The 56,614-nt window shown below is 60.0% G+C and carries 51 protein-coding genes, 1 tRNA gene and 1 pseudogene (2 of these 53 running past the window's edge); 25 read left to right on the top strand and 28 right to left on the bottom strand.

Annotated features, from left to right (window positions below; all coding sequences use genetic code 11):
• Positions 1 to 714 carry the 5' portion of an ABC transporter ATP-binding protein gene (locus HU743_RS00975; protein ID WP_186646195.1) on the bottom strand. Its footprint begins 60 nt before the window's first position, so 714 of the gene's 774 nt are visible here — the first part of the coding sequence; it begins with the start codon at positions 712 to 714; its stop codon lies beyond the left edge, outside the window.
• A 554-nt stretch (positions 715 to 1,268) separates the two neighbouring features.
• On the opposite strand from HU743_RS00975, the gene gabP reads away from it, so the two are divergent.
• Entirely contained in the window at positions 1,269 to 2,660 is a 1,392-nt protein-coding gene (gene gabP, locus HU743_RS00970) for a GABA permease (RefSeq protein WP_186548465.1), read from the top strand.
• Between the two features lie 70 nt (positions 2,661 to 2,730).
• Here the strand turns inward: gabP and vapC are convergent, their stop codons facing one another.
• From vapC to HU743_RS00910, 12 genes and pseudogenes are all read right to left on the bottom strand, one after another.
• A complete protein-coding gene (vapC, locus tag HU743_RS00965) occupies positions 2,731 to 3,138 on the bottom strand; it encodes a tRNA(fMet)-specific endonuclease VapC (protein WP_186548463.1) in 408 nt (135 codons plus the stop codon).
• The gene (gene vapB, locus HU743_RS00960) at positions 3,138 to 3,368 is read right to left on the bottom strand and encodes a type II toxin-antitoxin system VapB family antitoxin (protein ID WP_039756568.1); all 231 of its coding nucleotides are present in this window, start codon (positions 3,366 to 3,368) and stop codon (positions 3,138 to 3,140) included. Before vapB ends, vapC begins: the two co-directional genes overlap by 1 nt.
• Before the next feature lie 164 nt (positions 3,369 to 3,532).
• Positions 3,533 to 3,985 (bottom strand): hypothetical protein, encoded by a 453-nt coding sequence (locus HU743_RS00955; RefSeq protein ID WP_186646192.1) that lies wholly within the window; start codon positions 3,983 to 3,985, stop codon positions 3,533 to 3,535.
• Between the two features lie 6 nt (positions 3,986 to 3,991).
• A complete protein-coding gene (locus tag HU743_RS00950) occupies positions 3,992 to 4,411 on the bottom strand; it encodes a hypothetical protein (RefSeq protein ID WP_186646189.1) in 420 nt (139 codons plus the stop codon).
• A gap of 28 nt (positions 4,412 to 4,439) precedes the next feature.
• Positions 4,440 to 5,414 (bottom strand): alpha/beta fold hydrolase, encoded by a 975-nt coding sequence (locus HU743_RS00945; protein WP_186646187.1) that lies wholly within the window; start codon positions 5,412 to 5,414, stop codon positions 4,440 to 4,442.
• Positions 5,415 to 5,481: 67 nt separating this feature from the next.
• Positions 5,482 to 6,526, bottom strand: a pseudogene (locus HU743_RS00940) (PDDEXK nuclease domain-containing protein).
• Between the two features lie 179 nt (positions 6,527 to 6,705).
• On the bottom strand, positions 6,706 to 7,053 hold the full coding sequence (locus tag HU743_RS00935; RefSeq protein ID WP_186646185.1) for a hypothetical protein: 348 nt from the start codon (positions 7,051 to 7,053) through the stop codon (positions 6,706 to 6,708).
• Positions 7,054 to 7,178: 125 nt separating this feature from the next.
• Positions 7,179 to 7,254 (bottom strand) — tRNA-Phe (locus HU743_RS00930).
• 91 nt (positions 7,255 to 7,345) lie between these two features.
• On the bottom strand, positions 7,346 to 7,618 hold the full coding sequence (locus tag HU743_RS00925; RefSeq protein WP_186646183.1) for an oxidative damage protection protein: 273 nt from the start codon (positions 7,616 to 7,618) through the stop codon (positions 7,346 to 7,348).
• Entirely contained in the window at positions 7,615 to 8,682 is a 1,068-nt protein-coding gene (mutY, locus tag HU743_RS00920) for an A/G-specific adenine glycosylase (RefSeq protein ID WP_186548447.1), read from the bottom strand. Before mutY ends, HU743_RS00925 begins: the two co-directional genes overlap by 4 nt.
• A complete protein-coding gene (locus HU743_RS00915; protein WP_186646181.1) occupies positions 8,679 to 10,895 on the bottom strand; it encodes an AsmA family protein in 2,217 nt (738 codons plus the stop codon). Before HU743_RS00915 ends, mutY begins: the two co-directional genes overlap by 4 nt.
• Positions 10,896 to 10,973: 78 nt before the next feature.
• A complete protein-coding gene (locus HU743_RS00910) occupies positions 10,974 to 11,378 on the bottom strand; it encodes an acetyl-CoA sensor PanZ family protein (RefSeq protein ID WP_186646179.1) in 405 nt (134 codons plus the stop codon).
• Positions 11,379 to 11,599: 221 nt separating this feature from the next.
• On the opposite strand from HU743_RS00910, the gene HU743_RS00905 reads away from it, so the two are divergent.
• From HU743_RS00905 to HU743_RS00875, 7 genes are all read left to right on the top strand, one after another.
• Complete coding sequence (locus HU743_RS00905) at positions 11,600 to 13,264, top strand: OFA family MFS transporter (RefSeq protein WP_186619440.1); 1,665 nt, start codon at positions 11,600 to 11,602, stop codon at positions 13,262 to 13,264.
• Positions 13,265 to 13,526: 262 nt separating this feature from the next.
• On the top strand, positions 13,527 to 14,120 hold the full coding sequence (hisB, locus tag HU743_RS00900; protein ID WP_007909204.1) for an imidazoleglycerol-phosphate dehydratase HisB: 594 nt from the start codon (positions 13,527 to 13,529) through the stop codon (positions 14,118 to 14,120).
• Positions 14,120 to 14,758 carry an imidazole glycerol phosphate synthase subunit HisH gene (gene hisH / locus HU743_RS00895; protein ID WP_186548441.1) on the top strand — a complete coding sequence of 213 codons (639 nt, stop codon included), beginning with the start codon at positions 14,120 to 14,122 and terminating at the stop codon, positions 14,756 to 14,758. The genes hisB and hisH overlap by 1 nt, the downstream gene beginning before the upstream one ends.
• On the top strand, positions 14,759 to 15,019 hold the full coding sequence (locus HU743_RS00890; protein WP_186646178.1) for a DUF2164 domain-containing protein: 261 nt from the start codon (positions 14,759 to 14,761) through the stop codon (positions 15,017 to 15,019).
• 103 nt (positions 15,020 to 15,122) lie between these two features.
• A complete protein-coding gene (gene hisA / locus HU743_RS00885) occupies positions 15,123 to 15,872 on the top strand; it encodes a 1-(5-phosphoribosyl)-5-[(5-phosphoribosylamino)methylideneamino]imidazole-4-carboxamide isomerase (protein WP_186646177.1) in 750 nt (249 codons plus the stop codon).
• 90 nt (positions 15,873 to 15,962) lie between these two features.
• Positions 15,963 to 16,733: an imidazole glycerol phosphate synthase subunit HisF gene (gene hisF, locus HU743_RS00880; protein WP_186646176.1), complete on the top strand. Its 771-nt coding sequence runs from the start codon at positions 15,963 to 15,965 to the stop codon at positions 16,731 to 16,733.
• A gap of 72 nt (positions 16,734 to 16,805) precedes the next feature.
• Positions 16,806 to 17,561: an ABC transporter substrate-binding protein gene (locus tag HU743_RS00875; protein WP_186548434.1), complete on the top strand. Its 756-nt coding sequence runs from the start codon at positions 16,806 to 16,808 to the stop codon at positions 17,559 to 17,561.
• Here HU743_RS00875 and HU743_RS00870 read toward each other — a convergent pair.
• The 5 genes from HU743_RS00870 to gpmI form a co-directional block, all read right to left on the bottom strand.
• The gene (locus HU743_RS00870) at positions 17,542 to 18,855 is read right to left on the bottom strand and encodes a Vps62-related protein (RefSeq protein ID WP_186646175.1); all 1,314 of its coding nucleotides are present in this window, start codon (positions 18,853 to 18,855) and stop codon (positions 17,542 to 17,544) included. The genes HU743_RS00875 and HU743_RS00870 overlap by 20 nt on opposite strands.
• Before the next feature lie 118 nt (positions 18,856 to 18,973).
• Complete coding sequence (locus HU743_RS00865; RefSeq protein WP_186646174.1) at positions 18,974 to 19,750, bottom strand: divergent polysaccharide deacetylase family protein; 777 nt, start codon at positions 19,748 to 19,750, stop codon at positions 18,974 to 18,976.
• Between the two features lie 2 nt (positions 19,751 to 19,752).
• Positions 19,753 to 21,072: a S41 family peptidase gene (locus HU743_RS00860; protein ID WP_042608642.1), complete on the bottom strand. Its 1,320-nt coding sequence runs from the start codon at positions 21,070 to 21,072 to the stop codon at positions 19,753 to 19,755.
• 31 nt (positions 21,073 to 21,103) lie between these two features.
• On the bottom strand, positions 21,104 to 22,390 hold the full coding sequence (locus tag HU743_RS00855) for a murein hydrolase activator EnvC (RefSeq protein WP_186646173.1): 1,287 nt from the start codon (positions 22,388 to 22,390) through the stop codon (positions 21,104 to 21,106).
• A gap of 252 nt (positions 22,391 to 22,642) precedes the next feature.
• Complete coding sequence (gene gpmI, locus HU743_RS00850) at positions 22,643 to 24,172, bottom strand: 2,3-bisphosphoglycerate-independent phosphoglycerate mutase (protein ID WP_186646172.1); 1,530 nt, start codon at positions 24,170 to 24,172, stop codon at positions 22,643 to 22,645.
• A 153-nt stretch (positions 24,173 to 24,325) separates the two neighbouring features.
• Here gpmI and HU743_RS00845 point away from each other — a divergent pair, with 153 nt between their 5' ends.
• Genes HU743_RS00845 through secB form a run of 3 tightly spaced genes read left to right on the top strand, consistent with a single transcriptional unit; the run spans position 24,326 to position 25,538 of the window.
• The gene (locus HU743_RS00845; RefSeq protein WP_186533775.1) at positions 24,326 to 24,739 is read left to right on the top strand and encodes a rhodanese-like domain-containing protein; all 414 of its coding nucleotides are present in this window, start codon (positions 24,326 to 24,328) and stop codon (positions 24,737 to 24,739) included.
• A 1-nt stretch (position 24,740) separates the two neighbouring features.
• Positions 24,741 to 24,995 carry a glutaredoxin 3 gene (gene grxC / locus HU743_RS00840; protein WP_186631995.1) on the top strand — a complete coding sequence of 85 codons (255 nt, stop codon included), beginning with the start codon at positions 24,741 to 24,743 and terminating at the stop codon, positions 24,993 to 24,995.
• Between the two features lie 57 nt (positions 24,996 to 25,052).
• Positions 25,053 to 25,538 carry a protein-export chaperone SecB gene (gene secB, locus HU743_RS00835; RefSeq protein WP_016772114.1) on the top strand — a complete coding sequence of 162 codons (486 nt, stop codon included), beginning with the start codon at positions 25,053 to 25,055 and terminating at the stop codon, positions 25,536 to 25,538.
• A 234-nt stretch (positions 25,539 to 25,772) separates the two neighbouring features.
• Here the strand turns inward: secB and trmL are convergent, their stop codons facing one another.
• Positions 25,773 to 26,228, bottom strand: coding sequence for a tRNA (uridine(34)/cytosine(34)/5-carboxymethylaminomethyluridine(34)-2'-O)-methyltransferase TrmL (gene trmL / locus HU743_RS00830; RefSeq protein WP_042608646.1), 456 nt, complete (start codon positions 26,226 to 26,228; stop codon positions 25,773 to 25,775).
• Between trmL and HU743_RS00825 the strand changes: the two genes are divergently transcribed.
• Together HU743_RS00825 and HU743_RS00820 are read left to right on the top strand one after the other, a co-directional pair.
• A complete protein-coding gene (locus HU743_RS00825) occupies positions 26,227 to 26,667 on the top strand; it encodes a hypothetical protein (protein ID WP_186552134.1) in 441 nt (146 codons plus the stop codon). The two genes, trmL and HU743_RS00825, sit on opposite strands and share 2 nt — an antisense overlap.
• A gap of 186 nt (positions 26,668 to 26,853) precedes the next feature.
• Positions 26,854 to 29,322, top strand: coding sequence for a leucine-rich repeat domain-containing protein (locus HU743_RS00820; protein ID WP_186646170.1), 2,469 nt, complete (start codon positions 26,854 to 26,856; stop codon positions 29,320 to 29,322).
• Between the two features lie 539 nt (positions 29,323 to 29,861).
• Here the strand turns inward: HU743_RS00820 and ntrC are convergent.
• The 5 genes from ntrC to glnA form a co-directional block, all read right to left on the bottom strand.
• Positions 29,862 to 31,298 carry a nitrogen regulation protein NR(I) gene (gene ntrC, locus HU743_RS00815; RefSeq protein ID WP_186646168.1) on the bottom strand — a complete coding sequence of 479 codons (1,437 nt, stop codon included), beginning with the start codon at positions 31,296 to 31,298 and terminating at the stop codon, positions 29,862 to 29,864.
• Positions 31,295 to 32,380 carry a nitrogen regulation protein NR(II) gene (gene glnL / locus HU743_RS00810; protein ID WP_186552131.1) on the bottom strand — a complete coding sequence of 362 codons (1,086 nt, stop codon included), beginning with the start codon at positions 32,378 to 32,380 and terminating at the stop codon, positions 31,295 to 31,297. Before glnL ends, ntrC begins: the two co-directional genes overlap by 4 nt.
• Before the next feature lie 230 nt (positions 32,381 to 32,610).
• Entirely contained in the window at positions 32,611 to 33,225 is a 615-nt protein-coding gene (locus tag HU743_RS00805) for a DUF4124 domain-containing protein (RefSeq protein ID WP_186646167.1), read from the bottom strand.
• Positions 33,222 to 33,734, bottom strand: coding sequence for a DUF4124 domain-containing protein (locus HU743_RS00800; protein ID WP_186646165.1), 513 nt, complete (start codon positions 33,732 to 33,734; stop codon positions 33,222 to 33,224). Before HU743_RS00800 ends, HU743_RS00805 begins: the two co-directional genes overlap by 4 nt.
• Before the next feature lie 284 nt (positions 33,735 to 34,018).
• Entirely contained in the window at positions 34,019 to 35,425 is a 1,407-nt protein-coding gene (gene glnA / locus HU743_RS00795; RefSeq protein ID WP_186552128.1) for a type I glutamate--ammonia ligase, read from the bottom strand.
• A 329-nt stretch (positions 35,426 to 35,754) separates the two neighbouring features.
• Here glnA and thiI point away from each other — a divergent pair, with 329 nt between their 5' ends.
• Both thiI and typA read left to right on the top strand, forming a co-directional pair.
• Positions 35,755 to 37,209, top strand: a complete 1,455-nt coding sequence (thiI, locus tag HU743_RS00790) for a tRNA uracil 4-sulfurtransferase ThiI (protein WP_186552127.1) — start codon at positions 35,755 to 35,757, stop codon at positions 37,207 to 37,209.
• A 139-nt stretch (positions 37,210 to 37,348) separates the two neighbouring features.
• Positions 37,349 to 39,169 (top strand): translational GTPase TypA, encoded by a 1,821-nt coding sequence (gene typA / locus HU743_RS00785; protein ID WP_186552126.1) that lies wholly within the window; start codon positions 37,349 to 37,351, stop codon positions 39,167 to 39,169.
• Between the two features lie 267 nt (positions 39,170 to 39,436).
• Here typA and HU743_RS00780 read toward each other — a convergent pair whose 3' ends face one another.
• The gene (locus tag HU743_RS00780; protein ID WP_064117051.1) at positions 39,437 to 39,874 is read right to left on the bottom strand and encodes a YkgJ family cysteine cluster protein; all 438 of its coding nucleotides are present in this window, start codon (positions 39,872 to 39,874) and stop codon (positions 39,437 to 39,439) included.
• 259 nt (positions 39,875 to 40,133) lie between these two features.
• Here HU743_RS00780 and HU743_RS00775 point away from each other — a divergent pair, with 259 nt between their 5' ends.
• The 5 genes from HU743_RS00775 (at position 40,134) to HU743_RS00755 (ending at position 49,555) form a co-directional block, all read left to right on the top strand.
• Positions 40,134 to 42,584: a glycogen/starch/alpha-glucan phosphorylase gene (locus HU743_RS00775; protein WP_186552125.1), complete on the top strand. Its 2,451-nt coding sequence runs from the start codon at positions 40,134 to 40,136 to the stop codon at positions 42,582 to 42,584.
• A gap of 170 nt (positions 42,585 to 42,754) precedes the next feature.
• Entirely contained in the window at positions 42,755 to 46,348 is a 3,594-nt protein-coding gene (locus HU743_RS00770; RefSeq protein ID WP_186646164.1) for a DUF2339 domain-containing protein, read from the top strand.
• The gene (locus HU743_RS00765; protein WP_186646163.1) at positions 46,345 to 47,709 is read left to right on the top strand and encodes a DUF3999 domain-containing protein; all 1,365 of its coding nucleotides are present in this window, start codon (positions 46,345 to 46,347) and stop codon (positions 47,707 to 47,709) included. Before HU743_RS00770 ends, HU743_RS00765 begins: the two co-directional genes overlap by 4 nt.
• A gap of 229 nt (positions 47,710 to 47,938) precedes the next feature.
• Positions 47,939 to 48,949 (top strand): class 1 fructose-bisphosphatase, encoded by a 1,011-nt coding sequence (locus HU743_RS00760; protein WP_039756611.1) that lies wholly within the window; start codon positions 47,939 to 47,941, stop codon positions 48,947 to 48,949.
• Positions 48,950 to 48,952: 3 nt separating this feature from the next.
• Positions 48,953 to 49,555 (top strand): DUF924 family protein, encoded by a 603-nt coding sequence (locus HU743_RS00755; protein ID WP_186646162.1) that lies wholly within the window; start codon positions 48,953 to 48,955, stop codon positions 49,553 to 49,555.
• Here HU743_RS00755 and HU743_RS00750 read toward each other — a convergent pair.
• Both HU743_RS00750 and HU743_RS00745 read right to left on the bottom strand, forming a co-directional pair.
• A complete protein-coding gene (locus HU743_RS00750; RefSeq protein WP_186646161.1) occupies positions 49,506 to 49,703 on the bottom strand; it encodes a hypothetical protein in 198 nt (65 codons plus the stop codon). The two genes, HU743_RS00755 and HU743_RS00750, sit on opposite strands and share 50 nt — an antisense overlap.
• A gap of 162 nt (positions 49,704 to 49,865) precedes the next feature.
• Positions 49,866 to 51,758, bottom strand: coding sequence for a methyl-accepting chemotaxis protein (locus HU743_RS00745; RefSeq protein WP_202883914.1), 1,893 nt, complete (start codon positions 51,756 to 51,758; stop codon positions 49,866 to 49,868).
• A gap of 281 nt (positions 51,759 to 52,039) precedes the next feature.
• On the opposite strand from HU743_RS00745, the gene HU743_RS00740 reads away from it, so the two are divergent.
• A complete protein-coding gene (locus HU743_RS00740; protein ID WP_186552118.1) occupies positions 52,040 to 52,294 on the top strand; it encodes a hypothetical protein in 255 nt (84 codons plus the stop codon).
• 30 nt (positions 52,295 to 52,324) lie between these two features.
• Complete coding sequence (locus tag HU743_RS00735) at positions 52,325 to 52,894, top strand: lipocalin family protein (protein WP_186646159.1); 570 nt, start codon at positions 52,325 to 52,327, stop codon at positions 52,892 to 52,894.
• 148 nt (positions 52,895 to 53,042) lie between these two features.
• Here the strand turns inward: HU743_RS00735 and HU743_RS00730 are convergent, their stop codons facing one another.
• The gene (locus HU743_RS00730; protein WP_186646158.1) at positions 53,043 to 54,407 is read right to left on the bottom strand and encodes a formimidoylglutamate deiminase; all 1,365 of its coding nucleotides are present in this window, start codon (positions 54,405 to 54,407) and stop codon (positions 53,043 to 53,045) included.
• A 146-nt stretch (positions 54,408 to 54,553) separates the two neighbouring features.
• On the opposite strand from HU743_RS00730, the gene hutC reads away from it, so the two are divergent.
• The 3 genes from hutC to hutU form a co-directional block, all read left to right on the top strand.
• Positions 54,554 to 55,264 (top strand): histidine utilization repressor, encoded by a 711-nt coding sequence (gene hutC, locus HU743_RS00725; RefSeq protein WP_163013658.1) that lies wholly within the window; start codon positions 54,554 to 54,556, stop codon positions 55,262 to 55,264.
• Positions 55,261 to 55,833 (top strand): HutD family protein, encoded by a 573-nt coding sequence (locus HU743_RS00720; protein WP_186646156.1) that lies wholly within the window; start codon positions 55,261 to 55,263, stop codon positions 55,831 to 55,833. The genes hutC and HU743_RS00720 overlap by 4 nt, the downstream gene beginning before the upstream one ends.
• Before the next feature lie 480 nt (positions 55,834 to 56,313).
• A protein-coding gene (gene hutU, locus HU743_RS00715; protein WP_186552114.1) for a urocanate hydratase crosses the window boundary here: on the top strand, positions 56,314 to 56,614 show its beginning. It continues 1,391 nt past the right edge of the window; the window shows 301 of its 1,692 coding nt (coding positions 1-301); the start codon lies at positions 56,314 to 56,316; the stop codon falls past the right edge of the window.

Below are 56,614 nucleotides of genomic sequence, written 5' to 3'. Positions count from 1 at the left end.
CTGTGGCGAGCCTTGCTCTTCTACCAGGCCCTGGTGAAGGAACACCACTTCGCTGGAGACCTGACGGGCGAAGCCCATTTCGTGGGTCACGAGCAGCATGGTGCGGCCTTCTTCGGCCAATGCGCGGATGACACTAAGTACTTCCTGAACCATTTCCGGGTCAAGGGCGGAGGTGGGCTCGTCGAACAGAATCACCTTCGGCTGCATCGCCAGTGTGCGAGCGATCGCTGCGCGTTGCTGCTGACCGCCGGACAGTTGCGCTGGATAGGCGTGGCGCTTGTCGGCGATGCCGACCTTGGCCAGCAGGGCTTCGGCGACTTCGATGGCCTCGGCCTTGCTCTGGCCGAGCACGCGACGCGGGGCTTCGATGATGTTGTCGAGCACGCTCATGTGCGGCCACAGATTAAAGTTTTGAAATACAAAACCAATCTCGGAACGCAGGCGATTGATCTGCTTGCCATCGGCGGCGACCAGTTCGCCATTTTTGGCGGCTTTGAGTTTGAGTTCTTCACCGGCCACCAGAATCTGGCCCTGGTGCGGGTTTTCCAACAGGTTGATGCAACGCAGGAACGTGGACTTGCCGGAACCGGAGGAACCGAGGATCGAGATCACATCGCCGTCGCGGGCGGACAGCGAGATGCCTTTAAGCACCTCAAGCTGTCCGTAGCGTTTGTGCAGGTTGCGGATTTCAAGCGCGGGCGTGGCCTCAGCCATGTGCGTTCCTCATATATGTTGCGCTCCTGCTGTTGGCGGGCCTTCCTGGCGAGGCGGCCAAGCTAGCATAGCGTTTCAATGGCAGCCAACAGCGCTACGAGCGGTAAACGGGTGGCATGTGGCAGGTTGTCGCATCGGCGCAGCAGACTGTCGCCCCATCAACAACCGAACGGGTGTTTGATCGCGCAAGCCCGTGGGTGTCGCGTAAAAAAAGGCGCGATGTTGCCAGCTTTGGCGGGGTGTTGGAAGCGCTATCCGGCCGAACGTTCCTCAATTGCGCTTTTTCTGTGCATCGCGCACTTTTCAGGTGTGTTTCTGGTGCGCGAATTCGTCTTGAAAGTGAGTCGCAGGGTAACGCTTGGGCGAATAGCCATTAAACACAAGGACTTGCATCGAAAGCTGAACCACCCGCCACGCCCCCGGCATGCAGGGATTTGAAACATTTTGGCGCAAATCTTGCGTGCAGAATAAGGAACAGCCCGTTGGATTCTTTTTACGAGAAAGGATTTTCAGACGGGCCGGATGCACTCGCTTTCCTTGCAAAGGTAGTTTCGATGAGCAGTATTCCAAGCTCCAACGGCCTCGAACAGGGGCTCAAACCGCGTCATGTGACCATGTTGTCTATCGCCGGTGTGATCGGCGCCGGTCTGTTCGTTGGCTCCGGCCATGCCATTGCTGCCGCCGGCCCCGCTGTGCTGCTGGCCTACGCTGCTGCCGGTACGCTAGTGGTGCTGGTGATGCGCATGCTCGGCGAAATGGCCGTGGCCTCGCCGGACACCGGCTCCTTTTCAACGTACGCCGACCGCGCCATCGGCCACTGGGCCGGTTTCACTATCGGCTGGTTGTATTGGTGGTTCTGGGTCCTGGTCATTCCGCTGGAAGCCAACGCCGCCGCGACCATCCTGCATGCGTGGTTCCCGGGCGTCGATATCTGGGCCTTTGCTTTAGTCATCACGATGTTGCTGACCGTGACCAACCTGTTCAGCGTGAAAAATTACGGCGAGTTCGAGTTCTGGTTCGCCCTGATCAAAGTGCTGGCGATCATTGGCTTTATCGGCCTTGGCCTTGCGGCGATTTTCGGCTTCCTGCCGACCAGTCAGGTCAGCGGCGTGTCGCATCTGTTCGACAGCGGTGGCTTCCTGCCGAACGGCATGGGTGCTGTGCTGGGCGCGATCCTGACCACCATGTTCTCGTTCATGGGCACCGAAATCGTCACCATCGCGGCGGCGGAATCGAAGAACCCGGGCCAACAGATTTCCAAGGCGACCAACTCGGTGATTTGGCGGATCGGCCTGTTCTACCTCGTGTCGATCTTCATCGTCGTGGCGCTGGTGCCATGGAACGATCCGACACTGGCCAACCTCGGTTCGTACCAGACCGTGCTTGAGCGTATGGGCATCCCGAACGCGAAAATGATCGTCGACATTGTGGTGCTGGTCGCGGTGACCAGTTGCCTGAACTCGGCGCTCTACACCTCTTCGCGCATGCTCTTCTCCCTCGGCAAGCGCGGCGATGCGCCGGCCATGTCGACCCGTACCAACAAAAGCGGCACGCCTTACTGGGCTGTGATGCTGTCGACCGGCGCCGCGTTCCTCTGCACTTTCGCCAACTATGTCGCTCCGGCTGCGGTGTTCGAATTCCTGCTGGCCAGCTCCGGCGCCATCGCCCTGCTGGTGTATCTGGTGATCGCGTTCTCGCAACTGCGTATGCGCAAACAGCGCATGGCGCGGGGCGAAAAAATCGTCTTCAGCATGTGGCTGTTTCCAGGCCTGACCTACGCGGTGATCATTTTCATCATCGCGGCGCTGACCATCATGCTGTTCCAGGAAGCGCACCGCGTGGAAATCCTCGCGACAGGCCTGCTGAGCCTGATGGTGGTGGCCGCCGGTCTGCTGGTGGCGCGTCGTCGCAAGCTGGAAAAGCGTGGCGCGGTGGTGTTGAACTGATCCATTACGCGTAATGCAAAACGGCCGCTGTCAGTGACGACAAGCGGCCGTTTTTGTTTGTGAGCTTTGCTCAGTCGGGATAAACCCAGTCCTCAATACGCAATCCGGAAACACGTTCAAATTCCCGCACATTGTTCGTGACCACGATAAGTCCAAGTGACCGCGCGTGGCCTGCGATCATTTGGTCGTACGGCCCTATCGGTGTTCCCGCTTTCGCAAGTTCAGATCGAATCATCCCGGTCTGTGCGGCTGCGTCATTGTCGAAAGGCAAGACTTCCAGTCGCGCAACGAAACCTTCGACGATCGCCAGATTCTTTTCCGGGGCCGCGGACTTTTCAGCACCGTAAATAAGCTCCATAAGCGTGATAGCGCTGACGCACAATTGCCCGGAATGTCGATTGAAAGCTTCCCGGACAACCTGTGGTTTGTTCTTGATGGTGAAGATGCAGATGTTTGTATCTAGCATGTATTTGATCATCAGAACGACTCGCGCTCCTGATCAGTGGGTTGCTCACGGTCAGCCATGAAATCAGGGCTGACGCTGTCGCCATCAAACCAGCTATCCCAGCTTTCTCCAGCAGGCGTAATGACGCGTGTTCTGCCAATCGCAATGACTTCCACTCGTTTAACGTCGCCGGGCATCGCAACTGCCTTTGGCAGCCGAACTGCCTGACTTCTGTTGCTCATGAAAATTGTGGTCTGTTCCATATTTGACCTCTGGGTCTGATCCTGTGATGGCCTAAGGATAAGTTGTGCTCGGGATATGTCAACGGGATATACACTGTCATCGGACAAAGGGTAGCTAAGCCATCCAAACAAAAAACGGCCGCTGTCAGGGATGACTCGCGGCCGTTTTGATTTCTGAGCAGCGGTTATTCGCTCTTTTCTTCCTGGTTGTCTACCGACTTCCCATAAGCATCCAGCGCCACCCCGAAATCGGTGATGAACTGCGGCTCGCTCAGCCAGGCCTGGGCTTCTTCGATGGTCATGCCATCGGCCCACATGCGATAGTCGATCAGCATGTCGGCGGCCAGGTGGGTGGCGGCCATGCCTTCGTTGTCGGCATTTTCCATGTCGAGCAATTCAGGGTGATCAACGATGATGAACGCCAGTTCGCGCAGCAGGGTCAGCAACATCTCGTTGCGGCTGACGGCTTCCGCGTCGCGCATTTTGCTGAACATCGCCAGGGTGTATTCCGGGATCGGCTCGGCGAGGTGGCCGAGGTCTTCGTCCTGATCCAGCGGTTTGCGCCCGACCATACGTATTTGCTTGGCTTTGGCCTTGGCGCGTTTGGCGCGTTTCTGTTGCTTGTTCAGGGATGCCATGGGAACTCAGTTCTTCTGTTGGGTTTGTGCGGCAATCGCGTCGGACGCCGCCACATAGTCGGCCTGGAAGGCCGGGGATTCGATCCACGCCAGCGCGCCGGCCTCGTCGGTTTCCTGCGACCACTGGCGATACTCGATCAACGCCGCGAGGATGAAATCCATCGCGCCTTCTTCGCCTTCCTGCTCATACACCAGCTCCAGCAGCGGGTCTTCAAGGAAAGCCGCGCACATCGCTTGTTGGCTGATCTTCTCGGCGTCGATCATTTTCTTGAACAGTTCGGTCAGGTCCACCGATTCGAAATCGATGCGGTCGTCGTTCGGGTCGAGTTCGACCGGCGTTTCGGCGCGCTTGGTGCGGTTCTGCTTGGCCTTGGCCTTGGCTTTGGCCCGGGTGGCGCGTTTTTGCTGCTTGTTGGCGGAGGCCATGATCTGTTCCGTGGTGCGTTGAGAGGGCTCAGCTGCAGGGCACTTGCCGCCCGGGCGTATCGCGGGGCAGTGCGCCAGTTTGCAGCCAGGTCAGAGCGATGGGCCATAGTGTGGCTTGGTATGCGCTGCGAAAAAAGGCGAAATGTCCGACTCGTTGCTCGTCGATGTCCTGCGGCGCGATGCGCAGGTGGGTTTTGGCCGCGTTGCTGAAGTAGCCGAGCAGGCGTTCGATGGCCGGGATTGTGCCATAGGGATCGTCGCTGAGGCTGATCGCCAAGGTCTGCGCGCGGACGCTGGCGAAGGGCAGCGCGGCGCTTCTTTGCAGCAGGGCGCGACCGCTCGGACGTTGCTCGTAACGCGCCGTGGGCGTGCTCCAGTCGCGTACCACGCCCGCTGGCGTGTCCTCCAGCCAGCCGAGCCGCTTGCCGGGGAAATAGCCGCAGAGCAGCGTCATCAAAGGCATCACCACATGCCACTTGCCGAACATTCGCCAGCGCTGCTCGGGAGCGTAATCGCGCCAGTAGGCGAACTGTGCACCGACGGTGACCAGCCGTCGGATCACTTCGCCCGATTCGGCCAGGCCCGCCGCGCAGCCGCCGAAACTGTGGCCGACCACATCGATGGGCTGGCCGGGAAATTCCCGTTGCGCACGTTTGAGCATCGCTTCGAAATCCAGCGCGCCCCAGTCGCTCCATGACGCGTTGAAGCCTTTGATCGAAGCGCGGCGCGATTCGCCGATGCCGCGATAGTCGTAGATCATCACGTCGAAGCCGTGGCTGAACAGATAGGCTGCGAATCGTGAGTAGTGGCGACAGCGCACAGACGTGGCGGCGTTGATGATGACCACCGGGCGTTGCGGATCGGACAATTCATGGCGCCAGCTAAAACCACCGAGTGGATAACCGTCGGCGGCGGTTTCCTTGAAGGAAATACCTTCGCTTGCAGTCAGAACCGGTTGGCTCGATTCGGCGTCTTCCAGTTCGGTTGTGTGCTGGCTGCTCATGGCGCTCGACCTCGGCGGAGAGTTGCCAACGATAGTCTCAGCGTTGCCCGAGAACAATCCAGCCGGTTTATTCAGGGGATTGGGTGAGCATGCGTTCTTCAATCAGCGCCTGTTCGCGGTTCAGTTCGGCGCGTAACTCTTCTTCGCTCGGCAGTATCGTCTTGTAACTGCTGGCGAACAGTTGCTCGTTGCCTTTGAGCATCGAATAGCGCGCAACCGAGTCGTTGCTCTCGGCGCTGAGAATGATGCCGACAGTCGGCTTGTCGCCCTCGCTGCGCTTGAGCTCGTCGTACATGCGCACATACATGTCCATCTGCCCGACGTCGCGGGCGCTGAGTTTGCCGCGTTTGAGGTCGATGATCACGAAGCACTTGAGCAGGTAGTTGTAAAACACCAGATCGATATAGAGATCGACGCCGTCAGTGCTGATGCGTTGTTGCCGAGCGACAAAGGAGAAGCCTTTGCCCAGTTCAAGCAGAAAGCTTTGCAGGTGATCGATGAGAGCTTGTTCGAGCCCGCTCTCTCTGACTTTTCCCGCCGAGGGCAGGCCGAGGAATTCGAGCATGACCGGATCGCGAATGAATTCCCGTGGATTGCATTTCATCGCGTTGATGTTGATGGTCGCTTCCTCGACCACTTCGGTTTTGTCCTGACTCATGAGAAGGCGCTCGTAATAGAGCGTCAGGATCTGCCGATCAAGGGCGCGGCTTGACCAGTTGAGGTCGGCACATTCGTTCATGTACCACAGGCGCGCTTTCTCACTTTCGACGCGTAGCAGGCGACGGTAATGGGTCCAGCTCAATTCGGAACGCACTGCGTTCCAAATTGGAAAAGACTGATAGAAGCTGCGCATATATCGCAGATTGCGTTCATCAAACCCCTTCCCAAATTGCCCCGTCAGGTCCTTCGCCAGCAGCGCCATAGCCCGCACGCTGAGCGCCTTTTTGCTCAAACTCGACAATATGCCGGCCGATCTGCCAGCAAGTCTGCACTTGAATCGTATCAACCGCTCGCAACACTTTTTGCCGGGCCTGGCGAATCAGCTCGCCCAGTTCGCCCAGCAGTGAATCGATTTTCGGGTCTTGCGTTTCAGCAGGTTTGAGCTGGCTCATCGGGTCTTCCGCGTCAGGGTGAACAGACGCAAAAGCATGACGATTGTCGCGGTTTGGATATGTCGGGAGAGACGGTGAAGTCCGCAGGAAGAGGAGATTGCTATTGCAGGACGTTGCCCAGGACCAAGGCTTTGCCGGGCAGACGTCTGTAGTCCGTTTCGTACGCTTGACGGCAACCGTTAGCGCGAACGCGATTTGCGTTTGGTTCTGGCCGCAGGTTTGTCGATCCTCGTCAGTCTGTGCCACGCCAGGCCTGCGGCCAGCAGCAACACGCCGAACAGACCTTGAAGGATGACATGAAACCAGTACGCGCCCGGTTGCCCGGCGAGGGTGTAGACCTTGGCCGGCCCGCCGCGCGTGGCGGTGGTGATCGTCTCGTGGATAACGCCGTCGATGGCGGAGTAGCCCAGCAGCGCGCCGGTACCGATTAGAAACAGGCAAATCATGATCGCCAGTCCTCTGGACACCAGGCCTTCCCGGGGCGGCGGCGGATGGGGCAGGGGCACGCGGGTTCGTTTGTGGTTCATCGCGGGGATAACCCTCTTCCGTAAGGGGCGGTGATGGTAGCGCGGATCAAGGGTCCGGAAACCACCCTGACTAAATCGCAGGCATAAAAAAACCCTGAATCTTGCGATTCAGGGTTTTCGGTATTTGGTGCCCAGAGACGGAATCGAACCGCCGACACGGGGATTTTCAATCCCCTGCTCTACCGACTGAGCTATCTGGGCAACGGGGCGCATTAAAAGGGTTTTTCGGATTTACGTCAACGACTTTTTGAAAATTTCTTAAATTAATTCCGTCGCTTACGAAAATCGCAGGTTATTCGCTGGGCGGCACGTAGCCTTCGGCCTTGGCGTATTCCTCGCCGGAGAAGTACTTGTCCATTTCGCCTTGGAGGTATTTGCGATCTTCGGCATTCATCATGTTCAGGCGCTTTTCATTGATCAGCAGGGTCTGGTGTTTCTGCCAGTCGGCCCAGGCCTTGGCGGACACGTTGTCGTAGATGTCCTGACCTTTGGCGCCCGGGAACGGTGCGCGCTCAAGGCCTTCGAGTTGTTCTTTGTACTTGCGGCACATTACGGTGCGGGTCATGGCGATTCTCCTGCATTCAAGACGGCGGCCGCGCGTTCGAGCAAGGTCTTGACCGGGGCGGCGAGGCCCAGGCGCGGCGGGGTGGCGAGGTTATACCAGAGCCAGTCGGCCTCGGCCACGTGGTGGCTGGCTTCCTGCACCTGGACCAGCCAGGGTTCGATGGACAGCTGGAAATGGCTGAACGTGTGGACGAGGCTTGGCAGCGCCTGCTGTTGGCCCATTGTCAGCGAGTGTTGATCGGCCAGATGTTGCAGATCGTCGAGGTCGTCAAGTTCCGGAAGGCTCCACAAACCGCCCCACAGGCCCGTCGACGGGCGGCGGTAAAGCAGGATCGCGCCCTCGTCGTTGGCGAGCATCGGCATCAATGTGCGTTTTTGCGGGATGGCCTTGCGCGGCTTGGGGATCGGGTAGCGGGTTTCCAGGCCGAGCATGTGTGCCTCGCAGCCGCGCTCCAGCGGACACAACAGGCAGCTCGGCTTGCTGCGCGTGCAGAGTGTGGCGCCGAGGTCCATCATCGCCTGGGTGTAGGCGTTGACCCGGTCGTGCGGGGTAAAGCGCTCGGCGTTGGCCCACAGCTGTTTGGCCACTTTCGGTTCGCCGGGATAACCCTCTTGCGCGGTGAAGCGCGCCAGCACGCGTTTGACGTTGCCGTCGAGGATCGGCGCGCGCAGGCCCATGCTGATGCTCGCGATGGCGCCAGCGGTGGACAGGCCAATGCCCGGCAGCTCGGTGAGTTTTTCCACATCCCGTGGAAATTCGCCGCCGTACTGGCTGACGACAATCTTTGCGGTTTTCTGCAGATTGCGTGCGCGAGTGTAGTAACCCAGCCCGGTCCACAGGTGCAGCACTTCATCCTCCGGCGCGGCGGCCAGTGCTTCGACCGTCGGCAGCGCGGCCATGAACCGGTCGAAGTAATTGAGCACGGTGCTGACCTGGGTCTGCTGCAGCATGATCTCCGAGACCCACACCCGATACGGGCTGATGTTCTGCTGCCAAGGCAAATCGTGGCGGCCGTGGCGGTCGAACCACTCCAGCACCGCCGTGGAAAACTGCTCCGCTGTCATCGCTTGAACAGCCCCTTCAATGCGTTTTTCAGTTCCGGGCTGACTTTGTCACCCAGTTTTTCGTCGATCTTTTCGCTGAGTTTGTTGCCGGCCAGTTTGCTCGCCACCTGACCGAGACGGTCATTGTCGATGCGGCACGCCTTCGCGCCCAGCTCCAGCGGGCCACGGCAGCGCAGCGGCCACTCGATGCCGACGAATTTATCGCCGACCTGACAGGCCGGGTCGGGCATGGCGCTGGTGTCGCCTTCGACGATGATGCCGACGCGATAATCCATGCCCAGCACGCGCAGGTCGATATCGCCGTCACCGTTGACGGTCATGCCGGGGATACGCACTTTCAGGTCCGGGTTGCTGGCGACGCCGTTGCGCACGGTCAGATTGCCCTTGAGTTCCTCGAACGGCGTGTCTTTGCCTCGAGGCTCGCCGCTGAGGGTTTTGCGATTGAGCGTGGCGATGCCTTTGCACAATTGCTGCTCAAGGTTGGCGTTGAGCAACACACCGTTGTTGATGACGAAACTGGCGTTGCCGTTCAGTGTGTCGATCAGCGCCTGCTGGCTGTTGCCGCTGCCGGTGACGGTGCTGGTGAGAGTCACCAAGCCTTTGACCGGCGGATTCTTGCCCTGGCTTTCGATGATTTTTTCCGCCGGAACGCGATTGAGGCGGGTCTGCAAATTCAATACGGGGGCGCTTGGGCGCACGTCCAGCGTGCCGTTGGCGACGAAACCGCCGTTGTACAGGTCGCCACTGAGATTGGTCAGGGTCAGCAGACCGCCCTGGCCGTTGGCTTTCAGCGCAGCGTTCTGGATCGGCAGTTTGTCGAGGGTCAGTTGGCCGAAGGTCAGGTCGGCATCGACGTCGAGTTTGGCCAGGCGCTCAACCGGCAGCAGGCGTTCGGTGCTCCAGGCGGTTTTGCTCGGTTTATCCGGCAGTGGCGTAGTACCTGCCACGGCACCTGCCTCGGTATTGGCGACTTCAGCCTGACGTGTTTGCGTGGCGCTATTGGCCTGAGCCGATTTCGGTGGCAAGTAGCGGTCGACGTTGAACGTGTCAGCCTTGAGGATCGCGCGTAGCGACTGTTTGGCGAAGTCTTCGATGGCGATGCGTCCGCTGAAACTGCTGTCGTCGAGTTTCAGGTTGATGTTGTCGAACGACAGACTGGTCGGGGTAGCCGCAACGCGGCTGACCAGCTCGACCTTGCTCAGGCTGCCTTCGCCCATCTTCGGCAAGGTCTGGCCGATGCTGTCGACGAACTTCGCCAGATCGAACTGGGCGATGGAGATACCACCGCTGATCTGTGGTGTCTTGTCGAGGTCGTTGGCTTTCAGCTCACCCAAGGCCCGCAACTGGTTGGCGGAGATCTTGATGCCGGTCCATTCGGCGACGTTTGCTGCCTTGTCCAGCAAGAACTGGCCTTGGGCCGAGAAGGTCATGGTCTTGCCTTGCAGCGGATCGCCGGCGAGTTCACCGGACAGCTTCAGGTCTTCGAGCTTGTAGCGTTGCAGGGCGCGTTCAAAGCGCAGTTCGCCACTGAGCTCGGTGCGCACGCGCAGCACCGGCTGGTTTGTGCCGAGGAACGCGGTGGCCTTCACCGGAATGTTGGTCGAATCGTGGACCGGGCCGGTGCTCAACTGGATGCTTTCAGCGCTGAACTGCTTGCCGGTCAGCTCATCGGTGTATTCGACGCGGGCGTTGTTGACGGTCAGGCTGTCGATGTCGAGGCGAATGGGCTGCGCCGGTTTTTCCACGGCGACCGTCGGTTCGCTGGCGGCAGCGGCAGGCGTGGCTGGCGCAGTCGCGCCGGGCGCCACCGGCACCTTGCCGATGTCTTCCCAGTTGCCATGACCGTTCTTGTCACGGTTCAGGCGCAGGTTGAGACCTTCGACGCGCACGTCGCTCATCTGCACTTCGCGGCGCAGCAGTGGCAGCACGCGCACCGACAGGCCGAGCATCTGCAAGTCGGCAAACGGTTCGGCAGGCTTTGCCAGAGTGGCGACGCTGGCCTCGTGCAGTTCCAGGCCGAGCCAGGGGAACAGGCTCCAGCCGATATCGCCATTGAGCGTCAGCTCGATGTGGGCCTTGTCGCGGGCAATCTGGCGGATCTCGTCTTTGTAGTCGTTGGGATCGAAGAGGTGGGTCAGGGCGAAACCTGCCGCCACAATGATCAGCAACAGCCCGAGAAGTACCAGACCCAGGATTTTGCCGAACGCTTTCATGGGCGAGTCCTTGTAATTAGTCGAATTCGTCATCTAGCCGCGCAGTATAGCGCTGCAACGGCCTGCTTCGGGGTGGCGTCATGTGGCCAGTACCGTCAGCGGTACCTGTAACCTGGCGGCCAGAGCCTCAATCTCAAGATGCCCGGCAGGCGCCAGCAGGCGCAAGTCAGCCCCCGCTTGCGACGCCATTTTCTGCGCTTGGTTCACCAGGCGTTCAGCGACCCCGCGGCGTCGAGTAACTTTTCGTACGCATAAATGAGACAAATACCAAACGTCCTGGTGCCTTTGCAGGCGCCCGGCGCCGAGCAGCCGATCATTGAAACGCCCGGCAATAAAAGAACCATCCGCCAACGCAGTCTCGATCAGATCGGCCTCGGCGGAAAACGGTGCAAACAGCCATTGGGGCGCGTCGCGATAGATTTTCTGCAAATCCTGTTGATCCTTATAAGTGGCGTTTTTCAGCGTCTGGACAATGATTGGCATGCGTTTCCCCGAGGTGTAGAGATCAGATGACTGAAAAAAGGTGATATCAGTTTGGTTTTTCTGTCACCTGAGAATGGTAACCTTCGCCAGTTCGTCCGCCCTTCTGCGACTTAACGTCGCGCCTTCAAGGAGCTTCACCTAAAAAAACGGTCATGCCTGCGTGCATAAGGCCGAGGGTGAACAGTGGCTGGCGAACCATACTAATAATTGGGGGATACACAATGAGCACGAGCATTACGGCGGACGGTCTCGACACCGCCCAGCCTGGGTTCCTGTCCAAGGAACGCATTATCGCCAAGCCCGGTTTCAACCGCTGGCTGGTGCCACCGGCCGCGCTGGCCATTCACTTGTGCATCGGCATGGCCTACGGCTTCTCGGTGTTCTGGTTGCCGCTGTCCAAGGCATTGGGCGTTACCGCTCCAGTGGCTTGTGCACCGGACATGAGCTTCATCGCACAGGTGTTTTCTTCGAACTGCGACTGGCCGATCTCCATGCTCGGCTGGATCTACACGCTGTTCTTCATCTTCCTCGGCTGCTCGGCAGCGATCTGGGGTGGCTGGCTGGAACACGCCGGTCCGCGCAAGGCAGGCGTCGTCTCGGCCCTGTGCTGGTGCGGCGGTCTGCTGATTTCTGCGTTGGGTATCTATACCCACCAGATCTGGCTGATGTGGATCGGCTCCGGCGTGATCGGCGGTATCGGCCTGGGCCTGGGCTATATTTCGCCAGTGTCGACTCTGATCAAGTGGTTCCCGGACAAGCGCGGCATGGCGACCGGCATGGCGATCATGGGCTTCGGCGGCGGCGCGATGGTCGGCGCACCGTTGGCAACCGCGTTGATGAGCCACTTCGCTTCGCCAGAAGGTGTGGGCGTATGGCAGAGCTTCGTGGCCATGGCGGCGATCTACTTCGTGTTCATGATCGGTGGCGCTCTGTCGTACCGCGTGCCGCCAACGGGCTGGAAGCCTGAAGGCTGGACCGCGCCGGCGAAGAAAGCCTCGAACGCGATGATCACCAACCGTCACGTCCATGTGAACGTAGCGTGGAAAACCCCGCAATTCCGTCTGGTGTGGCTGGTGCTGTGCCTGAACGTTTCGGCGGGTATCGGCATCCTCGGCATGGCCTCGCCACTGTTGCAGGAAGTGTTCGGCGGCAAACTGCTGGGCGTTGACGTGCCGTTCGGGCAACTCGATGCAGGCCAGTTGGCCTCGATTGCCGCGATCGCAGCCGGCTTCACGGGTCTGCTGAGCCTGTTCAATATCGGTGGCCGCTTCTTCTGGGCTTCGTTCTCGGACTACCTGGGCCGCAAGAACACCTACTTTGTGTTCTTTGCGCTGGGTTTCGCCCTGTACGCACTGATTCCGAACATGGGCCATCTGGGCAACGTTGCGCTGTTTGTGGCGGCGTTCTGCATCATCCTGTCGATGTACGGCGGTGGTTTTGCCACGGTTCCGGCCTATCTGGCCGACCTGTTCGGTACGCAGATGGTCGGTGCGATCCACGGTCGTCTGCTGACTGCCTGGGCCGCTGCGGGTGTGCTCGGTCCGGTGCTGGTGAACTACTTGCGTGAATATCAATTGAGCATCGGCGTGGAACGCGCAGCTGCCTATGACATCACCCTGTATATCCTCGCCGGCCTGCTGGTGCTGGGCTTCCTGTGCAACCTGATGGTGCGCCCGGTGGCCGACAAGTACTTCATGACCGACGCCGAACTGGCGGCCGAACAAGCGCTGGGCCATGACAAGGGCGCTGATGCCAGCACCGTGCTGGAGTGGAAAGCCGCGCCGGGCAGCAAGCCGCTGGCTATTGCTGCGTGGCTGGTGGTCGGTATACCGCTGGCGTGGGGTGTGTGGGTGACCCTGCAGAAGACGGCGGTACTGTTTCACTAAGTAAAATGTAGTACCCCTGTAGGAGTGAGCCTGCTCGCGATAGCGGTCTGACAGTCACAGAAATGGTGACAGTCAGGCCCTCATCGCGAGCAGGCTCACTCCTACAGTTGTTTCTGGGTGCCTGTAATGGCTTGTATGGACATGTCTACCCGCGACAGCCGGGCATTCTATCCGTCAGGCATCTCACCTCTCGTGTTTCTGTTTGCCTCCTGCGTGCCTATAATGGCTGCCTTTTTCGCCCAATGATTTTGCGGAGCTGGTGATGGCCGAACGTAAGGCGTCTGTCGAGCGCGACACTCTGGAAACCCAGATCAAAGCCTCGATCAACCTTGATGGCACCGGAAAGGCCCGATTCGATATCGGTGTTCCTTTTCTTGAGCACATGCTGGATCAGATTGCCCGTCACGGGTTGATCGATCTGGATATCGAATGCAAGGGCGATCTGCATATCGACGACCACCATACGGTGGAAGACGTCGGTATCACCCTCGGCCAGGCTTTCGCCAAAGCCATCGGCGACAAGAAAGGCATCCGTCGTTACGGTCACGCCTACGTGCCGCTCGATGAAGCGCTGTCGCGTGTGGTCATCGACTTCTCTGGTCGTCCGGGTTTGCAGATGCACGTGCCGTACACCCGCGCCACCGTCGGCGGCTTCGACGTTGACCTGTTCCAGGAATTCTTCCAGGGCTTCGTCAATCACGCGCTGGTCAGCCTGCACATCGACAACCTGCGCGGCACCAACACTCACCACCAGATCGAAACCGTGTTCAAGGCTTTCGGCCGCGCGCTGCGCATGGCCGTCGAGCTGGATGAGCGCATGGCCGGGCAAATGCCGTCGACCAAAGGCGTTCTGTAATGCAGACGGTTGCAGTTATCGACTACGGCATGGGCAACCTGCACTCGGTGGCCAAGGCCCTGGAGCACGTTGGTGCTGGCAAGGTGCTGATCACCAGTGATGCGAACGTGATACGTGAAGCCGACCGCGTGGTCTTCCCCGGTGTTGGCGCGATTCGCGATTGCATGGCGGAGATTCGTCGCCTCGGCTTTGACTCGCTGGTGCGTGAGGTCAGCCAGGATCGGCCGTTTCTCGGCATCTGCGTCGGCATGCAGGCTTTGCTCGACAGCAGCGAAGAGAACGACGGCGTCGACTGCATCGGCCTGTTCCCCGGCGCGGTGAAGTTCTTCGGCAAGGATCTGCATGAAGACGGCGAGCACCTCAAGGTTCCGCACATGGGCTGGAACGAGGTCAAGCAGAACATCAGTCACCCGCTCTGGCACGACATTCCGGATCTGGCGCGTTTCTACTTCGTGCACAGCTACTACATCGCCGCCGCCAACGCGCGGCAGGTGGTGGGCAGCGGTCATTACGGGGTCGATTTCGCCGCAGCATTGGCCGATGGTTCGCGTTTCGCCGTGCAGTTCCACCCGGAGAAAAGCCATACCCACGGCCTGCAACTGCTGCAGAACTTCGCCGCGTGGGACGGTCGCTGGTAAATGGCTGCCAAGAAGTCCAAGCCGCCGATCCTGACGCTCACTGCCGAGCAGGAGAGCGAGGCCAATCGCAAGATTCAGCGGTTCATGGAAGACCGTTTCGAACTGCACCTGGGTTCATTCGAGGCGGCGGAAATTCTTGAGCTGTTTACCCGCGAGATTGCTCCGCACTATTACAACAGGGCGATTTTCGATGTGCAGACCCACCTCAAGGAGCGGTTTGAAAGCATCGAAAGTGACCTGTGGGCGCTCGAAAAAAATTAAGAGCAGCGGCAAGCGTCAAGCTGCTAGCTGCAAGAGATAGACGCGCGTGCGCGCTTGCAGCTTATGGCTTGCAGCTTGCCGCTCTTTTGACGAAGGAAAAAGCATGCTGATTATTCCCGCTATCGATCTCAAGGACGGCGCCTGCGTACGTCTGCGCCAGGGCCGCATGGAAGATTCCACCGTGTTCTCCGATGACCCGGTGAGCATGGCTGCCAAGTGGGTGGAGGGCGGTTGCCGTCGTCTGCATCTGGTCGACCTCAACGGTGCCTTTGAAGGTCAGCCGGTCAACGGCGAAGTGGTCACGGCGATTGCCAAGCGTTACCCGAGCCTGCCGATTCAGATCGGTGGCGGTATCCGCTCGCTGGAAACCATCGAGCACTACGTCAAGGCCGGCGTGAGCTACGTGATCATCGGTACCAAAGCGGTGAAGGATCCGGCGTTTGTCGCTGAAGCCTGCCGCGCCTTCCCGGGCAAGATCATTGTCGGTCTGGATGCCAAAGACGGGTTCGTCGCCACCGACGGCTGGGCTGAAATCAGCACCGTGCAGGTCATCGACCTGGCCAGGCAATTTGAAGCCGACGGCGTGTCATCGATCGTTTATACCGACATCGCCAAAGACGGCATGATGCAGGGCTGTAACGTACCGTTCACCGCCGCGCTGGCCGCTGCGACGAAGATCCCGGTGATCGCTTCCGGCGGCATCCATAACCTCGGTGACATCAAGTCGCTGCTCGACGCCAAGGCACCGGGCATCATCGGTGCAATCACCGGCCGGGCGATCTATGAGGGCACTTTGGATGTTGCAGAGGCTCAAGCTTTTTGTGATGGCTACGCGGCCAGCTCCAAGTTGTAAGCTGCAAGCTGCAAGTCAGAAACCCGACCGCGATCCGCTCTTCTTGCAGCTTGAGGCTTGAAGCTTGCAACTCTTAATCGGAGATTAAGCATGGCGTTAGCCAAACGCATCATCCCTTGCCTGGACGTGGACAACGGCCGGGTCGTCAAAGGTGTGAAGTTCGAAAACATCCGCGATGCCGGTGACCCGGTGGAAATCGCCCGTCGTTATGACGAGCAGGGCGCTGACGAGATTACCTTTCTCGACATCACCGCCAGCGTCGATGGGCGTGACACCACGCTGCATACCGTCGAGCGCATGGCCAGCCAGGTGTTCATTCCGCTGACCGTCGGCGGTGGCGTGCGCACCGTGCAGGACATCCGCAACCTGCTCAATGCCGGCGCGGACAAGGTGTCGATCAATACTGCCGCTGTGTTCAACCCGGAATTCGTTGGCGAAGCGGCGCAGCATTTCGGCTCGCAGTGCATCGTCGTTGCCATCGACGCCAAGAAAGTTTCCGGCCCCGGCGCAACCCCACGCTGGGAAATCTTCACCCATGGCGGGCGCAAGCCAACCGGCCTCGACGCGGTCGAGTGGGCAAAAAAAATGGAAGGCCTGGGCGCTGGCGAGATCCTGCTGACCAGCATGGATCAGGACGGCATGAAGAATGGCTTCGACCTCGGCGTGACCCGCGCCATCAGCGATGCGCTGGGCATCCCGGTGATCGCTTCCGGTGGTGTCGGCAACCTTCAGCACCTGGCTGACGGCATTCTGGAAGGCCATGCCAGCGCGGTGCTGGCGGCGAGTATTTTCCACTTCGGCGAATACACCGTGCAGGAAGCCAAGGCGTACATGGCCAAGCGCGGCATCGTCATGCGCTAAACATACAGGCCAGTGGACAGCATGGCGCACCCAAGGCACTCTTGGGCACGCCATGGATTCCGGTAGCCCGACATGATCAAACACCTGCTTCTTGTGCTTGCCAGTGCCTCGGTGTTGTTGTTCAACACCGCTCGGGCCGAAACCGGTCCCGCCACCGATCTGGTGCTGCTCACCGAAAACTTCCCGCCGTACAACATGGCGAAGAACGGCAAGAATTTCGCCCAGGGCGAGAACATCAACGGCATCGCCACCGACATCGTCCGCGAAATGTTTCAGCGCGCCGGCCTCACGTACAGCCTGACCCTGCGTTTCCCTTGGGAGCGTGTCTACAAGCTTGCGCTGGAAAATCCAGGGTACGGCGCCTTTGTGATGGCGCGTTTGCCCGATCGGGAAAACCGCTTCAAATGGGTTGGGCCGATCGGCCCCGACGACTGGATCCTGTTAGCCAGGGCCGACAGCAAGATCACCCTCCAAACCCTCAATGACGCCCGCCAATACAAGATCGGCGCCTACAAGGGCGATGCGATTGCCGAGACCCTGACCAAGCAGGGCCTCAAGCCTGTGGTGGTGCTGCGCGATCAGGACAACGCGAAGAAACTGGTCAACGGTCAGATTGATCTGTGGGCCACCGGCGATCCTGCCGGGCGTTATCTGGCACGGCAGGATGGCGTGACCGGTCTGAAGACCGTGCTGCGCTTTAACAGCGCCGAGTTGTATCTGGCGCTGAACAAGGAGGTTTCCGACGAAGTCGTGAACAAGCTTCAGACCGCGCTGGATCAACTGCGCAAAGAAGGTGTGGTCGATGAAATCATGGGGCGCTATCTGTAGCGACTGGCGCTTGTGCGAGCACTGGCTCGGCGGCGGTGCCTGTCACCGTCGGTTCCGGTGGCGTGTATTCACTGAAATGCAGGCTGCTGCAGTCGGTGTGACTGATGTCGCTGGTAACGCGACTACCGTCCGCGCGCAGCAGCGTGTAGTCACTTTGCAGCACATAGACCGCTAGTGCGCTGTTTCTGGGGACGATGGCGGCGACCTCGAGGCGCCCGGTGTCGTGCCATTGGTTCGAGTGGATGTCGCTGTGGGTGAATTCACCATTTAATCGCGCTTTGAACTGAAATGGCTGTGCAGCCTGGTTTTGCCATTGCGCATCAAACTCGATCGAGGTGAGTTCGCTGAACGCTAGCAAGCTGCCTGAGCGCTGACTGCGGGCGACGGTCCAGCGGGACGTGGTGGTAGCGTTTGTGCGGTTATGACTATGGCCGACGAGCTGATAATGATCCGAGCGCTGCAAGTCGTAGAAGGGCGAGTTACGCAGTTGCTCGGGTCGCGAGAGCTGCGGATCTTTTACCGTGAACCACGGCAGTCGGACGCAACCGGTCGGTTGCTCTGGTTTCTGCACAGAAGGTGGCGTTACGTCCCTGAGTACCGGGGCGGGAGGTAAAAGGCGGTTCTCGACCGGCATCCTGAAGCGCAATGAGTAGGCGAGAAAATGAGCCGGCCTGGAGTAACCGTTGAAGCCAAGAAACGTACCTGGCGCCAAGTGGATTTCATCCGCAGAGGGCACTGGAGGTATGGCGCCCCAGGCGCAAATGCTTTGTCGAGCTCCGCTGCCCTTGTCGGACCACAGCGGTTCGCCGGAGGCCGAAGCGGTAACCAGATCGGCGCGGACACAACGTATCGCGTTGAATGAAGGTTTGTCGTGGCCGTCGGAGCATACTGATCCCAGCGCCACGTAACCCTCGGGAGGAACAGGGCGCCAGATGGCCCCGTCTTTCTTCGATCCGGAGCCTGAATCCTTCCAGATAAGCTCGTAATCATCAGGCCGAGCCAGTGCTTTGCCTTTGGCCGGATCTGTACGGGCTGCTTCGTCCTCGCAAACCACGGCTACCACGTGTCTGCCGCTAATGTTTTTGTGCTCATCGATCACAACGTCGCCCAACGAAAAGAAGCCGGGAAGCACATCTGCTGGGGGCGTTGGACGCCAAAAGGCTGCTGGTTTTGCTCGCGAACCGGTGGTGTCCCAGATGCGCAGAAGTTCCGTTGTGAAATTGATCAGCAGGTTGTCGTAACGGATGGTTTTCATTTGCTCGGCCGAGACGGCCGTCTTGTCATGCGTGCTCATGGTCAATCCTCGATAGTTGAATGCGACTCGGGGGAGTCGCGACCTTTTGCAGGTCTCACTATCCGGATGCGGGCAAGGCCCATGGCGGTAACTATGTATGTTCACGCGTGACAGCGTATTACCGATACACGCCGCCCTTGCCATGACCCGCCATGGCGCGATTGCTGCGCACGCTGATCATTTGCCTGACATCGATCCAGTCGATGCCCTGCGCCTTCAGCTTCGGCAGTTCGCGTTCCAGCACTGCCAGGGTCTGCGGATACGGATGGCCGATCATGACTGCTGAACCCTGCCTGTGCGCCAATGCGATCGCGGTCTGAAGCTGATTGGTAATCGCCGCTTCGGTACGCTCGTCATCCAGAAAAACATCCCGCGAAACGCTGGCCAGATCGATTTTTTGCGCTTGCTGCGCGGCGACGGTCTGCGCGCTGGTGCGGCTGTCGACGAAGAACTTGTGCCGCCGCTGCAACTCACCCATCAGCCACGCCATTGCCGCTGGCTGTGCGGTCATGCGGCTGCCCATGTGGTTGTTTATACCGGCGGTGAACGGTACTTTTTCAAACGCGGCGTTCAGGCGTTTCTGCAGTTCTTCGATGGGCAGTTCAGGATGCCAGGCATAGGGGCCGGTGGCCGGGTCCATGGGCATGTGCAGGATGACGATCTTGCCGGCGCGATGGGCTTCGCGGGCAAACTCGGTGGCGTGAGGGGTGTCGGGCATGATCGCCGCCGTCACCGGGCCGGGCAGGGCAAGTACACGGCGATCCCGGGGCAGATTCTGCCCCAGATCGTCGATGATCAATGTCAGATAGGCCTTGTGCGGCGCTGGACTGGTGGGCTCTGCATGCGCAGCACCCGCCAGACAGCACAACAGGACGCCGAGAAAGCGCAGCAACATCCTCAGCGGCCGGAGGTAATGCTCAGCCCTTTGAGCAGGCTCAGGGCCTGGGCCAACTGGTAATCGTCATCCTGCGGCATGGCTTTGGCCTTGCCTGCGGAGCCGGAAGGTTTGTCGGCGCCGCCGTTGCCGTTGCCCAAGTGACCTTGCAGATCGGCTTCCTTGAAGTATTCGCTGTCGGCTTCGTTGGTGATCTTCGCGCGACGCACTTCGATGTCCGGGACGATGCCTTGGGCCTGAATCGAGCGGCCGTTCGGTGTGAAGTACAGCGCGGTGGTGATCTTCAGCGCGCGGTCGTTGTTCAGCGGCAATACGGTTTGCACCGAGCCCTTGCCGAAACTGGTGGTGCCCATGACCACGGCGCGTTTCTGATCCTGCAGGGCGCCGGCGACGATTTCCGAGGCCGAGGCGCTGCCACCGTTGATCAGCACGACCATTGGCACCGCTTCGCTTTCGTCCTTGCCGGTAGCCGAGAAACGCAACTCGGAGTTGGCGATTCGGCCTTTGGTATAGACAATCAGGCCCTTGGTGATGAAGTGGTCTACCACTTCCACCGCCGATTGCAGCACGCCGCCGGGGTTGTTGCGCAGGTCGAGGATGATGCCGTTGAGCTTCTTGCCGTTGTCCTTGCGCAGCTTGGCCAGGGCTTTGGAGACTTCTTCACCGGTCTTGACCTGGAACTGGGTGATGCGGATATAGCCGTAGCCCGATTCCAGCAGTTGCGCCTTGACGCTCTTCACCTGAATCACTGCGCGCGCCAGGGTCACGTCGAACGGCGTTCCGCCGTCGCGAACCAGGGTCAAGGTGATTTTCTGGCCGATCTTGCCGCGCATCTTGTCGACGGCTTCGGTCATGGTCTGGCCGCGGGTTGGCTGGCCGTTGATCTTGACGATGAAGTCGCCAGCCTGAATACCAGCCTTCGACGCGGGCGTGTCATCGATCGGCGAGACGACCTTGATGAAGCCGTCTTCGGCGCCGACTTCGATGCCCAGGCCGCCGAACTCACCGCTGGTGCTTTCCTGCAGTTCGGTGAAGTCTTCCGGGCCGAGGTAGGCCGAATGCGGGTCGAGGTTGCTGAGCATGCCCTTGATCGCGTTTTCCAGCAGGGTCTTGTCGTCCACCGGTTCGACGTACGCGGCTTTGATCCGGTCCATGACCTCGGCGAAAGTGCGCAACTCTTCCAGCGGCAACGGTGCCTTGGCGGTCGCGGCAGTGCCTGCCGGAGCGACGGTCGGGGCCGGTTGCGCGGCGAACGCCAGAGGCGCGCCGATCACCAGGGCGATCGTCAGGGCCAGCGAGGTAAGGCGGGACAAATGCAGCATGTCGAACGAACTCCTGAATTAGGTTACGTGCTTATCCTTGCGCACGACACCATTGCGCCGGATCACTCGGGTGACCCTGCTGACGAATTGCGAAATACAGCGCGGGCGTGTCCTGACCGCCACTGTTACCGACAGTGGAAATCGACTCGCCCGCTTTGACCACATCCCCCGCTGACTTGAGCAGCGTCTGGTTGTGGCCGTAAAGACTCAGAAAACCGTTGCCGTGATCAAGGATCACCAGCAGCCCGGCACCGCGCAGCCAGTCGGCAAACACTACGCGCCCGCCGTGTACGGCGTGCACCTGACTGCCGGCGGAAGCGCTGATCATCACGCCATCCCACTTGGTCCGGGCATCGTCGCCACGGCTTTCACCGAAGCGTGCGAGTAATCGACCATCAACCGGCCACGGAAGTTTTCCCCGGGTTGCAGCAAAAGGCCCGCCAAACGTTTCGCCGCTGCTCGATACCAGTGCGCCGGGGCTTGATCTGACGGGTTTGCGTGGGGCGTCGCTGGTGTCAGCCTGCGCCTCACGCAAGCGCTTTTTTTCCGCTTCCTGCTGGGCGATCAGCGCTTTTTGCCGCGCTTCTTCTGCCTCACGAGCCTTGCGGGCCAGGGTTTCTTCAATGGTTTTAAGGACTTTAGACAGGTCTGCCTGATCCTGCTCGCGGGCGGCAAGTTTCTGATCGCGGGCTTTCACGTCATCGTTGAGTTTGGCGAGGACCTGCTGACGCTCCTTGCGGACTTTCTCGAGTGCTTCGCGCTGGGTGTCGAGGTCGCTTTTCTGCACCAGCAGTTGCGCCTGCTGCAAACCGATGTCTTTTTCGACATTGGCCAACTGGCGCAGGGTTTCGTTGAAACTCTTTAACTGCTCCAGGCGCGCCTGGCTCAGGTAATCGTAATAGGTCAGGGTGCGGGCGAATTTCTCGGGATTCTGCTGGTTGAGCAGCAGTTTGAGGTATTCCTGGCGACCGTTCTGATAGGCCGCCCGGGCCTGAATGGCGATCAGTCGCTGCTGTTCAGTGCGCGCGCTCTGGAGTTTTTTTTTCTCTGCATCGAGCCGCTGCAGCTCGGCTTCGCTTTTCTGCAGTTCTTTCTGCAGCGCGTCGACCTGCTTTTGCAGCTTGCCCATCTCGGTTTCAGTGCCCTTGAGCTCTTTCTGCACGCCGGACTTTTCTTCCTGAAGCTTGCCCAGGAGTTTTTTCAACTCGGCAATGTCCTGACGCGTGGCGTCCAGTTGCTGTTGGGTTTGCGCGCGCTCGTCAGCGAAGGCCGGTTGGAGCAGGCAGGTCAGAGCAAGGGCGATCAGGACGCGAAGCATAGGGGCGGGCGGCACCAGGGTAAGGGACGGCCTAGTATGCCCGCCCGAGGCTGCAAAAAAAACGCCCAATTGGGGCTGTGTGATAACTGGACCAAGCAATACACCGAATTCCATTTCGAAAACTCCATAAACCACTGTGGGAGCTGGCTTGCCAGCGATGGCGTCTGCACATTCAACATAGATGTTGGCTGTAAGATTGCTATCGCTGGCAAGCCAGCTCCCACAGGGTTTTTCGGTGTTTGGGCTATTAGGTCAGACCAGGATCGACGTCCCGGTCATCTCCGCCGGTTTTTCCAGCCCCAGCAGCATCAGCATGGTCGGTGCCACGTCCGCCAGCACGCCGCCTTCGCGCACTTTCAGGTCGCGCTTGCCGACATAGATGAACGGCACCGGCTCGGTGGTGTGTGCCGTGTGCGCCTGGCCAGTGGATTCGTCGGCCATTTGCTCGACGTTGCCGTGGTCAGCGGTGATCAATGCTTCGCCGCCGACTTTTTCCAGCGCTTCAACAACACGACCGACGCAGGTATCCAGGCATTCAACGGCTTTTACCGCCGCGTCGAACACACCGCTGTGGCCGACCATGTCGCCGTTGGCGTAGTTGACCACGATCACGTCGTAGCGCTGGTTTTCGATGGCGTCGACGATGCGGTCGGTGACTTCCGGGGCGCTCATCTCCGGTTGCAGGTCGTAGGTGGCGACTTTTGGCGACGGGATCAGGATGCGCGCTTCGCCCGGGAACGGTTCTTCGCGCCCGCCGGAGAAGAAGAATGTCACGTGGGCGTATTTCTCGGTTTCGGCGATGCGTAACTGGGTTTTGCCGTTCTTCGCCAGATAATCACCCAGGACGTTTTCCAGGCTGCCGGCGGCGAAAGCCGACGGTGCCGCAATGCTGGCGGCGTATTGGGTCAGCATGACGAAGCCGGCCAGTTTCGGCTGGCGCGCGCGTTCGAACTCTTTAAAGTCGTCTTCGACAAATACGCGGGTCAGCTCGCGGGCGCGGTCGGCACGGAAGTTCATGAACACCACGGCGTCGCCGTCTTCGACTTTCACCGGCTCGCCGATGGAGGTGGCTTTGACGAATTCGTCGCTCTCGCCACGGGCATAGGCGGCTTCAAGGCCTTCCTGCGCGGTGGCGGCGTTGAATTCGCCGTTGCCATCGACGATCAGGTTGTACGCCTGGGCCACGCGGTCCCAGCGGTTGTCACGGTCCATGGCGAAGTAACGGCCGATGATGCTGGCGATCCGGCCTTTGCCCAAGGCCTGGAACGTTGCGTCGAGCAGTTCGATCGACGACGCGGCGCTTTTCGGCGGCGTGTCGCGGCCATCGAGGAAGGCGTGCAGGTAGATTTTTTCGGCGCCGCGCTTGAAGGCCAGTTCGGCCATGGCGATCAGGTGATCCTGGTGGCTGTGCACGCCGCCATCGGAGAGCAGGCCCATGAAGTGCACGGCTTTGCCGGCGGCCACGGCTTTGTCCACAGCGGCGCAGATGGTCGGGTTCTCAAAGAACTCGCCGTCGCGGATCGCTTTGGTCACACGGGTGAAATCCTGATACACCACGCGCCCGGCGCCGAGGTTCATGTGGCCGACTTCGGAGTTGCCCATCTGGCCGTCCGGCAAGCCGACGTCCATGCCGCTGCCCGAGATCAAGCCGTTTGGAACAGTGGCCCACAGGCGATCGAGGACCGGCTTCTTCGCCGCAAACACGGCATTGGATTCGGGGCTGTCGCTGTGACCGAAGCCGTCGAGAATCATCAGGACCAAAGGTTTAGGCGTAGTCGTCATGGAATCCACTCGTGGCTAATAAAGAAGAGGGCGATGCAAAACGGAGTTGGAGTTTAAAGCGAAGTTCCGACCGCGTCACCGCCGGACGGGGTTTGGCCGACCATAGTGGCTGTGTATACTGGCCGACATTTTAACGCCCTGGAACCTCCTTCGATGGTTGCTCACCTGATTGAATTTGCCACTAACCACTACATTCTTGTCGGTATCTTCGTCGTACTGCTGGCTCTGTTGCTGGCGCACACGATGCAGGGCGGCGGCAAAAGCCTGAGCACCGGCGAGCTGACCGCGCTGGTCAATAAAGATGCAGGCGTGGTGGTGGACATCCGTCCCGTCAAGGATTATGCCGCTGGCCACATCGTTGGCGCGCTGAACATTCCCCACGACAAACTGACTGCCCGCGTTGCCGAGCTGGAAAAGCACAAGGCCAAGACCATCATTCTGGTTGATGCCCTCGGTCAGACCGCCGGTACCCACGCCCGCGAGTTGATGAAGTCCGGTTTCACCGCCGCCAAGCTGTCCGGCGGGATTTCCAGCTGGAAAGGCGACAACCTGCCATTGGTGAAGTGATATGAAAGATGTCGTCGTCTACTCCAGCGATTACTGCCCTTACTGCTCCCGAGCCAAGTCTCTGCTCGTCAGCAAAGGCGTGGCCTTCGAAGAGATCAAGGTCGATGGCAAGCCGCAGCTGCGCGCCGAAATGACCAAAAAGGCCGGGCGCACGTCCGTGCCGCAGATCTGGATCGGCAGCCAGCACATCGGCGGTTGTGATGATTTATACGCCTTGGAGCGCGCCGGCAAACTCGACGCGCTGCTCAAGGCCTGAACGGCTGCACCCACGTACAGCACTCCCTAAAAGACCCAAGATCGATAAGGATCTGAGATGACTGACCAACAGAACACTGCAGCCAGCGAAGAAGAAACCGCACCGCAATTCTCCTTGCAGCGCATCTACGTACGCGACCTGTCCTTCGAAGCCCCGAAAAGCCCGGCGATCTTCCGCCAGCAGTGGGACCCGGCGGTCGGCCTGGATCTGAACACTCGTCAGAAAGCGCTGGAAGGCGATTTCTACGAAGTCGTGCTGACCCTGTCGGTGACCGTGAAAAACGGTGAAGAAGTCGCCTTCATCGCAGAAGTGCAGCAGGCCGGTATCTTCCTGATCAAGAACCTGGACGCGGCTTCGATGAGCCACACCCTGGGTGCGTTCTGCCCGAACATCCTGTTCCCGTATGCGCGTGAAACCCTGGACAGCCTGGTGACCCGCGGTTCGTTCCCGGCGCTGATGCTGGCCCCGGTGAACTTCGACGCCCTGTACGCGCAAGAGCTGCAGCGCATGCAGGAAAGCGGCGAGACCCCGACCGTTCAATAAACGGTCGATGCGTTGACGCAAGTCCAATGTGGGAGCGGGCTTGCTCGCGAATACGGTGTGTCAGGCGACATTGATGTCATCTGACACTCTGCATTCGCGAGCAAGCCCGCTCCCAAATTTGCTGATCGTTCCCACGCTCCCGCGTGGGAATGCCTCAAGGGACGCTCCGCGTCCAGTGACGCGGAGCGTCATGGGCTGCATTCCCACGCAGAGCGTGGGAACGATCAGTGGTGGTTATTTGAAGTCGTTCTGGCGCCACGCTTCGTACACGGCAACCGCCACGGTGTTGGACAGGTTCAGGCTGCGGCACCCCTCGCGCATTGGCAAGCGCAGGCGCTGTTCGGCAGGCAAGGCGTCGAGAACGTCCGCTGGCAAGCCACGGCTTTCCGGGCCGAACAAAAACGCATCGCCAGGCACGAACGCAGCATCATGAAACGGCCGCGAACCCTTGGTCGTGAAGGCGAACAGCCGTGGATTGCCCAGACTTTCCAGGCAACTGGCCAGATCAGCATGACGCTGCAACGTGGCATATTCGTGATAGTCGAGGCCGGCGCGGCGCAAGCGCTTGTCGTCCATCTCGAAACCCAGCGGTTCGATCAAATGCAGGTGGCAGCCACTGTTGGCGCACAGCCTGATAACGTTGCCGGTGTTCGGCGGAATTTCTGGTTGAAAAAGGATGACGTGAAACATGCACGGCTCCGAAGGTAAAGATGACGCGCATTCTACGCCGCAAGCGGACTGGCGTTCGAAACTATTCCCGCGAGTGATCGGTTCCCTGGCGATTTTCGGTTTGATGGTCGGTTTGATGATCGGCCGTCTGACCACGCCGGATCCGAGCGTGCTGGAGCAGGTTGAGGTCACCGATGGCGGCCTGGTGGTGTGGTTCAACAACGAACCGAAACTGCATGGTGAAATCATCGACGGCACCATCGCATTACTGTTTCAGGCTGAGGGCCGGGCGCAAAAAGGCCAGCTCAGGCTCAACGGCAAGGACGTGAACTGGCGCGCGCGCAAAAGCGATGGCGGATTATTGCTGACGGTGCTGGCGGCACGACCGCTGCAGGGTGACTGGGCCGGCAGCGAAGTCGATGATCGCTGGCGGCTGGAAATCCGCCTACAAGAGCGCTAGGCAGGGTGTTCCCCTAACCGCCGTCCGCTCCGACGCTCTTTGGCGTTGTTTCCCACGGATACTGTCCATCTTTCCGACCTCCATTCGAGGCTCGCGCACGCTATCGTTCGCCCCTTCAAGCGGCAGGATGCCAATACCCATCGTCTCTTGCACGAATGCAAGGGGCGACTTTTCAAGGATGGAAATATGCCAGTAAAACCACCTCGCGGTGGCAGCACCCGCGTGGATACGGAGGTTTACACCCACTCGAATCGAAATCCGGACAAGGATTTTTCACCGGTTGGCACGCCCGGCCGCGATGGCACGGCCTCTTCGGTTCGTGTCGATGATTCGAAGCTGCGAAGCACCTCGCTCGGCGAGGATGCAGGCCGGGATACGATCTTGCGGACACCGATGGTCGAAGGTCGCCCGCAGCCGCGGCCTGCTGACACCCTTCTCTTCAAATACAGGTCGCTTGAGCATTACAGGCTGGAGTCAGCGACCGGACTGCCGGATGCCGACAGCGAAGGTTTCAGGGTGCACAGAAATCGCCAGTATGTGGAGGTGCCTGACGGTGGCATCGTTCTTGTCGGGGTGGATCTGGACACGGGGTTGTATCGCGCACGACTTCCCAGCGAGTTGCTGCCCTCCGGCCCATGGTTGCTGCGTGATATCGAGAGCGGCATCTGGCATCCGCACAGCGACTTCAATGCACGCACCAATCCTCTGACCGACGCAAACTTGCAAGCCTTTCGTACCGGAGTGGATGTCAGTGGTGCAGAACCGGGCAGCGACGGCGTGATACGACACGATGGCAAGCTCTATGTGGCCATCAATGAACAGGCGTATCAGGTGATGCAGGATCTTGATGCGTCCCGCCCGGAATACAAGACTTGGCGTCTGGTTCATCCCGAGGACCCCGTCGCCACAGACAGCGCGAATATTTACCGCGCCAGCCGTAGCGGTGAAACCCTTGCCATCACCCGGAACGAGCGGAACACCTGGGTTTGCATCCTCACAGGTTTGCGCGGCGGCGCGGACGGCAATGCCCCGGCAGATGCCAACCCGTTCAACTTTCATCGCCCCTGGCTCACCGGCGCGGCACCCTCGGGTGGGCAAGCGCCGGTCGTTGTCGCGGCCACGCGGGCGCAGGTCAAACGCTACTTTGCAGACGCGACGGATCAGCATGCCGATGATTTCATTGCGCGATTTGGTGAAGCGGCCGATGCAGAGGTGGAGCTGAAGCGGCTCCAGCTTGAGTTTCCTCAACTGAGCCGTGAGGTTACGGCTTGGGAGGCGGGTTATAAGGGCAAGGATGATGCAGAGCGTAGTCGGCGACTGGCAATAGGTGCCAAGATACGCCGGCTGTACAAGTGGCAGGGAGAGAGTTCGGAGAAAGTCTACCGTGAGGGGCGGCTGGTCGGCTTCAAGTTGGAACTTGACCTGGGAAGTCGAGGGAATCTGGCGCTACCGGGTTTTTCGATTCGACTTGAATCCATTGTCTCTCTTCGCCTGGAGGGCAGCCCCTCGAGAAGTCTGGAAAATTTATTCTCGATGTTTTCCCACATTGAATCCCTCGACGTGCGCGGATTCAGGGGCAAGAGCCAAGAGCTGTTTGCCGAGATCAATAAACTTCCTGCGTTGAGCGTATTGATGATGCAGGACAGCCGGCTCTTGCTGCCGGCCAATTCTGAACATTTCACGCGGTTGACCCGCTTGCAGGAGTTGAGCCTGACGAACTGCAGTATTTGGCCGACTCTTTCTGTGCAGGGAATGACCGAGTTGCGCGTCTTGCGCGCGCGTTCTTGTGATTTGCTCTTTGTGCCTCTCGGACTGGGTGATGCGCCCGCAGCGTCTCGGTTACAGGTGCTTGATCTTTACCATAATCCTGAATTGCGCCATGCGCCTGATGTCACCCACATGTCTGATTTGCGAATATTGGATCTGTCCTATACCGACATATCCGCGCCACCGCTCGGGCTCGGTTTGCAGAACGGTCCGTCGCGACTTGAGATATTGAACTTATCGCAAACTCCGCTTGCGATAGCACCCTCATTGCAGGGAATGACGGCGTTGCTGGAAGTCGATCTTAGCCGTACTCGGATAAATAGCTTCCCGGACGGCGTGACACCCGAAATTCCCAGGACACGTTTGGATCTGGCGTATAGCCTGATCAGATCTATCCCCGAAACCGTTGAACTCAGAACAGAGCTGGATCTGACCGGCGCGCTGATTTCTGACCCTGCCTCTTTTCGGCGGTTAATCGCTGCACGTCGGCAAACAGGTAAAGATTTCTGGTTGGGAAAATCCTCGCACGATCTGGTGATCGATCATTGGATGCACAATATTCCACAGGCGCAACACGCCGCGAAAATTGCCCTTTGGGGCTCGCTGACCCACCAGACGAACATTGCGATGATGAAAAAAATCAGGGATCTGATTCGTACGCCTGAGTTCCTCGTCGAGCGCGCACTTTTGCAGCGCCGAGTCTGGTCCTTTCTTGAGCATTTCGAAAAGGCAAGTCTGGGTGAGCAAGAAACTTTGCGAGAAATCGCGTTCGCTGAGCCCAGTCCAGGGAGAATGCTGGAAAGGCTCGAAGAGGAAACAAGAAAATTTGACCCAACGGCGCAACACCAGCCCTTGCATCATTTGCCCAAGCGGCCACGGTTTGATTAACGTGGCGCGAACGGCGATGAAAAAGCGGGAATCCCTGACCTGCCTGTATCAGGGTTCCCAAAAAAGTGGGCTTCGCTTGCCGCGTTAGCCCGGTATAAAGAGGGAACCCCCGGCCTGCCTGTACCAAGGATCCCAAAAGGGTGGACGCATCGCGCGGCGGTGCGACCCGGTGTAAAGAGGGGAATCCCCGGCCTGCCTGTACCAAGGTCCCCGAAACGGGTGGTGAAACGAATCACCTGTGAGAGGTATTGCAGGGGGCGTGCCAGGTTTAAATCTGCGGAAACAAAAAATCGTATCGCCAAAACGAAAGCCCCGGAATCCGGGGCTTTCGCTTATTGACGCGTGCGTTTTCAGGGGCTTTTAGATGTCGGGATGGCGATGCGGCTATGCGCGATCACGGGTCATTGTGCATTGATGCGGTGCACGGTGGCCTAAAAGCTTCGCGAGCAGGCTCGCTCCCACAGTTGAAATGCAGTCCCCTGTGGGAGCGAGCCTGCTCGCGAATGGGATATGAGTGTCGACGAAGATTCGAAGGCGGATTAACCCTCTTCTCCCTCATCATCATCCCCACCATCAACCTTCATGCCCAGCTCCTTGATCTTGCGCGTCAGGGTGTTACGCCCCCAACCCAGCAGCACCGCAGCATCACGCCGACGCCCGGCGGTGTGCTTCAGCGCCGTCTCGATCATGATCCGTTCGAAGGCCGGCACTGCGCTGTCGAGCAGGCTCGACTGGCCGCGGGCCAGGGCCTGGTCGGCCCACTGGCGCAGCGCCTGCTCCCAGTTGGTCACCGGGGCCGAGTCCTGTGGCAGGTTGAGCAGTTCCGGCGGCAGGTCGCTGATATGCACTTCGCGTCCGGAAGCCATCACCGTGATCCAGCGGCAAGTATTCTCCAACTGCCGTACGTTGCCGCCCCACGGCAGGTTTTTCAGGTATTCCTCGGTTTCGCTTTTCAGCAGCTTCGGCTCGACCGCCAGCTCCTGCGCGGCGCGGCTGAGGAAGTGTTTGGCCAGGGTCGGAATGTCTTCGCGACGATCAGACAGGCGCGGGATATGGATGCGGATCACGTTGAGGCGGTGGAACAAGTCCTCACGGAATTTCCCTGCTTGAACCAGGGTTTCCAGATTCTGGTGCGTCGCCGCGATGATGCGCACATCGACCTTGACCGGGACATGACCGCCAACGCGATAAAACTCGCCATCGGCCAGTACGCGCAACAGGCGGGTCTGGGTGTCGGCGGGCATGTCACCGATTTCATCGAGGAACAGCGTGCCGCCGTCAGCCTGTTCGAAGCGTCCGCGGCGCAAATTCGCCGCACCGGTGAACGCGCCTTTTTCGTGGCCGAACAGCTCCGACTCCATCAAGTCCTTGGGAATCGCCGCCATGTTCAGCGCGATGAACGGCGAGGCTGCGCGCGGGCTGTGACGATGCAAGGCGTGGGCAACCAGTTCTTTACCGGTGCCGGATTCGCCGTTGATCAGCACGGTGATGTTGGAGTGGCTCAAGCGGCCGATGGCGCGAAACACTTCCTGCATCGCCGGCGCTTCGCCGATGATTTCCGGGGTGCGGGTCAGCGCGGGAACGACTTCCAGGCCTTGCTGCTCCTGCGCGTGCTGGTTGGCGCGTTTGACCAGCGACACCGCTTCATCCACGTCGAAGGGCTTGGGCAGGTATTCGAAGGCGCCGCCCTGATAGGAGGCGACAGCGCTGTCCAGATCGGAGTGCGCGGTCATGATGATCACCGGCAACCGTGGATGCTGCTCGCGAATCCGCGCCAGCAGGTCCAGGCCACTGGCACCCGGCATGCGAATGTCGGAAATGATCACGTCCGGCTGCTGCCGGGCCAGACGACTCATCACGCCATCGGCGCTGTCGAAACTCTGGGTGGTCATGCCTTCCTGCTGCAAGGCCTTTTCCAGAACCCAACGGATAGAACGGTCGTCATCGACGATCCACACGGTTTCACTACGGCTCATGTCGATGTGGCTCCTTGTTCCAGTGGCAGAAAGATCGAGAAGGTGGTGTGGCCTGGATGGCTCTCACACTCGATCAGGCCCTGGTGCTGACTGATGATGTTCTGGGTGATGGCCAGGCCCAGCCCGGTACCGTCCGGACGACCGCTGACCATCGGAAAGAAAATGGTTTCCTGCAGTTCCGCCGGGATGCCCGGGCCGTTGTCGATAATCTCGATCTTGGTCACCAGACGATGGCGGATGTGGCCAATGGTGAACTGGCGCATGGCGCGGGTGCGCAGGCTGATGCGGCCCAGGCGCAGTTCGTTCTGGCTGCTGATCGCCTGCATGGCGTTGCGCACGATATTCAAAACGGCCTGGATCATCTGTTCGCGGTCGATCAGTACGTCGGGAATGCTTGGATCGTAATCGCGCACCAGGGTGATGCAGCCCTGGCTTTCGGCTTCGACCAGATGGCAGACGCGCTCCAGCACTTCGTGGACATTGCACATTGCCAATGACGGCAGCTTGTTCGAACCGAGCATGCGGTCGACCAGATTGCGCAGACGGTCGGCCTCTTCGATGATCACGTTGGTGTAGTCGCGCAGGCTTTCTTCCGGCAGCTCGCGGGCCAGCAGTTGCGCGGCGCCACGGATGCCGCCGAGCGGATTCTTGATTTCGTGGGCGAGGCCGCGCACCAGCATCTTGCTGGTTTCCTGCTTGGACAGTTGCGCCTCTTCTTTGGTGATGCGCAGCAAGCGGTCCCGGGGATGAACTTCCAACAGCAGCAAAGTCGCGCCGTTACTCAGGATCGGCGTTACCGCGTAATCCACCGTCAGGGTCTGTCCGGTAAGGGCAGTGAGCATCGCTTCGCGCTTGGTGAACGGGTGCGCCTGCTCCACGGCCTGGCGCAGAGAATTGAGCGCCTCGGGGGATTCGGTAAACAGCTCGCTGATGAATTGTCCGTGGCTGCGCTGGCCGCTCACGGCCAGGAGCATTTCTGCCGCCGGGTTCATGTACTCAAGGCGCAGTTCGGCATCGAGCAGGATGGTCGCCGTGGTCAGGTTGTCGAGCAGCAAACGGTGGATTGCGTCGCTTATGGTCATCTGGACCCCTTTTGGAGCAAGGCGTGCGCGAGAACAAAGCGCTGATAAAAGGAAAATGCAAAAACCAAACCAAGGCTCCGAAAAGAAGCGTTCGGCGCCTGAAACAGGCGTTTGACGCGCGTTTGTATGGCACGGAGCCAGCTCAAACGGGGAGTTTCGAACCAAAATGGGTTGGGATATGAGTACGCTGCGAGTTGTTGCACCAATATAGTGCGCAATACACAAAGGCGTTAGAAGAAACGCAGGAAGGGGTTTTTCGGTTCGGGCGGTTTGTCTTTCAGCGGGCATTCGGGACGCACGCCATAGTCATCGGCAACGCAGGGTTTGACCTGGCGTTTCTGCGCCAGGGAGATGCGCAGCATGTGGAAAGGCTGGTTGGCCGTGCGTTCGATCGTCCGGCCCTGGGCGTCGAGAATTTCAATCGACAGGTTATGACTGCCACGATCGATGTTGGCCAGCGGGAACACCGGGCTGAGTCCAGGCTCACCGGTACTTTTGCCGTCCAGCAGCAGGCGATAGCGATGGCCGCTCTGCAGGCCGGGTTCGCTGGTGACGCTGACGATCAGTTCCCCGGCGCTGCTGCGAATCGTCGCGTCGGGTTCGGGGATCAGAATGCGCAGCATGTCGTAGTGGAACGGCGGCTGTTGCGCTGGTTTTCTGGCCGGGGCGCTCGGCGCAGTGGCGGCTGGCGTCGACATGCGATTACTGGTCGCGATCGGCACCCGCTGGGCGTTGGCTCGCGGCTGATCGGTGTAGACACGATTGCCTTGGGCGTCGACGTACGTGAAGACTTGCGCCGTAGCGGGCAGGGCCAGGCAGCAGAGGATCAGCCATAAACCCCTCATGGCGTGTGCACCCGCTGCACGGTGAAGACGGCTGGCGCGCTCTGCTGGATGATGGTTTGCCCGTCGATCACCTGTACGGCCAGTCGATGCTCGCCGCGATCAATATTCACCAATTGCAGAACCGGCACATTGCTTGGCTGGCCATAGGGTTGTTCGTCGAGTACCAGCCTCAGCTGATGCGGCGGTTGCAGGCGCGGCTTGATCAGTACAGTGACGGTGAAGGTGCCGTTGTTGGCGCGCAGGGCTTCATCGCCGGGCAGGCCGGCCAGCTCGAGAATCTCATAGGCATTGCGCGGCGCCTGGCGCTCGTCGGCGGCGGGCGCAGGTGCCGCAGCCGGCGTTTGCGGCTCGACCCGATTGAGCGGCGGCAGCTCGACCGGTTGTGCCTGCACGCCGTCCGGCGGCTGATTGCTGTACGCGGTATTGCCGTTGGCGTCGGTGTACTTGTAGATCTGCGCGACGGCGGGCAGTGCAGTCAGCAGCAGAATGTAGAGGAGCGTGCGACCCATGAAATCGACCGGGGTTGGAAACGATGGGTAGCAGCATAGGCCAGGTGCGGCGGTTGGCCCAACTGGGAACATATCCAGAATCATTCAGCCGCCACAAATCCCCTGTAGGAGTGAGCCTGCTCGCGATGGCGTCGTGTCAGTCGCCAGCTTTTTCAATGGCCCACCGCAATCGCGAGCAGGCTCACTCCTACAGGGGGCTTGGTTGGCCATAAAATCCGGGCAATAAAAAAGGCCTTCCGAAGAAGGCCTCTTTTTGTCACGCCGCGTTACGCAGCGCTACCGGATCAGCAGCTGTAGTACAGCTCATATTCCAGTGGGTGTACGAAGGTGCGAACCTTGATTTCTTCTTCCGATTTCAGCGCGATGTAAGCGTCGATGAAGTCGTCGGAGAACACGCCGCCCTTGGTCAGGAACGCGCGGCCCTTGTCCAGCTCTTCCAGGGCTTCTTTCAGGCTGCCGCAAACTTGTGGGATCTCTTTCGCCTCTTCAGGCGGCAGGTCGTACAGGTTTTTGTCAGCAGCGTCGCCTGGGTGGATCTTGTTCTGGATACCGTCCAGACCGGCCATCAGCAGTGCTGCGAAGGCCAGGTACGGGTTGGCTGCCGGATCCGGGAAGCGCGCTTCGATACGGCGGGCTTTCGGGCTCGACACGTAAGGAATACGGATCGAAGCGGAACGGTTGCGAGCCGAGTAGGCCAGCATGACCGGTGCTTCGAAGCCTGGTACCAGACGCTTGTAGGAGTTGGTCGCCGGGTTGGTGAAGCCGTTCAGGGCCTTGCCGTGCTTGATGATGCCGCCGATGAAGTACAGCGCGGTATCGGACAGACCGGCATAGCCTTCGCCAGCGAAGGTGTTCTTGCCGTCTTTCCAGATCGACATGTGTACGTGCATGCCCGAGCCGTTGTCGCCGTACAGTGGCTTCGGCATGAAGGTCGCGGTGCGGCCGTAAGCGTCAGCAACGTTGTGCACAACGTACTTGAGGGTCTGGGTTTCGTCGGCTTTCTTCACCAGGGTGTTGAACTTGACGCCGATTTCGTTCTGGCCGGCGGTCGCCACTTCGTGGTGGTGAACTTCGACGGTCAGGCCCATTTCTTCCAGCGCGTTGCACATGGAGGTACGGATTTCGTGGTCATGGTCGAACGGCGGAACCGGGAAGTAGCCGCCCTTGACGCCTGGACGGTGGCCTTTGTTGCCACCTTCGACGTCCTGGTCGGACATCCACGAACCTTGCTCGGAGTAGATCTTGAACATCGAGCCGGAGATGTCCGACTTGAATTTCACCGAGTCAAAGATGAAGAACTCAGGCTCTGGACCTGCGAACACGGTGTCACCGATACCGGTGGCTTTGAGGTGTTCTTCGGCGCGCTTGGCGATCGCACGTGGGTCGCGGTCGTAGCCTTGCATGCTCGAAGGTTCGATGATGTCGCACACCAGGATCAGGGTGGCGTCTTCGGTGAACGGGTCGAGAACGGCGGTTTCGTCAACCGGCATGAGGATCATGTCGGAGGCTTCGATGCCTTTCCAGCCAGCGATGGAGGAGCCGTCGAACATTTTGCCGACTTCGAAGAAGTCTTCATCCAGCGCATCGCGAGCCGGCATGGTCACGTGGTGCTGAGTGCCTTTGGTGTCCGTGAAGCGCAGATCAATCCACTTGACGTCATGATCTTTGATGAGTTGAACCGTCTTCGACATACTGTCCTCCGGGTGGCTTAGGGCTTGGTAGTGGATGCCCTTAAATGTGGGTGATGCCGGCGCGAATACTCTGCCAAGGCAACCTGCCTCACAAGGGAGCAAATTGCATGCCAGTGCCCCAGCATGGGTTTTTTGCCCCAAATTCACCCCTATTAAGGTGCAAAGCGCTGGATTGCGGAAAATCTCGCCCTCTAATGTAGCGCCTTCAATCGAAAATGACCCGTTTTGGTGCGCGCAAAACCTTCTGCACATTAACTGGTTAAACCTTGAGCAATTTCCGCTATAATCCGCGCCCCCCTTTTTCGGCTGGCCGTTCGCGCGCTGTTTTCATGAAACTAATCGTAAAAGTCTTCCCCGAGATCACCATCAAAAGCCGACCTGTCCGGACGAAGTTCATCCGCCAGTTGGCCAAGAACATCCGCACCGTGCTCCGTGACCTGGACCCGGCCGTGGTGGTGAGCGGTGTGTGGGACAATCTCGAACTGGAAACCCGCGTTACCGACCCCAAAGCCTTGAAAGAGATGGGCGAGCGCCTGACCTGCATGCCGGGCATCGCGCACTTTCTGCAGATCGACGAGTACCCGCTGGGCGACTTCGACGACATCACCGAAAAGTGCAAACAGCACTATGGCGATGCGCTGGCCGGGAAGATTTTCTCGGTGCGCTGCAAGCGCGCGGGCAAGCATCCTTTCAGCTCGATGGACGTCGAAAAGTACGTCGGCAGCAAGCTGCGTCGCGAGTGCGGCGCTGCCGGAATCGACCTCAAGGCGCCGCAAATCGAAGTCCGTATCGAAGTTCGCGACAAACGGTTGTTCGTGATCCACAGCCAGCACAACGGCATCGGCGGCTATCCGCTCGGTGCGCTGGAGCAGACGCTGGTGCTGATGTCCGGTGGCTTTGACTCCACCGTGGCGGCTTACCAGATCATGCGTCGCGGCCTGATGGCGCATTTCTGCTTCTTCAATCTGGGCGGGCGCGCCCATGAATTGGGCGTGATGGAAGTCGCGCATTTCATCTGGAAGAAGTACGGCAGCTCGCAACGCGTGCTATTTGTCAGTGTGCCGTTCGAGGAAGTGCTGGGCGAAATCCTCGGCAAAGTCGATAACAGTCATATGGGCGTGGTTTTGAAGCGTATGATGTTGCGCGCCTCGTCCGAGATTGCCGAGCGCTTGCACATCGATGCGCTGGTCACTGGCGAGGCGATTTCCCAAGTGTCGAGCCAGACGCTGCCAAACCTGTCGGTGATCGACTGCGTGACCGACAAACTGGTCCTGCGTCCGCTGATCGTCGCGCACAAGCAGGACATCATCGACACGGCCAACGAGATCGGCACCGCCGATTTTGCCCGGCACATGCCGGAATACTGCGGGGTGATTTCGGTCAACCCAAAGACCGCCGCCAAGCGCGGTCGCGTCGAGCATGAAGAAAAAGAATTCGACATGGCGGTACTCGAGCGTGCGCTCGCCAACGCCAAGCTGGTGCCGATCGATCGGGTGATCGACGAATTGGGCCAGGATTTGCAGATTGAAGAAGTCAGCGAAGCGCTGGCCGGTCAGATCGTGATCGACATCCGCCACCCGGATGCCGCCGAGGATGACCCGCTGGAACTCGCTGGCATAGAGGTACAGACGATGCCGTTCTATGCAGTGAACGCACGTTTCAAGGAACTGGACCCTACTCGCCAGTACCTGCTGTATTGCGACAAAGGCGTGATGAGTCGCCTGCATGCTCACCATTTGCTCAGTGAGGGGCATGCCAATGTGCGCGTTTATCGACCGAGCTAAGTGCCCGGGGCTGTTTGCCTGTGGCCTGCGTCACCGGCCCCCCGACACCGCCGTCAAGCTGTAACGGCCATGCCGGACACTACTGCTAATCGCTGCCAAGACTTGTCAGCAAACCGAATCCTCTGATCGAGATACACAAGTGATCGAAAATCTACGCAACATCGCCATCATTGCCCACGTTGACCATGGTAAGACCACCCTGGTAGACAAACTCCTGCGTCAATCCGGCACCCTGGAGCGCAACGAGCTCAACGACGAGCGCGTGATGGACTCCAACGACCAGGAAAAAGAGCGCGGTATTACCATCCTGGCGAAAAACACCGCCATCAACTGGAACGGCTACCACATCAACATCGTGGACACCCCGGGCCACGCCGACTTCGGCGGCGAAGTTGAACGCGTAATGTCGATGGTCGACTCCGTTCTGCTGCTGGTTGACGCTCAAGACGGCCCTATGCCGCAAACCCGTTTCGTGACCAAGAAGGCTTTCGAAGCCGGCCTGCGTCCAATCGTGGTGATCAACAAGGTTGACCGTCCAGGCGCGCGTCCGGACTGGGTTCTGGATCAGATCTTCGACCTGTTCGACAACCTCGGTGCTACCGAAGAACAACTGGACTTCCAGGTTGTTTACGCTTCGGCCCTGAACGGCATTGCCGGTCTGGACCACACCGCGATGGCGGAAGACATGACTCCGCTGTACCAAGCGGTGGTTGACCACGTTCCGCCTCCGGCCGTTGACCGTGACGGTCCGTTCCAGATGCAGATCTCCGCGCTGGACTACAACAGCTTCCTGGGTGTTATCGGTGTTGGCCGTATCGCTCGCGGTCGCGTCAAGCCGAACACTCCGGTTGTCGCGATCGGTGCCGATGGCAAGCGTCGCAACGGCCGTATCCTGAAGCTGATGGGTCACCACGGTCTGCACCGCGTTGACGTTGAAGAAGCTGCTGCTGGCGACATCGTTTGCATCAGCGGTATGGATTCGCTGTTCATCTCCGACACCCTGTGCCACCCGGACACGGTCGAGGCGATGAAGCCGCTGACCGTCGACGAGCCAACCGTTTCCATGACCTTCCAGGTTAACGATTCGCCTTTCTGCGGCAAGGAAGGCAAGTTCGTGACGTCCCGTAACATCAAGGACCGTCTGGACAAAGAGCTGCTGTACAACGTTGCACTGCGCGTTGAAGAAGGCGATACCGCTGACAAGTTCAAGGTTTCCGGCCGTGGTGAGCTGCACCTCTCGGTACTGATCGAAACCATGCGTCGCGAAGGCTTCGAACTGGCCCTGGGCCGTCCTGAGGTGATCATCCGTGAAGTTGACGGCGTCAAGCAGGAACCGTTCGAAAACGTCACCATCGACATCCCTGAAGAATCCCAGGGCAAGGTGATGGAAGAGATGGGCCTGCGTAAGGGCGATCTGAGCAACATGGTGCCGGATGGCAAGGGCCGTGTTCGTCTGGAATACAACATCCCTGCTCGCGGTCTGATCGGTTTCCGTAACCAGTTCCTGACCCTGACCAACGGCGCTGGCATCCTGACCTCGATCTTCGATCGTTACGACACCGTCAAGTCGGGCCACATGTCCGGCCGTCAGAACGGCGTTCTGGTTTCGGTTGAAACCGGCAAGGCACTGACCTACTCGCTGGAAACCCTGCAGGCTCGCGGCAAGCTGTTCGTAGAACACGGCCAGGAGATCTACAACGGTCAAATCGTTGGTCAGAACAGCCGTGACAACGACCTGGGCGTCAACCCTACCAAGGGCAAGAAGCTCGACAACATGCGTGCTTCGGGTAAAGACGAAACCATCGCTCTGGTTCCACCGGTGAAGTTCACCCTGGAACAGGCTCTGGAATACATCCAGGAAGACGAGCTGTGCGAAGTCACGCCTAAGTCGATCCGTCTTCGCAAGAAGATCCTCGACGAAAGCGAGCGTACCCGCGCTGCCAAGAAAGCCAAGGCGTAATTTAGCCCTGGTATGAAAAACGCCCCCGGTCGCGAGACCGGGGGCGTTTTTGTTTGTCGGGGTTTATGCGGTGCTTGTGGCGGCCCCTTCGCGAGCAGGCTCGCTCCCACAGGGATCTTCAGTGAACACAAATTTTGTGTGCACCAGATATGGATCGTTCCCACGCTCCGCGTGGGAATGCCTCAACGGACGCTCCGCGTTCGGCTTCAGAAAGGACGCGGAGCGTCCCGGGCTGCATTCCCACGCAGAGCGTGGGAACGATCAAGCTCAAAACTTCTCGATCGCCCGGAAGTTCTGCACACGCTCGACTTCTTTCGGTTTATAAGCGCAATACCCCGGCCGCGGCCCGATTTTCGGGTGGTTGCGGCAGGTGTCCGGGCGCTTGTCATAAATGGTGCACAGACGGCTTTTACGATCGAGGTAATAGCAGTCGTTGTTGCTCATGCGCTGCAGGGTAAAAATCCCCGATTTCTGATTGAAGCGCTCGACCAGACCTTCCTTTTGCAGACGCTTGGCGATGTTCTTCGGCGGGTCGCCCAGTTCGAATTCGTCGACCACGCCGATGCGCACCAGGTCCTTGATCTTGACCTCGACCGGCAGCGTGCAGCAGCTGGAGATACACGAGCCGCACATCGGCGCCGAGTATTTGGCCCACGTATCGAGACGATCAATCTCGGCGGCGGCGATCAGGTTGGGCTTCATCATCGGGAGTTACCAGGCGTGTATGCATCAGGGCGCGCGATCATACCGGGACGGGTGGAATTTTGAACAACCTTTCGCCGGATATTTTTCTGTGCACTGCATTTTGCCCGGTACGACGGCACGGCCCCTGCATTCATTGGCTCATCCGCCAAGGTTATGTCGGACTGTCGCACAGTCCGAGGAAATGCTGCCGAACCAGAGCCAATACCGTCGGTCAGACCGTCTAGGCTCAGACAATTCCCGCTCGCTCGAGGTCTTATTGATGACTCAAGAACCACTAGTTCGCGAAGCAGAGGTGGCCGCATTCCGCGACGCCGTCCTGACCAAACTCACCTACGCCGTGGGCAAAGACCCCGACCACGCCTTTGACCATGACTGGTTCGAAGCCATCGCCCTGGCTGCGCGCGATCACATGGTCGAGCACTGGATGGACCATACGCGGCAGATCTACCGCAAAGGCCAGAAGCGCGTTTATTACCTCTCGCTGGAATTTCTGATTGGTCGTCTGCTCTATGACAGCCTGAGCAACCTCGGTCTGCTCGACGTCGCCCGTGAAGCGCTGACCGAACTGGGCGTCGATCTGGAGCGCATTCGCTTGCTGGAGCCCGACGCGGCGCTGGGCAATGGCGGCCTTGGTCGTCTGGCAGCGTGCTTCATGGAAAGCATGTCGACCCTCGGCATCGCCGGCCATGGCTACGGCATTCGTTATGAGCACGGTTTGTTCCGCCAAGCGATTGTCGACGGCTGGCAACAGGAGCAAACCGAGCACTGGCTGGATTTCGGCAACCCCTGGGAATTCGAACGGCCGGAAGTGGTTTACCCGATCGGTTTCGGCGGCAGCGTCGAAACGGTCACCGACGCCAATGGCAAAACCCGCCAGGTCTGGTCGCCGGCAGAAACCGTGCGGGCGATTGCCTATGACACCCCGGTGGTTGGCTGGCGTGGGGCGAGCGTGAACACCCTGCGGCTGTGGCGCGCCCGCGCCATGGAAGAACTGCACCTGGAGCGCTTCAACGCCGGCGACCACTTGGGCGCCGTCGCCGAAGTGGCCCGCGCCGAGAGTATCTCCCGCGTCCTTTATCCAGCAGACAGCACCGAAGCCGGCCAGGAACTGCGCCTGCGTCAGGAATACTTCTTCGTCGCCGCCTCGCTGCAGGATCTGCTGCGTCGCCACCGCAACATGCACACCTCGGTGCTGACCCTGGGCGATCACGCTGCGATTCAGCTCAACGACACCCACCCCTCGATTGCCGTCGCCGAGCTGATGCGCCAACTGGTCGACGTTTATGACGTGGCCTGGGACGCCGCGTGGCAAGTCACCGTCGATACACTGTCGTACACCAACCACACGCTGTTGCCGGAAGCGCTGGAAACCTGGCCGGTAGGCTTGATGGAGCGCATGCTGCCTCGGCACATGCAGATCATTTACCTGATCAACGCTCAGCACATCGATTCGCTGCGGGCCAAGGGCATTCACGATTTCGACGTGCTGCGCGCGGTGTCGCTGATCGAAGAAGACAACGGTCGCCGGGTGCGCATGGGCAACCTCGCGTTCCTCGGTTCGCACAGCGTCAACGGTGTGTCGGGCCTGCATACCCAACTGATGCGCAAGACTGTATTCGCCGAACTGCACAAGCTCTACCCGGAGCGAATCAACAACAAAACCAACGGCATCACCTTCCGCCGCTGGTTGTATCAGGCCAACCCGGAACTGACCTCGATGCTGGTCGACGCCCTCGGCCCGGACCTGCTCGACAATCCCGAAGAACGCCTGCTCGATTTGCAGCCGTTCGCCGAGAAAACCGCGTTCCGCAAAGCCTTCGCCGAGCAGCGCCTGCACAGCAAAAAAGCCTTGGCCTATCTGATTCACGAGCGGCTGGGCATCGCCGTCAACCCGGCGGCGATGTTCGATGTGCAGGTCAAGCGCATCCATGAGTACAAACGGCAGTTGCTCAACCTGTTGCACACCGTGGCGCTGTACCAGGCGATTCGCGCCGAGCCGGAAGTCGACTGGGTACCACGGGTGAAAATCTTCGCCGGTAAGGCTGCGGCGAGTTATCACCAGGCCAAACTGATCATCAAGCTGACCAACGACATCGCCCGGGTAGTGAACAACGACCCGACGGTGCGCGGCTTGCTCAAAGTGGTGTTCCTGCCCAACTACAACGTCAGCCTGGCCGAGAGCATTATTCCGGCGGCGGACTTGTCCGAGCAGATTTCCACTGCCGGTTTCGAGGCGTCGGGTACCAGCAACATGAAGTTCGGCCTCAACGGCGCGCTGACCATCGGCACCCTCGATGGTGCCAACGTGGAAATGGCGGAACGCATCGGTGCCGAGCACATGTTCATCTTCGGCCTCAGCGCCCAGCAGGTTGAAGCGCGCAAGCAGAACCACGAGTTCAGTGCGCTGCCGGACATCGCCGCGTCCCATCGCCTCAACGATGTGTTGCAAGCGATTCGCAGCGGGGTGTTCTCGCCGGACGACACCTCGCGCTATACCGGGCTGATCGACTCGCTGATCGATTACGACCGCTTCCTGGTCTGCGCCGATTTCGATTCCTACTGGGAAGCGCAAAAACGCGTGGAAGCGCACTGGCACGATTCGAATAACTGGTGGCGCTCGGCGGTGCTCAATACCTCGCGAATGGGCTGGTTCTCCTCGGACCGGACGATTCGCGAGTACGCCACGGATATCTGGAAAGCGCTGGAGTAACTTTCCGCCTGGCTCGATATAATCGGCGCGCCGGAAAAGATCGCAGCCTTCGGCAGCTCCTACACAGGGTGTTCGCATAACCTTTGTAGGAGCTGCCGAAGGCTGCGATCTTTTTGCGACAGGCTGCGCTAATCTTCCCGGATTGGCCTTTGCGCTTAGGGATATCGACCATGCAATGGATGTTCATGTTGATCGGGCTGGTGCTCGGCGGACTGCTCGACGAGTCGTTCACCGCCGCGCTGCTGGGTGCGCTGCTGGGCCTGGTCGTCGGCCAGACGCTACGTATTGCACGCCTTGGCACCCAGGCGGCGGAGCAACAGCGCCAACTTGAGCAGGTGCGAGAGGCGTTGCAGGGCGTGGCCCAGCGCCTGTTTGTACTGGAGGGTTCGCCCACGCACGCGGCGGCACCGCCCAGCGTGGCACCTGAAGCCGAGCCAATCGCCGAATCCGTCGAGGTGGCCGATCAGGCCGCGGCCCCAGTCTCTGAGCTGATCTGGGAACTGCCGCCGGAACTCGAACCGATCACCACTGCTGCCCGCGAGACCAGCCAGCCGTTGCCGGCCGATGTCTGGCGCGCCGAGCCAGCGCCTGTTGAACCACCACAAAAACCTGCCGAACCGCGTGGCCCGAATCTGATCGAGCGCGGCATCAACGCCGCGCGCAACTGGTTGTTCGGTGGCAACACGGTGCTGCGTGTCGGTGTCGTGCTGTTGTTCTTCGGCCTGGCCTTTCTGTTGCGTTATGCCACTGAAGGTATGGTTGTGCCGATCGAGTTGCGGTACGCCGGGGTCGCTGCCGCGGCGCTCGGCTTGCTCGCGCTGGGCTGGTGGCTGCGCCGGCGCAACAGCAACTACGCGTTGATGCTGCAGGGCACCGGCATCGCGGTGCTGTACCTGACGGTGTTCGCAGCGATGCGTTTGCATCCATTGCTCGACCCTTCGGCAGCGCTGGGATTGCTGGTGGCAGTGACGGTGTTCTCGGCGATTCTGGCGATTACCCAGGATGCGCCAGGGCTTGCGGCGGCGGCAGCATTGGGCGGCTTCGCTGCGCCGATCCTGACCTCGACCGGCGCCGGCAACCATGTCGCGCTGTTCAGTTATTTCGCCCTGCTCAACGCTGGCATTCTCGCCATCGCCTGGTTCAAGGCCTGGCGCCTGCTGAATCTGATCGGTTTCGTTGGCACCTTCGGCATTGGTTTCGCCTGGGGGCTGCGCGCGTATACGCCGCAGTTGCTGTGGAGCACCGAGCCATTCCTGCTGCTGTTTTTTCTCATGTACCTGGCCATCGGCCTGCTGTTCGCCCGGCGCAAGTTGCTCGACATGCCGGACGCGCCGGCGGATAGCGACCGCGAGGCGCTGCTGCACTGGTCGGCGCGCAAGGGCGATTATGTCGACGGCACAATGCTCTTTGGTCCGCCGATCGTGGGTTTCGGTCTGCAGTTCGCGCTGGTGCAGCACCTGGAGTTCGCGGCAGCCTTCAGTGCGTTGGCCTTGGGCATGATTTACATGGCGCTGGCCAAAGTGCTGATGGGGGGACGCGCGGTGTTGCTGGGGGAAACCTGTCTGGCGCTCGGGGTGATCTTCGCCAGTCTGGCGATTCCATTGGGGCTCGATGCGCGCTGGACCTCCGCGGCGTGGGCCGTCGAAGGCGCAGGGATTTTCTGGCTCGGCTTGCGCCAACAGCGGCCATTCGCCCGGGTCTTTGCCTTGTTGCTGCAACTGGGTTCGGCGCTGGCATTTCTCAGCCAATTACGTGCCGGCGAAAGCAGCCTGCTCGACGGTGCGCCGCTGGGCGCGTTGATGCTCGGCATGGCATTGCTGTTCAGCTTCGTTCAACTGCGCAAGGCCGCGCCAGAGCAGGCATCGCTGTGGGAGCGCCAGGGCTTGCCGCTGCTCGCGTGTCTGGGGCTGACCTTCCTGTATCTGCTGGCACCGCTGTTCTTCTTTATTCAGGGCACGGCAATCAGTTGGGCGCTGGCCGGGTTGGTGACGCTGTTGGTCGGCCTGCGCATTCAATCGCGCACGTTCCTGTTCACCGCGTTCGGCGTGCAATTGCTTGGCGGGGCGTTGTTCCTGTTGCGCCTGCAAGGGGCTGGCGAGGATTCGAGCGCCGTGTTCAGCGCCGGCTGGAGCGGTTTGCTCAGTGCTTCGTTGATCGGTCTGGCGTTGATCGCCGGCATGTTGCTGGCGGCTCGCGATGACATGGTGCGCGGCGATGTGCGTCTGCTGCGCGGTCTGTCGGTGGTGCTGCTGGCGGGGTTGGTGCTGATCAATCTGGCGGTGCTGTTCGTGCTGCCGTGGCAGACCGCGAGTGCGGTGTGGGCCGCCAGTGGCGTGCTGATTATCTGGCTGAGCCTGTACCTGCAGCAGCGGGTCAGTTTTGTTTTCGGTTTGCTGTTACAGGTGATCGGCGGCGCGGCGTTCTTGCTCGCCGGTCCCCAATGGCTTGGGCCGTTGTCGAGCGAAGGATTGAAACCGTTGGCCCATGGTGGCTTCTGGACGCCGCTGATACTGGGGCTGGCGGCGATGATCGGTGCGTGGCGCTTGCAACTGGGCAAGCATGCCACGGCGTTCGATGCGTTGAGTTTGCAGCGCTTGTCGGCCGTGTTGCTGGTGTGGGGGGGTGGCTGGTGGACGCTGGCGTGGCTCAGCGAAATCTTGCGTTTTGCCCCCGCGAATCTGCAAGGCCCGTGGTTGCTGCTGGCCGCGGCGCTCAGTGTGGCGTTGTGGACGCTGTTGTCGCTGCGCCTGAAATGGCCGGCGCTGGGTCTGCTTTGCACCGCGCTGATTCCGGCCGCGGCACTGGTCTTGCTCGGTGCCTGGCATGCGCGCTATCACCCGGCGGCCGACTTCGGCTGGCTGGCGTGGACGGCGGTATTCGCGGTGCATGTCTTCAGCCTGCGACGGCTGGCGCCGATGTTGCCGGCCCGGGTCTTGAGCGCGGCGCATGTACTCGGCTGCTGGCTGTTGATAGGCGTGCTGGCGCTGGAGTTGCGTTATGGCCTGCTGCTGTTGTCCGAGCAATACAACGCCTGGCGTTGGCTGGGCTGGGCGATTCTGCCAAGTGTGTATCTGCTGCTGATGGCCGCACCGCGCAGTGGGCCGTGGCCGGTCGCCACGTTTACCCGCGAGTACCGCTTGTACGCTGCCGCGCCGCTGGCGGTGTTGATGCTGGCGTGGTTCTGGCTGGCCAACAGCGTCAGCGATGGCAATGCCGAACCGCTGCCTTACGTGCCGCTGCTCAATCCGCTGGAGCTGGGTCTGTTGTTCGCCTTGTTCGGCGTGTATGTCTGGTCGCGTCGTGCGGTGGTGCAATGGGCGATCCGTCAGGATTACGCCGATCATGCTACGCAATTGATCGCCGGGGTTTCGCTGTTCGCCTTCTGTACCGCAATGGTGACCCGTGCCGCGCACCATTGGGCGGCGATCCCTTTCGAGCTGGATCAACTGCTCGCCTCGATGCTGGTGCAGGCCGGGTTGTCCATCGTCTGGACGCTGATGGCGCTGGGGCTGATGATCGGCGGGCATCTACGCCATCGCCGCGAAGTGTGGCTGATCGGCGCGGCGCTGATTGCGCTGGTGGTGGCGAAACTGGTTTTTGTCGAACTGAGCAACCGTGGCGGCCTCGCCCGGATCGTTTCGTTTATTGGCGTCGGCGTGTTGCTGTTGGTGGTGGGCTACTTCGCACCGCTGCCGCCCAAGCGTGTTGAAGCTGAACCGGTGGCGGACAAGCCCGCGCCGGAAACCGAAGGAGTTGTATCTTGAGTCGCATGCTGAATCTGGGTTGGTTGGCGTTGGGCGTGGTGATGCTGGCCGGCGCCCAGGAAAAACCGGCGGACTTCGCCACGCAGGTGCCGCTGGCAACCAGCGGTAACGGCCCGTGGTATCGCCTCGACCTGCCGTTGAGCGTGCAGTTGCAGGCGCGCCAGACCGATCTCAGCGACTTGCGGGTGTTCAACGCCGCCGGCGAAGCGCAGGCCTACGCCCTGGCTCGCGAATCGGCGCAGACCCGCGACGACGGCAAGCTGCACGAAGTGAAGTGGTTTCCGCTGTACAACGCCGCCGACGCCAGCGAGCGCGCGCCGAACGTGCGCGTGCAATCGACGACCAGCGGCACGCTGGTCGAAGTGCAGCCATCCTCGCAACTGGAGGCAGGCGAAGAGGTGTTGCGGGGCTGGCTGCTGGATGCCAGCGCAATCAAGGCGCCGCTGCAGCAGTTGGTCCTCGACTGGACCAGTGAGCGCGACGGCTTCCAGCGGTTCAGCATTGAGGCCAGTGACGATTTGCAGCACTGGCAGCCGTGGGGTGAGGGGCAAGTGGCGCGGTTGACCTTCTCTGATGAGCGGATCGAACAACACGAAGTGGCCTTGCCGGGGCAGTCCGCGCGCTATTTGCGCCTGTTGTGGGATTCACCGAATTCGGCGCCGACCCTCACCTCGGCGCAATTGAAAAGCAGCGATCCGCGCAACGTCCCGCTACCGCTGGTCTGGTCGCAGGAAATGGCCGGCAGCAGTACCAGGGCCGGGGAATACACCTGGCAATTGCCGATGGGACTGAACGTCGAACGGGTGCAGATTGAGACCCGGCAGTCGAACAGTCTGGCACCGGTGACACTGGCCGGCCGCCGCGAAAGCAGCCTGCCGTGGCAGACCTTGAACAGCGGTTTGCTCTATCGCCTGACGCAGAACGCTCAGGACGTGGTGCAGAACGAATTGCAGCTCTACGGGCAGACCGTGCAACAGTTGAAGCTGACCGTGGATGAGCGCGGCGGCGGTCTGGGTGAACAGGCGCCGAACCTGAAATATGCGGTGCGGGCGACGCAGGTGATTTTCCTCGCGCGTGGCGATGGACCTTACAGCCTGGCGGTGGGTAATCCCCGCGTGAAAACGGCGAATCTGCCGCTGGCGACGCTGATTCCGGATTTCAAACCAGAGAAACTGGCGACTTTGGGCAAGGCGACGGTGCAGAGCGAAGCCGTGGTCACACAGACCTCGACGGCGACGACGGCTGCGGTGGCCGAGATCAACTGGAAGAAGATCGGGTTGTGGGCGGTGCTGCTGCTCAGTGTGGTGTTTTTAGGGGCGATGGCGTTCAGCCTGTTGCGCAAGCCTCCTGCCAAAATCTGAGCATGGCCGGCGCTGCTCGCGAAAGCGCCCGGGCAGACACTGAAAATCCTCTACGGGTCATCCCGAACCGAACTACGCTGAATCCGACACCTGAACTCTCCACCGACAATCACGTCTCATACAGGCAAATACACCCAGGCGCACGTTAGCCGGCGTCTTCGCTCGCTAGGTTTTCAGACTCCCTGTAAACTGCGCGGGTTTTTAGCCCCCCATTCCACCGGAGCCGTCCATGTCCCGCGTTACCTTGAGTCGCTATTTGATTGAGCAGACCCGCAGCAACAACACTCCTGCCGATCTGCGCTTCCTGATCGAAGTGGTGGCGCGTGCCTGCAAGGAAATCAGCCACGCCGTGTCCAAAGGCGCCCTGGGTGGTGTTCTGGGCAGCATGGGCACCGAAAACGTACAAGGCGAAGTGCAGAAGAAACTCGACGTGCTGTCGAACGAAATCCTGCTCGAAGCCAACGAGTGGGGCGGTCACCTGGCCGGCATGGCGTCCGAAGAAATGGACAATGCCTATCAGATCCCGGGCAAATACCCGAAGGGCGCCTACCTGCTGGTATTCGACCCGCTGGACGGTTCGTCGAACATCGACATCAACGCGCCGGTCGGCACCATCTTCTCGGTACTGCGTTGCCCTAATGAATACCTGAGCCAGAACGAGCCGCTGAACGAAAAAGCCTTCCTTCAGCCAGGCACCCAGCAAGTGGCCGCCGGTTACGCCATCTACGGCCCGCAGACCATGCTGGTACTGACCCTGGGCGACGGTGTCAAAGGCTTTACCCTGGACCGCGAAATGGGCAGCTTCGTGCTGACCCACGAAGACATCACCATTCCTGAAACCACTCAGGAATTTGCGATCAACATGTCCAACCAGCGTCACTGGGAAGCCCCGGTGCAGCGCTACGTCGGCGAGTTGCTGGCCGGTGAAGAAGGCCCGCTGAAAAAGAACTACAACATGCGCTGGGTCGCGGCAATGGTCGCTGACGTGCACCGCATCCTGACCCGTGGCGGTCTGTTCATGTACCCGCGCGACAGCCGTGAGCCGTCCAAGCCGGGCAAGCTGCGCCTGATGTACGAAGCCAACCCGATGTCGTTCCTCGTCGAACAAGCGGGCGGCGCCTCCACCGACGGTCACCAGCGCATCCTCGACATCCAGCCGGAAGGCCTGCACCAGCGTGTTGCGGTGTTCCTCGGCTCGAAAGAAGAAGTCGCACGCGCCACGGCCTACCACAAGGAATAAACCATGCACGCGCCCTGGCAGCCGTTGCTCGACTGGTGGTTCGGACACGCCGAATCAGCGAACGAAGTAGCGGCCGAAAAGGGCAAGTTGTGGTTCGGCAAGCGAGACAGCCAGGACCTCGAAGCGCGTGAGCGGTTCGGGGTCTTTATCGATCAGGCCCTGGCCGGCGAATTGACCGAGTGGACGCAACGTCCCGAAGGTTGGCTGGCGCTGGTGCTGCTGCTCGATCAGCTGCCGCGCATGATCTATCGCGACACACCGAAAGCGTTTTCCGGTGATCTGCGCGCGCAGAAACTTGTCGCTCAGGGCATTGCGGCGGATTTCGATCGGCAGTTGAAACCGATTCAGCGCGTATTCATTTATCTGGTGTTCGAACACTGCGAAAACCTCGCGGTGCAGAATGAGGCGGTTTCCCGGTTTATCGAACTGGTGGCTGAACAGCCGGAGGCGGAGCGGGCGGTGTTCGCCGATAATCTGGACTATGCCGAACGGCATCAGAAGGTGATTGCCCGGTTTGGAAGGTTTCCGCATCGCAACGCGGTGTTGGGGCGGGAGTCTACGGCTGAGGAATTGGAGTTTCTTTCTGAACTTGGATCACGGTTTTAGTTTGCTGGGCTGGACCCAGTTCATCTAGCTCAAGAAAAACGTCTTCAACGTTTGTATAGTTTCCGCGATCGATTTCCTCGCTACCCAGCGCAAGGATTGCCAACAATGTGATTTGATCTGGATGAACACCATTGTGTTTCTTGTTCATCTGGCAAATTCCTGAGGTTTATATTGAAGGCATTCTGCGTGATGCAGGCCGCTTTCGCGAGCAGGCTCGCTCCCACAGGATTTTGTTATGCGCACAAATTGTGTACTCACCGAAGATCCCTGTGGGAGCGGGCTTGCCCGCGAGGAGGCCAGTGCCAGCAACCTAGATCCTGAAGCTGCCGACCAACTGCTTCAGACGCGCCGCCTGTTGTTCCAGGTCCGAACATGCGCGCAACGTTGCCTGCAAGTTCTCCACACCTTCCTGATTGAGGGTATTGATCTCGTTGATATCGACGTTGATCGACTCGACCACTGCGGTCTGCTCTTCGGTCGCGGTGGCTACCGACTGGTTCATGCCGTCGATTTCGCCGATGCGCTGGGTCACGCTGCCCAGACGCTCACCCGCCTGGTTGGCGATGCCGACGCTGCTTTCGCTCTCGCGCTGGCTCTCGGTCATGATGGTTACGGCCTGACGGGCGCCGACCTGCAATTCCTCGATCATCTTCTGCACTTGCTGCGCCGAATCCTGGGTGCGGTGCGCCAGATTGCGCACTTCATCGGCAACCACGGCAAAACCGCGCCCGGCTTCACCGGCGCGCGCAGCTTCGATCGCGGCGTTGAGCGCCAGCAGGTTGGTCTGTTGGGAAATGCTGGTGATCACTTCGAGAATCTGGCCGATGTTCACCGTGTTGCTGTTGAGGGTTTCGATGTTGCCGCAGGAATCGCTGATCTTCGCCGACAGTTGTTGCATGGCCTGGATGGTTTTATCCACCACCTGCTGACCGTCAACCGCCAGGCTGCGCGCGTCGCTGGAATGCTGCGAGGCGAGTGCCGCGTTCTGAGCGATTTCCTGAGCGGCGGCGCCGAGCTGATTGATCGCCGCGGCGACGCTGTTGGTGCGGCTGGCTTGCTGGTCGGAGTTGTACATCGACGAGTTCGAAGCAGCGACGACGCGCAGGGCGACTTCGTTGACTTGGCCGGTGGCCGAGGACACTTCGCGGATCGAGGTGTGGATGCGCTCGACGAAGCGGTTGAACGACGTGCCCAGCGCGCCGAATTCATCGTTGCCGTGAATCACCAGACGCTTGGTCAGGTCGCCTTCACCTTCAGCGATGTCTTGCATGGCACGGCCCATGGTCAGCAGCGGTTGCATCAGGACCCGAATCAACAGGCTGAGCAGGGCGATGATGATCAGCACGGCGATGGCCATGGCGATCAGTGCCGACGTGCGGAACTCGCTGAGCATCGAGAACGCGGTGTCTTTATCCAGCACCAGTGCCACGTACCAGTCGGCCGACGGCACGCCGTTGATGCGGGTGAAGGAAACCAGTTGGGTCTTGCCGTCGAATTCGACTTCCTTGAGGCCCGGGCTGACTTGCGGCGCACCGTTCGGATAGGCCTCGGCGAGCGTCTTGAGCACCAGTTTGCTGTCCGGGTGGATCAGGATTTTGCCCTCGGCACTGACAATGAACGCATGGCCGTGGCCGTCGAAATTCAGCGAGTTGATGATCGCGCTGACGCTGCTCAGGTCGATGTCGGCACCGGCGACGCCGAGCATCTGACCCTGGCGCTGCACCGGCGTGGCGACCGTAATCACCAGTTTTCCCGAGGAGGCGGCGATGTAGGGTTCGGTGACGACTGTCTGTTGTGCACTGTTGGCAGCCTTGTACCAGCCGCGGGCGCGCGGATCGTAGTCCGGCGCACGGTTGCCGGCCGGCACCGAGAACATTACGCCGTCCGCGCCGCCAAAATAGCTGAGCTGGAAATTGCCGGTGTAGGCGGGCAGATCGATGATGCGTTTCAGGCTGGCGGGCGCGTTGCCGTCCACTGCAACTTGCTGGGACAACGATTGCAGCAACTGAATGCGGCTGTCCAGCCAAGTCTGGATGTTGCTGGACGTCAGGCTGCCCAGTTCCTGCATCGTCGAATCGGTGCTGCTGCCCAGCGCTTCGCGTTGGCGATAGTCGTTGAACAAAATGAAACAGGCGAACGCAACAGCCACCACAAGGGCGGCAGCCAACAGAATCTTGTGGCTGAACTTCATGTTTCTGGTCATTGAATGAACTACCGCGAAGGGACTGGTCAAGAAAGCGCGGCAATTTGCCATATCCGGCGGCTGTGCGCTGCTCTTATTTCGACCGCGCCGCGCCAAAGATTAGGCGGCTACGACGAAAGTCGACGAAATGCTCGACAGCGTCACGAAGTTTTTGATTTGCCGAAAAAAGCCAGACGGGCGGGCAAATAAATAGCCGTCCGCCCACGGAACCAGATGAGGGTTTTCTCTTCTAAGCTTCTGGTTGGCACCATGCCATCCCCCCTCGTTCCAGGAGTTACACCATGTCGCTGCGATCTCTCGCCCTGCTGTCGTTTTGCGTGCTGTTGGCCGCATGCAGCAAGGTCAATCAGGAAAACTACTCGAAGCTCTCGGCCGGCATGGCCAAGTCAGACGTGGAGACCCTCCTCGGCAAACCGACTGATTGCTCGGGCGCGCTCGGTATGTCCAGCTGCACCTGGGGCGACCAGAAAAGCTTTATCAGCGTGCAGTATGCTGGTGACAAAGTGTTGATGTTTTCCGGCCAAGGCCTGAAGTAAACCGGGGCTTCGCGCCCACGGAGAAGAAAAATGAAGCGGTTATTGCTGATCCTTTTTGCCGGCCTGGTACTGGCCGGCTGCGCCACTTCCGGCGTGGACCCGTTGGCGCCGAAGACCGTCGACAGCGTCAATCTGAAACGTTACCAAGGGACCTGGTACGAGCTGGCGCGTCTGCCCATGTATTTCCAGCGCCATTGCGCACAGTCCGAAGCGCATTACACGCTCAAGCCTGACGGCAATGTCGGTGTGCTCAATCGCTGCCTGACGCCGGACTGGCAATGGGAAGAGGCCAAAGGCACGGCTTATCCACAAGTCCCGGGCAAGACCGACAAGCTTTGGGTCGAATTCGATAACTGGTTTTCGCGCCTGATTCCCGGTGTGGCGAAGGGCGAATACTGGGTGCTGTACGTCAGCGACGATTACAAGACTGCGATTGTCGGCGACCCGAGCCGCAAGTACATGTGGCTGTTGTCACGCACACCGACCGTCAATGGCGTAATCCGTGAAGAGTTGCTGAGCAAGGCACGTCAGCAGGGCTACGACACCACGCGACTGATCTGGCGGGCGTCGGATCGGCAGATGGCCAAAACTTCGAATTAAGAGCAAAAAGATCGCAGCCTTCGGCAGCTCCACATCGATCGTTCCTACGCTCCGCGTGGGAATGCCTCAATGGACGCTCCGCGTCCGCTGTTGGGACGCAGAGTGTCCCAGGCTGCATTCCCACGCACAGCGTGGGAACGATCAGCTTTCAGCCTAAAAGATCGCGCAGGACCTGGGTGAAGGCCCGCGCGCTGTCTTCTTCCTCGGCATGCCGTCCATCACGCACCACCCACTGACCATTGACCAGCACATCGCGCACCTGGCGATCGCCGCCGGCAAATAACCAGCGATTCAGAATCCCGTCACCCGAGGCCGTCGCCAGATAGGGATCGTTGCCATCGAGCACGATCCAGTCCGCACGTTTGCCCACTTCCAGTGCCCCGATCGGCTGCCCCAACGCCTGCGCGCCACCGTCCAGCGCGGCGTCGTACAGCGTGCGCCCAACCATTGGCTGATCCGCGCCATACAAGCGATTGCGTCGTTGATCGCGCAAGCGCTGGCCGTATTCCAGCCAACGCAGTTCCTCTACCACACTGAGCGATACATGGCTGTCGGAGCCAATGCCCATGCGCCCGCCCTGCGCGAGGAAATCCACTGCCGGGAAAATCCCGTCGCCCAGATTCGCTTCGGTGGTCAGGCACAGACCGGCGATGGCGCGACTCTTGGCCATCAGCGTGACTTCTTCCGGACTGGCGTGGGTCGCATGGACCAGGCACCAGCGCTGATCGACTTCGGTGTTTTCAAAGAGCCATTGCAGCGGACGACGACCGCTCCAGCTCAGGCAGTCGTCGACTTCCTTTTGCTGTTCGGCGATGTGGATATGCACCGGGCATTGTTTGTCGCTGGCGGCGAGCACTTCGCTGATCTGCTGCGGTGTCACGGCGCGCAACGAGTGGAAACACAGCCCCAGCGACTGCGCCTTTTGCTGTGCCAGTAATGGCTGCAGGCGCGATTGCAGGTTCAGGTAGTTTTCCGTGCTGTTGATGAAACGGCGCTGGCCGTCGTTCGGGGGCTGACCGCCAAAACCGGAATGGCTGTAGAGCACCGGCAGCAGGGTCAGGCCGATGCCGCTTTCACTGGCGGCCTGGCTGATGCGCAAGGCCAGTTCCGCCGGATCGGCGTACGGCTGGCCGTTGCTGTCGTGGTGCACATAGTGAAATTCGGCGACCGAGGTGTAACCGGCCTTGAGCATTTCGATGTACAACTGCCGGGCGATGACGCCGAGCTGATCGGGGCTGATTTTTCCGACGAGGCGATACATCAAATCGCGCCAGGTCCAGAAACTGTCGTTCGGATTGCCGGCCACTTCGGCCAGACCCGCCATTGCCCGTTGAAAGGCGTGGGAATGCAGATTGGGCATTCCCGGCAGCAACGGCCCGCTCAACCGTTCGGCGCCGTCTGCAGCGGAATCGGCCTGGATGCGGGTCAGCAGGCCTTCGGCGCTGACCTCGAGACGTACATTGTTGGCCCATCCGTTAGGCAGCAGCGCGCGTTCGGCAAAGAAAGCGGACATGGTTCAGCACCCCATCGTGTGTTATTTGTATATACATATACAGACGTTTGCCTGCCCGGTAAACTCCGGCAAGCTAGTCACTTTCATCCAATGAACAGGGATCAACCGTGCCGACTCCGCCTCCAGTCTCTCCGTTGGCCGCGAACATGGGCGACAGTCCGGCGCCCTTGTACGCCCGCGTCAAACAGATGATCACCCAGCAGATCGACAGCGGTAACTGGCCGCCGCACTACCGCGTGCCATCCGAGAGCGAGTTGGTCAATCAACTCGGTTTCAGCCGCATGACCATCAATCGTGCCCTGCGCGAAATGACCGCCGACGGTCTGCTGGTACGCATGCAGGGCGTCGGCACGTTTGTCGCCGAGCCGAAGAGCCAGTCCGCGCTGTTCGAAGTGCACAACATCGCCGACGAAATCGCCTCGCGCGGCCACCGTCACACCTGTCAGGTCATCACGCTGGAAGAAGAGGCCGCCGGTTCCGAGCGCGCACTGGCGCTGGACATGCGCGAAGGACAGAAAGTGTTTCACTCGTTGATCGTGCATTACGAAAACGACATTCCCGTGCAAATCGAAGACCGTTTCGTCAACGCACTGGTCGCCCCGGAATACCTCAAGCAGGACTTCACCCTGCAAACCCCTTATGCCTATCTGAATCAGGTGGCGCCGCTGACCGAAGGCGAACATGTGGTCGAGGCGATCCTCGCCGAACCGTCCGAGTGCAAATTGCTGCAAATTGAAAAAGGCGAGCCGTGCCTGTTGATTCGCCGGCGTACCTGGTCGGGGCGCCAGCCGGTGACGGCGGCGCGTTTGATCCATCCGGGTTCGCGTCATCGTCTGGAAGGGCGGTTCCATAAATGAAATATGAAGTGAAGGTTCTCCGCGCCGAGGGCTACCCGCGCATGCCGTGGAAAAATGGCGGCGGCAGCACTGAAGAAATCAGCCGCGACGCGGGTGCTGGCCTGGACGGTTTCGGCTGGCGCCTGTCGATTGCCGACATCGCCGAATCGGGCGGTTTTTCGACCTTCGCCGGCTACCAGCGAGTGATCACCGTGTTACAGGGTGACGGCATGACCCTGTGTGTCGACGGTGACGATACCCGTCCACTGTTACCCCTCGACCCGTTCGCCTTCAGTGGCGAAAGCCAGGTGTCGTGCACCTTGCTCGGCGGTGCGATTCGCGACTTCAATCTGATTTATGCGCCGCAACGTTACAGCGCGCGGTTGCAGTGGCTGGATGGCGAGCAACGGTTTTTCAGTTCGGCGGGGACGGTACTGGTGTTCAGTATCAGTGAGCTGATGGACGTGCGTGTTGGCGACGGTGTTTCGCAGCTCGGTCGGCAGGATTGCCTGCAACTGGACGGCAACAGCGGGCTGGTCGAAGTCTCCACCAACGCCGCATGCTGCGTGATCGAACTCCTCAAAAACTGAACACACCCCTGTGGCGAGGGAGCTTGCTCCCGCTGGAGGCCGAAGGACTCCCAGTTCCGGTCAAAACCGGTTTTGGGACCGCTTCGCAGTCCAGCGGGAGCAAGCTCCCTCGCCACAATCGCGTTCACACTTCCCGTTTCTCACCGCGCACCAACTTGTTACCGAACGCCCCAGCGTGGCGCAATACCACGCTCTCGCAGCCAATCCCAACCTCCCCAAAATACTCGCTAAGAAAATTTCATTCACGCCAGAACCCTTGATCCAGGCGTTCTCCAGCCTCGCGCGCAATTTTTCTTGAACAGCCCTTCAGCAAGTTGGCCGCTCGATTGCATATGCTTGTATGTACAAGTAAAGACGTATGCGTATGAGTCGCTCGAGACTCTCCGCAGCGTCCACTGATTCGCTTGTCGCGCATTGATGCGCGCAGGCTGCTGCCCACTGCCAGGGTTGGTTTGAATTGATCGCTGAGGAGTCTTTTTCGTGACTGACAATACCCGGAAAACCACAAAGTATCGCGACGTCGAAATCCGTGCTGCACGCGGTAACACGCTGACCGCCAAGAGCTGGCTGACCGAAGCGCCGCTGCGCATGCTGATGAACAACCTCGACCCGGAAGTTGCCGAGAACCCTAAAGAGCTGGTGGTCTACGGTGGCATCGGTCGTGCCGCGCGCAACTGGGAATGCTACGACAAGATCGTCGAGAGCCTGACTAACCTGAACGACGACGAAACCCTGCTGGTGCAATCGGGCAAGCCGGTCGGTGTGTTCAAAACCCACAGCA

This window comes from Pseudomonas sp. SWRI99 (genome assembly GCF_014270125.1).
GTDB classification, from domain to species: Bacteria; Pseudomonadota; Gammaproteobacteria; order Pseudomonadales; family Pseudomonadaceae; genus Aquipseudomonas; species Aquipseudomonas hamedanensis.
The sequence above is the reverse complement of the archived record's forward strand: the minus strand, read 5'-3'. Positions and strand labels throughout refer to the sequence as shown.

Bases quoted from the DNA above. Each gene is read 5' to 3' on its own strand.
- gabP (WP_186548465.1), top strand. From the start codon at position 1,269: ATGAGCAGTATTCCAAGCTCCAACGGCCTCGAACAGGGGCTCAAACCG.
- vapC (WP_186548463.1), bottom strand. From the start codon at position 3,138: ATGATCAAATACATGCTAGATACAAACATCTGCATCTTCACCATCAAG.
- vapB (WP_039756568.1), bottom strand. From the start codon at position 3,368: ATGGAACAGACCACAATTTTCATGAGCAACAGAAGTCAGGCAGTTCGG.
- HU743_RS00955 (WP_186646192.1), bottom strand. From the start codon at position 3,985: ATGGCATCCCTGAACAAGCAACAGAAACGCGCCAAACGCGCCAAGGCC.
- HU743_RS00950 (WP_186646189.1), bottom strand. From the start codon at position 4,411: ATGGCCTCCGCCAACAAGCAGCAAAAACGCGCCACCCGGGCCAAAGCC.
- HU743_RS00945 (WP_186646187.1), bottom strand. From the start codon at position 5,414: ATGAGCAGCCAGCACACAACCGAACTGGAAGACGCCGAATCGAGCCAA.
- HU743_RS00935 (WP_186646185.1), bottom strand. From the start codon at position 7,053: ATGAACCACAAACGAACCCGCGTGCCCCTGCCCCATCCGCCGCCGCCC.
- HU743_RS00925 (WP_186646183.1), bottom strand. From the start codon at position 7,618: ATGACCCGCACCGTAATGTGCCGCAAGTACAAAGAACAACTCGAAGGC.
- mutY (WP_186548447.1), bottom strand. From the start codon at position 8,682: ATGACAGCGGAGCAGTTTTCCACGGCGGTGCTGGAGTGGTTCGACCGC.
- HU743_RS00915 (WP_186646181.1), bottom strand. From the start codon at position 10,895: ATGAAAGCGTTCGGCAAAATCCTGGGTCTGGTACTTCTCGGGCTGTTG.
- HU743_RS00910 (WP_186646179.1), bottom strand. From the start codon at position 11,378: ATGCCAATCATTGTCCAGACGCTGAAAAACGCCACTTATAAGGATCAA.
- HU743_RS00905 (WP_186619440.1), top strand. From the start codon at position 11,600: ATGAGCACGAGCATTACGGCGGACGGTCTCGACACCGCCCAGCCTGGG.
- hisB (WP_007909204.1), top strand. From the start codon at position 13,527: ATGGCCGAACGTAAGGCGTCTGTCGAGCGCGACACTCTGGAAACCCAG.
- hisH (WP_186548441.1), top strand. From the start codon at position 14,120: ATGCAGACGGTTGCAGTTATCGACTACGGCATGGGCAACCTGCACTCG.
- HU743_RS00890 (WP_186646178.1), top strand. From the start codon at position 14,759: ATGGCTGCCAAGAAGTCCAAGCCGCCGATCCTGACGCTCACTGCCGAG.
- hisA (WP_186646177.1), top strand. From the start codon at position 15,123: ATGCTGATTATTCCCGCTATCGATCTCAAGGACGGCGCCTGCGTACGT.
- hisF (WP_186646176.1), top strand. From the start codon at position 15,963: ATGGCGTTAGCCAAACGCATCATCCCTTGCCTGGACGTGGACAACGGC.
- HU743_RS00875 (WP_186548434.1), top strand. From the start codon at position 16,806: ATGATCAAACACCTGCTTCTTGTGCTTGCCAGTGCCTCGGTGTTGTTG.
- HU743_RS00870 (WP_186646175.1), bottom strand. From the start codon at position 18,855: ATGAGCACGCATGACAAGACGGCCGTCTCGGCCGAGCAAATGAAAACC.
- HU743_RS00865 (WP_186646174.1), bottom strand. From the start codon at position 19,750: ATGTTGCTGCGCTTTCTCGGCGTCCTGTTGTGCTGTCTGGCGGGTGCT.
- HU743_RS00860 (WP_042608642.1), bottom strand. From the start codon at position 21,072: ATGCTGCATTTGTCCCGCCTTACCTCGCTGGCCCTGACGATCGCCCTG.
- HU743_RS00855 (WP_186646173.1), bottom strand. From the start codon at position 22,390: ATGCTTCGCGTCCTGATCGCCCTTGCTCTGACCTGCCTGCTCCAACCG.
- gpmI (WP_186646172.1), bottom strand. From the start codon at position 24,172: ATGACGACTACGCCTAAACCTTTGGTCCTGATGATTCTCGACGGCTTC.
- HU743_RS00845 (WP_186533775.1), top strand. From the start codon at position 24,326: ATGGTTGCTCACCTGATTGAATTTGCCACTAACCACTACATTCTTGTC.
- grxC (WP_186631995.1), top strand. From the start codon at position 24,741: ATGAAAGATGTCGTCGTCTACTCCAGCGATTACTGCCCTTACTGCTCC.
- secB (WP_016772114.1), top strand. From the start codon at position 25,053: ATGACTGACCAACAGAACACTGCAGCCAGCGAAGAAGAAACCGCACCG.
- HU743_RS00825 (WP_186552134.1), top strand. From the start codon at position 26,227: ATGCACGGCTCCGAAGGTAAAGATGACGCGCATTCTACGCCGCAAGCG.
- trmL (WP_042608646.1), bottom strand. From the start codon at position 26,228: ATGTTTCACGTCATCCTTTTTCAACCAGAAATTCCGCCGAACACCGGC.
- HU743_RS00820 (WP_186646170.1), top strand. From the start codon at position 26,854: ATGCCAGTAAAACCACCTCGCGGTGGCAGCACCCGCGTGGATACGGAG.
- ntrC (WP_186646168.1), bottom strand. From the start codon at position 31,298: ATGAGCCGTAGTGAAACCGTGTGGATCGTCGATGACGACCGTTCTATC.
- glnL (WP_186552131.1), bottom strand. From the start codon at position 32,380: ATGACCATAAGCGACGCAATCCACCGTTTGCTGCTCGACAACCTGACC.
- HU743_RS00805 (WP_186646167.1), bottom strand. From the start codon at position 33,225: ATGAGGGGTTTATGGCTGATCCTCTGCTGCCTGGCCCTGCCCGCTACG.
- HU743_RS00800 (WP_186646165.1), bottom strand. From the start codon at position 33,734: ATGGGTCGCACGCTCCTCTACATTCTGCTGCTGACTGCACTGCCCGCC.
- glnA (WP_186552128.1), bottom strand. From the start codon at position 35,425: ATGTCGAAGACGGTTCAACTCATCAAAGATCATGACGTCAAGTGGATT.
- thiI (WP_186552127.1), top strand. From the start codon at position 35,755: ATGAAACTAATCGTAAAAGTCTTCCCCGAGATCACCATCAAAAGCCGA.
- HU743_RS00780 (WP_064117051.1), bottom strand. From the start codon at position 39,874: ATGATGAAGCCCAACCTGATCGCCGCCGCCGAGATTGATCGTCTCGAT.
- HU743_RS00775 (WP_186552125.1), top strand. From the start codon at position 40,134: ATGACTCAAGAACCACTAGTTCGCGAAGCAGAGGTGGCCGCATTCCGC.
- HU743_RS00770 (WP_186646164.1), top strand. From the start codon at position 42,755: ATGCAATGGATGTTCATGTTGATCGGGCTGGTGCTCGGCGGACTGCTC.
- HU743_RS00760 (WP_039756611.1), top strand. From the start codon at position 47,939: ATGTCCCGCGTTACCTTGAGTCGCTATTTGATTGAGCAGACCCGCAGC.
- HU743_RS00755 (WP_186646162.1), top strand. From the start codon at position 48,953: ATGCACGCGCCCTGGCAGCCGTTGCTCGACTGGTGGTTCGGACACGCC.
- HU743_RS00750 (WP_186646161.1), bottom strand. From the start codon at position 49,703: ATGAACAAGAAACACAATGGTGTTCATCCAGATCAAATCACATTGTTG.
- HU743_RS00745 (WP_202883914.1), bottom strand. From the start codon at position 51,758: ATGACCAGAAACATGAAGTTCAGCCACAAGATTCTGTTGGCTGCCGCC.
- HU743_RS00740 (WP_186552118.1), top strand. From the start codon at position 52,040: ATGTCGCTGCGATCTCTCGCCCTGCTGTCGTTTTGCGTGCTGTTGGCC.
- HU743_RS00735 (WP_186646159.1), top strand. From the start codon at position 52,325: ATGAAGCGGTTATTGCTGATCCTTTTTGCCGGCCTGGTACTGGCCGGC.
- HU743_RS00730 (WP_186646158.1), bottom strand. From the start codon at position 54,407: ATGTCCGCTTTCTTTGCCGAACGCGCGCTGCTGCCTAACGGATGGGCC.
- hutC (WP_163013658.1), top strand. From the start codon at position 54,554: ATGGGCGACAGTCCGGCGCCCTTGTACGCCCGCGTCAAACAGATGATC.
- HU743_RS00720 (WP_186646156.1), top strand. From the start codon at position 55,261: ATGAAATATGAAGTGAAGGTTCTCCGCGCCGAGGGCTACCCGCGCATG.